A 57,671-nucleotide genomic window follows, 5' to 3' on the forward strand; every position below is an offset into this window, starting at 1 on the left:
ATACGCTTAAAGTAGCAATACCACACGCATCAGTTGAACCATTGTTCACCTGAGCCGCAGTAATTGAAACGGTACCAGCTGCATTTAAATATTTAGTAATATTTTGTGCAGTAGCTACCGGGCTGATCGTATCAGCGATGGTAACTGTAGCCGTAGCTGTTTTAATGTTGCCGTTATTATCAGTTACTGTTAAAGTAACTGTATTGGCACCCACATTAGCACAAGTGAATGAGCTAGGTGAAACGCTTAAAGTAGCAATACCACAAGCATCAGAACTGCCATTGTTTATTTGAGCTCCTGTAATACTTACCGTACCAGCCGCATTTAAATATTTAGTAATATTTTGTGCAGTAGCTACCGGGCTGATTGTATCAGCAATGGTTACTGTAGCAGTAGTAGTTTTTATATTGCCATTATTATCAGTTACCGTTAAGGTTACTGTATTGGCACCTACATTAGCACAAGTAAATGAACTAGGCGATACGCTTAAAGTAGCAATACCACACGCATCAGTTGAACCATTGTTCACCTGAGCCGCAGTAATTGAAACGGTACCAGCTGCATTTAAATATTTAGTAATATTTTGTGCAGTAGCTACCGGGCTGATTGTATCAGCAATGGTTACTGTAGCGGTAGTCGTTTTTATATTGCCATTATTATCAGTAACGGTTAAAGTAACGGTGTTTGCACCAGTGTTAGCACAAGTAAATGAACTTGGTGAAACGCTTAAAGTAGCAATACTACATGCATCAGTTGAACCATTGTTAACTTGAGCCGCTGTAATACTTACTGAGCCCGCTGCATTTAAATATTTAGTAATATTCTGTGCAGTAGCTACCGGGCTGATTGTATCAGCGATGGTAACTGTAGCAGTAGCTGTTTTAATGTTGCCGTTATTATCAGTTACTGTTAAAGTAACGGTATTGGCACCCACATTAGCACAAGTAAATGAACTTGGTGAAACGCTTAAAGTAGCAATACCACACGCATCAGTTGAACCATTGTTCACCTGAGCCGCAGTGATTGAAACTGTACCGGCCGCATTTAAGTATTTAGTAATGTTTTGTGCAGTGGCTACCGGGCTGATTGTATCAGCAACGGTTACCGTAGCTGTAGTCGTTTTGATATTGCCGTTATTATCAGTCACCGTTAATGTAACTGTATTAGCACCTACGTTGGCACAAGTAAATGAACTTGGCGACACACTTAAAGTAGCAATACCACAAGCATCGCTTGAGCCATTGTTAACTTGGGCAGCAGTAATTGAAACGGTACCAGCTGCATTTAAGTATTTGGTAATATTTTGAGACGTAGCTACCGGACTGATTGTATCAGTAACGGTTACTGTAGCAGTCGTGGTTTTTACATTACCGTTATTATCAGTTACTGTTAAAGTAACCGTATTAGCACCTACATTAGCACAAGTAAAGCTACTAGGTGAAACGCTTAAAGTAGCAATACCACAAGCATCGCTTGAGCCATTGTTAACTTGGGCAGCAGTAATTGAAACTGTACCAGCTGCATTTAAATATTTAGTAATATTCTGTGAAGTGGCTACCGGGCTGATTGTATCAGCAATGGTTACTGTAGCAGTCGTGGTTTTTATATTGCCATTGTTATCGGTCACGATTAAAGTAACGGTATTAGCACCTACATTAGCACAAGTAAATGAACTAGGCGATACACTTAAAGTAGCAATACCACACGCATCAGTTGAACCATTGTTAACCTGAGCAGCAGTGATTGAAACTGTACCAGCAGCATTTAGGTATTTAGTAATATTTTGTGCAGTAGCTACCGGTCTGATTGTATCTGAAACAGTTACCGTAGCAGTCGTTGTTTTTATATTGCCATTATTATCGGTTACTGTTAAAGTAACTGTATTGGCACCTACGTTAGCACAAGTGAATGAGCTAGGCGATACACTTAAAGTAGCAATACCACAAGCATCTGAGCTGCCATTGTTCACCTGAGCCGCAGTGATTGAAACTGTACCAGCTGCATTTAAATATTTAGTAATATTTTGTGAAGTAGCCACCGGTTTCACTGTATCAGCTACTGTTACCGTAGCCGTAGCTGTATTTGTATTACCTGTATTGTCAGTCACGGTTAAAGTAACTGTATTGGCACCTGCGTTGGCACAAGTAAAGCTACTTGGAGAAACACTTACTGTTGCAATACCTGAAGCATCACTTGATCCATTGTCGATTTGTGATCCTGTAATAGTTACTGTACCTGATGAATTTAATTGTGCAGTTATATTTTGTGTTGTAACGGTCGGTGCTGTTTTGTCTATTGTATAGGTTTGTCCTGCAAAAGGCAGTGTAGTGCTTATTGCCGGGGTCATACCAGTTGAGTTATCAAAGTTTAATGTAATGGAACCATCACCTGTACCGGTGCTAACCGCTACGGTCCAGCTTGTACCCGAACCGCTTACAGTACCGATACTGGCTCCTGTTACACTGCCGGTTGTTGATAAGGTGAAATTACTAGCTGTTACGCCAGTAACACTTGCACCAAATGTTACGTTGTAAGTTACTGAAGTAGCGTTGGTGGTTGAACCGCTTGGTGTACCCCTGTCAACTGAGCTTATGGTAGTACCGGCAGCAGTAGTTAAAGTAAAATTGTTATTGGCGCTGATACAACCTGTAGTACTGTTTTTAACAGTGGCTATAAAATCGTAAGTATTAGCAGCGCTGGCAGGTATAGTCACACTAATCGGTGATGCCGGTAAAGTGGCGTTGGTCACCGCGCTGAAACTTGGCATAGCAGTAGTACCTGTTGTTATTGAATATTGGTTAGGGCTACCCTGAGTAGCTGAATAAGGTAAACTAAAACTAGTAGCAGTTGTATTTACATTGTTTACAGTACCCAATGTTATAGTTGGTTTTGGATTAACAGTAACCGTAATATCGGTTGCACTACCTACACATGAACCGGTGGTTGCCGTAGGTGTTACAGTATATACAATACTACCAGCGGTAGTATTGCTAGGATTGGTTAATGCTTGGTTGATGGTAGCACCATTGCTGGCACTTGCTCCGGTTATAGAGCCGGTGTTGGTGCCTAATGTCCATGCATAGCTACTGGCTACAGAAGCTGTTAAGCTGATATTAGGGCTGAGTCCGCTACATACAGTAGCTGTAGTAGCTGTGCTTAAGCTTGGAACAGCATTAACTTTTACTGTGGCGGTTGATGCCAGGGTTAATGTTGATGTTACCCATCCCGAAGTGCTGTTTATGTTTGTAAGCGTTCCGGTAAGGCCATGACCACTGTTGTCTGTAACGGTAGTATTAACAGCACCAGCGTTAAAGTTGTAGTAGCCTATCAGGCCGGTTTCTGAACCTGTTAAACCTGTTTGGCTCATCGATACAATTTCTGCATCAGTCGGGTTGGTGGTCCATACGCTCACCTCATCCAGTTGCCCTACCAGGTAATTGCCATTGATGGTATTGGCTCCGATATTAAAAGGGCCTGCACCGTGGCTGGCTGAAGTTGATGTAAGAACATTTTGCTTGGTTACAGCTCCGTTCAATACCTTACCTACTGTATATTGAGTGCTTGAGTTGAATGACATAAAAACATAGGTCCATTGGTTATTTGGAACAGTTATGGTAGATGTCACTACCCCGCATCCTTGGTCCAGACGAAGGCTACCTCCGGAAAGGATCAAACGAACCGATCCATAACAGGCGCCCGAATTACCAAAATTAAATAGTCCGCCATTGGCAGAAGTAGGGTATACCCACATCCCTATGTATTTATTACTACTACCTTGGAAAGAAGCCGGGGTGCCACTCGGTCCTGAAAGGCTTACATAGGCGTTTGAACCAGGAAAGCTTAAAGCATAAACCCCTGAACTTACCAGTAAAGAAGTATCGTTTTTACAGGTTCCCGAAGTAACCATCCTTTTATACCAAGTGGCCGCTGTAGTTGTTCCCGGTGAATAATCTTTTGTATTATTGGTTCCGCTTGCTGATGAAAATCCTGCGCCTGCACTGGTGGTGCTGCTCATCCATAAATAACTGTAAGTTCCTGTTGCGCCTGTTGGGGTAGAACCCGTAATAGTTGTTGGTGTTGCACCAGAACATACTGTTTGTGAAGTAGGACTGATGGTGTTTGCTCCTATGGCAGCAGATACTGTTGCACTGGCAGCCACATTTTGGGTAGTTCCACCTGTTGAAGCCACCGCAAAATTACCTGAAGGGCTTCCGGTGGCAGCAGTGGTTAATCGTACATATATAGTAGTGCTGCTTACCGAGCCTGAACTTGGGGTGAGCGATATACTGGTAGTGAAGCCGCTGCCCGAAGTAGTTGACACTTCAAAGCCTGTTGGCGGAGTAATAACAAGATTAGCCGTAAGGTTTGAACCTGATACAGTAAAGCTTTGTTCAGTAGAAACAACGCCCGCACAAGTTGTAAAAGCACTTAATGTGCCGGTTGCCGTGATTACCGGTGGTGTTACAACACCTACTGTAAAATTATTATTGGCACTGATACAACCGGTAGTACTGTTTTTAACAGTGGCTATAAAATCATACGTATTAGCAGCACTGGAAGGGATTGTAACACTAACCGGAGATCCTCCTAAAGTAGCATTGGTTACCGCGCTAAAGCTTGGCATAGCTGTGGTACCGGTTGTTATTGAATATTGATTTGGACTACCCGCAGTAGCTGTATAAGGTAAGCTGAAGCTGGTAGAAGATGTATTTACGCTTGTTACTGCACTAAGCGTAATAGTTGGTGTTGGATTAACGGTTACAGTTATATTGGTGGCACTACCTACGCATGAGCCGGTAGTAGAAGTAGGAGTAACTGCATATACAATGCTGCCTGCGGCAGCGTTGCTAGGATTTGTTAAAGTCTGGTTGATAGTGTTACCGTTGCTTGCACTGGCTCCTGTAATAGAGCCTGTGTTAGTACCTAATGTCCATGCAAAGCTACTGGCAACAGATGCTGTTAAGCTTATGTTCGGACCGGTTCCGCTACAGGTTGCAGCGGTGGTAGCTGTAGAAACACTTGGAAGTGCATTTACCGTTACATTGATGACCATATCAGCAGTGGCTGTTCCATCGCTTACACGGATGGTAAATGCATCACTACCGTTGTACCCGTTTGTGGGGGTATAAGAAATTGTTCCGCCCGGTGTTATATCAGTACTGCCTGAAGATGCTGTAGCTGAAGTAATAGTAAGTGTACCATTTGTTGGGGCAGATTGCTGTGTCCATGTCATTGGTTGACTGGCATTGGCATCATTTACGTGTAATAAAGAAATAAGGCTTGTAGCGCTTGCGTTCTGGCACACGCTTAAAGCCTGAGGGGTTGTATTTAAAAAAACTGGCGCTGTATTGGAAGAGCCCACGGTAAAATTACTGAACTCCCCGGTTGTTGGGGTAAAATTCCAAGGTGTAATATCATCAGATGCATAAGCCCAGTTGGCTGATGCGCATATACTTGCTAAGAGAGCTGCCTTGGTACCATTTGTTGAAACTTCGTTGTACTTATAATTATCAAAATGCGCGCTTCCACCCAAACCTATGGCAGTGGTGCCATTGGTTAAACTATCCGGAAGCTCGCAGGCTCCGTTGGGGTTGGTTGCCAAACCGGTTTGCCAGCCATTGGTTACCCCGCTTGCATTATTTCCGCTGTTAAACCCGAAGATAAAAGTAGGTGCGGCTTCGGTTCCCTGATACACCAACAGATTGTCGCCATTCTGCCCGAAAGGAGCTATCGTAGCATTCGTGCTGGTCCATCCTTCCAGAACCGTACACGTTCCAGTAGACGGGGTTGTGGTTACGGTCGGTGAGGCCGCACTGGTAACCGTAAACATAATTACCGTACCTTTACTGATAATCGAGCCCCCCGTGGCCCATGAAAAACGGCCCTCGCTTCCGTTTCCGAGCAATGGCCCGAAAGCGTCTGCATAATAGGCCTTATCCGAAAAATAAATCGTTTCATTGGCCGGGATATCCGCAAGCGTAACGATTACAAATGTTTTGGATGTGGAAGTGGTAAGATCACAGTTTAGCCCGATGATGGCAATATCGCCTTTAGAAATTGCAGCCTGTGTGGTTTTACTTCCAAACAATAACAGCTGAAGTAATAAGCAGGTTGATAATAAAATACGGTTTACAACCGGTGTGTAAATTTTTTTCATATTGTTTTTTTCATAATTGGCATCTCAAAAAAGTTTTGAGATACAGGGCAACCATTTAGCCGCCAAAAATACTAAAAGCCTGATTATAAATAACCAGGCTTTATATGTTTTATGTTAGTTAATTTCTAGACGGAAATATTCCGTACATACAAATAATATAGTTGAGAGCGGTATACGGTTGCAAATTAGAGTGTGGCAGATTACCGCCATTGTTGCCTAAAGCTACTGAAGCAGGGCCTCCTGTTGCTACCACGTTAGAAATCTGTACTGATCGGCTATCCATGCCCACGATGGTTCCTCCGCTGGCATACGAGGTAAGCATATTGATTGTATCCTGTCCAATATAATTGCCTCCCGGACTGCTTGCACCACCGGCAGTTCCTACTGCCATTATTTTAGCTGTTCCTGAGCCGATTCCCGGCTGTGCAACTGCCTGATGGTTATGTGCGGGTAATTGCGTTATATCCAATACAACTGTTTCTGTTCCTGTTTTGGCCCCTAATGCATAATTTGTTAATCCAGCACCCTGACCAGCTCCTAATGCTACACGACCTTGTAAATCAGGTAGCATAAAAGTGGTTGAGCCATCACCTCCGTAGGTAGTGCCAAGTATTGAAAAAAGAGCAGTGTTTGCACGAATTTGCACAACCTGTGCTGCACAATATGCCCAATTTTTAGGGGCAAAGTTTGATGCAAAAAGACGAATTTCTCCTATTGTTCCTTCCATTTTCGTTTTTGTTAAAATGTTAATTAATTTCTTGATGGGAAAATACCCTCTAAACAAATGATGTAATTTACTGCCAATACAGGCTGTATATTGCTATGGGGCTGTGAGCTTCCTGCAGCTCCTACAGCTATTGTTGGCAGTGCGCCATACAGGTTTGTAACAACTACAGACCCTGCATTCATTTCTGACAATGTACCTGAAGTTGCATAAGAAGTGGTTGCACTTGATGTATCCTCACCTAAAATATTTCCGGTTGGATTATCTACACCTCCTGCACCATTCACTCCGTTAAGAGTGGCAGTAAAAGTTGCAGTTCCTCCTCCGCCTGTTACAACGGCATTATGGGTATGTGCAGGCATTTGGCTTGTTGTTAAAGTAACGCCTTCTGTGCCCCATGCTTCACCAGTGCTTACTGCCGGTAATCCAGGCCCTTGGCCCGTTCCTACAGGTATGCGGCTTCTTAAATCCGGTAATGAAAATGAGGTTTGCCCATCACCACCATAATATGTTCCTATTACGGCATATAGTGCAGTATACTCAGCTATAGACATACTTTGTCCACCACATATTTGCCAGCCTAATGGGGCGAAATTTCCGCCAAACATTCTGATTTCTCCTATTGTTCCTTCCATGTTCGTTTTTGTTAAATAGTTAATTAATTTCTTGATGGGAAAATACCGTATATACAAATTACATAGTTCAGTGCAAGTGAAGGCATTGTATTGTTGTGCGGTTGGCTTGAACCATTCATAGCTACAGCTACGGTTGGAGCTGAAACAGTTCCATTAGATGTTACCACAGAAGCACTGTTCATTGCAACCGGGGTTCCGGTACCACCGGCAGCATAAGTTGCAGCTCCCGTACCGCTATCGTCCACTCCCAAGTAGTTACCTGTTGGAGATGCTTGTCCTCCGGCATTCACTGCTTGCAATACGGCAGTTCCTCCTGACTGGCCTGTAGACCCACTGGTTGTAGCCGTGTGCGTGTGCTGAGGCATTTGCGTAGAAAGTAACGAAACAGAATTTGTTCCATTCATTTCTCCCAGTGTGTAATAACTAAGTCCGGCTCCCTGGCCGGTACCTACTGCTGTGCGTCCCCTAAGATCGGGTAATCCGAATGTAGTTTGACCGTTACCTCCATAGGTAGTGCCAAGAAGTGCGAAAAGAGCCTGGTTCGTGTTAATGGCTAATAATGCGCCATTACAAAAACTCCAGGATTTCGGTGAAAAATCTCCCGCGAAAAGGCGGATTTCTGCCATTGTTCCTTCCATAGTTTTCTTTTTTTTTTGGGTTAATAAATAATAAATAGTTGTTTTATGTTTTAATCTTGTTTTTTTTATTAATGATGAAATAGGTCTCCCGCTTTTATACCTAAGGCAAAGAGCTTTACTCCTGACATGTATCCTTCTCTTGTAGATAAAATATTTAAACGTATAAATTTTTTATCTCTACAAGCTACAATCAGCCCATACAAAGCATCTGCATGTATAACCGTTCCGGGTTTAACTTCGGGTGGATTATTTACATCTGCCGGGGTAATTTCAAGCAAGCGTACTTCCATTCCTCTTAATTTGGTAGAAGCACCATCGTACTTTGGATTGCTTGCATTAACGAGACTTTCTATTTCATCAGCGCTTTGTTCATCCCAATTAATGGTTAATTGGTTTGTATCTGGTTTTTTAAAGAACGAAACTGTTTCAGTACTTTCTTCCTGCTTCTGTGCCTTTTTCAGCACTTCTTCATTCAGTAAGTTGTTTAATATATTTACTACTACCAAACCCATTCGTTGGGTATGTAAACCATAGTTTTCTCCCGGTATTATTGGTACTTCTTCTTTCCATACAACGGGCCCTTCATCAACTTGTTCGGTTATTTTATGAATAACCACACCACCGTTTTTTTCTCCGTTTTTTATTTGCCAAAAAATGGGGTCAGCCCCTTTGTATTTTGGCAATAAACCAAAATGAAAATTACAAAAACCTTTTGGTGGCATTGCCAATATTTCATTTGGAAATGCCCATGGAAAACCAAACACCCAAACGGCATCGGGTTTTATAGCTGCCAACCACTCTTTTTGTTGTGCTATCCAATTTTTCTTTTCAAAGAAACCAATTGTACTTTCTGCAACACCTAAACTAATAAGTGGTTGTTTCAGTATTTTTATATTTTTTTCTAGTATCCCAACTCCTGCTAAATGGCCATTGTCTATTAAAAATTTAATAGAAGGAAAAGCCAGTACATCACTATTACAAACAACCGCTATATTCATTTACACGCCAGGATAGGGGTTGTACCAACCTGAAGAAGGCACATCTAAAGCCTCTATTAAAGTTTCGTTATTTGCATATAGTGTATTTAGCTCCTGCACTATTTCTCTTTTTATATTTTTACCATTAAAGGTGTTTTTTATTAAGAAAACTTTTGCTCCATCGCCTGATTCCTGAGATGACATATTTATTTTGCCTCTTTGTGAATGAATAGTTGTTTCTGCAATTGTTTGTTTGAGGTCTTTTAAGTTTTCGGTATGGGTTACTGCCTCCTGAATCAGTAAGCCTGTTTCATAACCTAAATACGGAAAAGGGTTCTCTGCCATTGCTGTTAAATCATCTAGTTGGCTTTCATCTATATCTGTATTGCTGGTTACTGTAGTATATATAGTTACTTCTTCGCCTGCGCTATCAAATGGTTGTAATAAGAATGGTAAGCCTATTAATGGAGTTGTTTTATGATAGCCTCTTTCCACATATTCTTTTAAAAATATGCTAGCTTCTTCTCCACAAAAAGTAGCAAAGATGAAATCGGGTTGAAATTGGTCTATGTACTGAAATGTTGATTTTACATCGGCTAAGCTTCCGGGTATACTAACCGGGGCAACGGCAAATGGCATTGAAGCATTTTCATTGGCGGCCTGCATACCCATTTGAAGCATTAGGGAGAATGAATAGCCTGAATCGTAAATGCCACTCATAAACATACCTTTCAAACCTTTACTTTGAACGCCCCAATAACCTAGTGACCATATTTGTTGCCAAACATGGGTTGAGTTAATATAAACATTGGGTTGAAGTAATCGTGCATCAAGTATATGTTCACCTATATTATTGATGATAACGGGTGTTTTTGTTTTTGATAGTTTTTCTGCTAAAACCTGTAATGTCCTGTTTGAAATAATGCCTGTTATTAAATCTACATTGTGGTAGGTAATTAATTTGTTAATGGCAGTTTCTGTCTTTTCTTTTGAACCTTCTGCAATAAATTCCGGGATAAATTCTATTGCATAATCTCCACTTGTGGTTAATGTTTTTAATCCACGTTTTACACCTTGTTCAAAGTCTTTGCCTACAGGTAAAATTGTTGAAGAGGGTATTAAAAGACCTATGGAGATATTTTTTGACATTTATTTAAATTTTATTTGTTCAATTGTTTGAGCTCAAATGTTCGTTAAATAAATAGTAATAGCAAGGGGGAAAGTACTCTTTTTTCGTAGTATAAATACTCTTTTTTAAAATACTGTTTTTCGATAATTAGCTGTTAAACAATTGTTTGTAATTATATTAACAATTTTTTAATCTTGAAAGCGCAGATTTTAATTTCTTTTTGAATAAGAAATAATATGCCTGAAATGGGGTGAAGTGTTTACTTAAAAAAAGCCATTAGCCAGTCATTTACTTTGCAGTCCATTACTAAGTGTATGCGATCGGTTGTGCCTTTATTATTTACACTATGGTAATAGTTAAAATTTAGAAACCAACATTCGCCTTCCTGCATCATTACCCGTTCTTTATTTAGATAAAATTCAAGTGACGGATTGGTGGTTATGGGTACGTGTATTCTTACCTCGCCATCTTCTATGGCTAATCCGTAATCTCTGTGTTCTTTTATATTGGAACCGGCTTTTAAACTCAATAACCTCACATCAATTTTATCGCATTTAAAGGTATTGATTACTTCGTTTAAATAGGTAGATTTTTTTAAATGAATGGTATCGGCATAAATACCTAAGCCTGTGGGGTCGGGGAATATACGGGTTGGTTCGCCATTTACTGAACGCAATGGAATAACGGTCCAGTCGCCAGTATAATATCCTTTATTAAAATGGGGTATCCATTCATCTTCTCTAAAATTATTTATCTCGTGCTGCATTTTTTGTGCATCGAAAACAAAGGGTAGTTTAAGTTTATCGGTCATAGGAAACAATAGTTAAATAGCCCACATACGCAGTATGTTGCTATGTATTTGTTGTAATGTATTGGCCTGCTCTGTTTGCTGGTTTTGTAATAGTGTTTCAATGCACTGTTGCATATCGAAAAGTATTTTCCGTTGCTCGCTGTTTTTTACCATGCTTTCTATCCAGCTTACGGCTACTCTTCTTTCTCCTTTGGTTACTTTTTTTACCTGATGCAGTTGGGTACATGGGTAGCATATAGCACTACCTGCCGGTAGCTTATATAGTTGTGTGCCGCTGGGTGTCTGTAGTTCCAGTTCTCCGCCTTCATATTCATCGGGGTTGTTTAAAAAAATGGTAATGGCTATGTCGGTACGCATCATATTACCCATTAGTGGGCTGTCAACATGCCAGCCGTATTCCATACCTTCGGTATATTTACTGAATAAAAACGGGTATACGTTTTTAATAAAGGTGGCATTTCTAAACAAACTACTTTGGTTGAGCGAGGTTAGTATAATTTGTTGTAAAGCCATTGATGTCTGGCTTTGTGCATCTATTTGCAGGTTGTTTTTTACTTGCTTGGCTGCTTGTGTGGCTGTTTTTTTTCCATTATCAAATGTTGCCTGATTGCTGATGGTTTTAATTTGTTGCAACTGTTCTGCGTTAAGCAGGTTTTCAATTGTTAAGTATGTGGCGTGTAACATAGGTATAGTATTTTGTTTAATCTCTTAACCATTTTAGCATGTATGGATAAGGTTTTGCTTGTTTAAGTGCTGCTTGTTTTTCATCGTAACATAAGCCTATCCACTGTAAGGTAGGTAGCCCTATATAATTACCTTGGGTATATAAATCCAGGTACCAGTCTGCTGAGCCTTTGTAACCATCAGGATGAAAAACAATTTTTGGGTCTAAATTTAAATAGGTAATGGCTGCATAACTCCATGCTATAGACATTAACTCTTCACCCATGGCTGTTTGCTCATCTTTAGCCTCTCCTAAGTTACCTCCCACTAATGTTCTTTCGTTTTTAGGAATAACAGCTAAATGGCCTGATTCATGTAATAAATCTCCAGGGTATAACAGTTTATCGGTATCTATATGAATGACGCCTTCTTTTATTAAAATACCGGGTAAAAAGGTAGGCTCATCAATTTGCATATAGTTTGTTTCAATTCCTATTTCATTGATAAAGTCAACTATTTTTTTTGTTATTGTTTCTTTATTGGGCATTATTTTTTTCAATTATAAAATCGTCAATTACTAAATAATCAAGCTGACTATTTATAAAAAAATCAATGGCTTGTTCAGGTGTTTCAACTATGGGTGTTCCTCGTTTATTAAATGAGGTATTTAATACAATACCATGTCCACATAATTTTTTTAGCGCACTAATTAAACGAAAAAAAACAGGATTGTCATTTAAAGTTACTGTTTGCACGCGCGAGGTTTTGTTTTTATGTACTACATCTTGTAATAACTCTTCATATTCGGGTTTAATGGTGTTAACTAACAACATGTAAGGCGATGATTCGTCATGCTGATAATAGGTAGTTAAATCTTGGGCTAAAATGGATGGTGCAAAAGGTCTGAAATCTTCGCGGTTTTTAATAGCTGAGTTAATAAAATCTTTTACTCCTTTGTTTAAGGGGCTGGCTAATATGCTTCTGTTGCCTAAAGCCCTTGGCCCAAATTCGGAGCTGCTTTGGAACCATCCTATTACTTTGTTTTGGTTAAGTAAACGGGCTGTTAACGATGCTATGTTTTCTATTTTACTAAAACGTATTTTTTTCTCATAGCTATCAATGGTTTTTTCTGTTGTTTGTTTCGGATAACTATATCCAAAATAGGTATGGGTAGGAAATGTTTTCTTCTCTTTTTGTAAAACCTGCAGCCAGCCATAATAAGCACAACCTAATGCCAATCCATTGTCGCCCGATGCGGGTTCAATGTACAGGTTTTTTATGCCCAACTCTCTTTTTATACGCACATTGGCCAACGCATTTAAAGCTACTCCTCCCGCATAACATAAATTGGTAACGGGGTGTTTTTTTGTTCGGTGGTATAGGGTATATAGTATGGCTTCTTCTAATTGTTGTTGTGCCCAATGGGCAATATTGCTATAGTATGAAAAATTGTTTTTTAGTTGTGTAAAGCTTAAAGCCGGATTGGTAAATTCTTTTAAAGTGCTTTCGTTGAGTAGTGCCCTGCCTTCTTTTAAGGTAAATGCTTTTAACTTAATGGCATTGGGTTTACCATAGGGAGCAAGGCCCATTAACTTACCGGCATCGTCCATATTGCCGAAACAGTAATTGCTTATAGCGGCATAAAAACCTCCTATAGAATGGGTGTTGGTAGAAGGTCGTAAAATATAACTGGGCCTGCTTAAATCTAATACGGAAAAGTCTTTGATTAATGAATTGAGTTGCCCTGCTTGGTAATGGTAAAAACTATCTTTTTCACAATATAATTTATTGGGATGATTAAGCATTTCTGCTTCGTTTAAATTAGCAGCTCCGGCTATATCATCGCATTGCTCATAAGGGCTGCCTGTACCGTCTAATATAAATACATGTGAATCGTTAAAGGGTGAAGTGCCTATGGCACTGTACGCATGGGCTAGGTGATGTGATATACTTACTACTGGTACTTTAAAATTGGCAGGAAAAATACGTTTGCCTTGGTATTGGGTAAGCTTAATTTCATCTTTTTCAAAGTTGGCGCACTGTACCACTAAACTTAACTGGTCAAGGGTAATGCCTGCTGCCTGTAAACAATATTTTATGGCATCAGAATCATTACCGCCATCATGCTTTACTCTGGTAATGCGTTCTTTTTCTATACCCACTAATACTTTACCATCCTTTAGAAGAACAGCGGAACCATTATGTGATAGGCCTGTGCCTAATATATAAACTGCCATTAGTTGGTGTTAGTTGTTTTTAAAAGGGTGGGGTGCTTGCTTAATTGAATTGTTTTATAGGTATGGTAATTGGTTTTTATCATATAGCATAGATAAATATTGGTTTTAACTAATGCGCTCAATAATTTTATTGTTATTTAATGGCTGAGAAAATAGGTGAAAAAAGTATTTCATGTTTATTGTTTTTTCATTTTGGTTTCAAGCTATTTGTTATTCATTTTTTTATAGGTAAGTAACACGAGAAATTGTTGTTGTCTACAGGTGTTCCTCTTTTATAAGGGATTACAAATGGTATATATTTAAATATTAGAAAATCGAAAATATGGGGTAAGCATAGTGTAATACAATAGGGAAAACACTCTTTTTTGCTAGTATAAATACCCTTTTTGCATGATGACGTATTTTGTTTATAGTAAACTAATTATTTTGCCTTGCATAAAATTATATAAGTGAATATATTAGACGTAAAGCAAATAAATATATTGAATGGTTTGTGGCAAAAGGCTGTTAATATTAAGTCAAAAAAGGCTGATTTTAGCTGGCATGAAGCGGTTAAAGTTTTATACCAGTTAAACATTGGTATGGAAGAAACTATACAATATTTATATTATAATAAACCAAGCTTTGAAGTGTTTTTAACTTGGGTGGAATCTAAGAGTACCAAAGAGGAAGAAACAACAGTTGCTCATGGGCAGGTACTAAGTGCTGATGATTTACTTTTTTGGGAGCAGAATGGTTATATAGTTATAAAACAAGCCGTAACGGAACAGCAGTGCATAGATGCAAAAAATGCGATATGGCAATTTTTGGATGCCAGTGAGTATGATGAAAACAGCTGGTATAAACCTCATCCTGCTAAAAAAGGTTTAATGGTTGTTTTTACGGAGCATGAGGCTTTGCAAAGGACGCGTAATTCGGCTCGTATACGCAGTGCTTATGAACAACTTTATAATAGTACGGATATTTATAAAACAATTGATAAGGTTAGTTTTAATCCTCCGGAAACAAACAAGTATAAATTTATGGGTAGCTCACTACACTGGGATGTAAGTTTGGCTTTGCCTATACCTTATAAATTACAAGGTTTATTGTATTTAAATGATGTGAGCGAAGAGGGTGGAGCTTTTCAATGTGTACCGGGCTTTCATTTACAAATAGCTGATTGGATGGACCATGTTCCGACTGGTGTTGATCCGCGTAGTTATGCGATAAGTAATTTAAAGCCTGTATCTGTTGCCGGCTCTGCAGGCGATTTTATTATATGGCATCAGGCATTACCTCATTGCGCATCGCCTAACAAAAGTAAAGTGCCACGTATGGTTCAGTATTTAACTTATTTGCCAAACAATTTAAAGGAGCAGGATAAGTGGATATAAAATGCATATAATGTAAAATAAAAAAAGGCTGCTTTTTGAAGGCAGCCTTTTTTATGAGTTAAGTTTATTTTTTTATTGTTTAACCATTCGTTTTGAGTCTATAACTGTTCCATCAACTACTAAAGTATAAACATATACTCCGGTTGATAAATCATTGGCAAAAACGGTTAATTGTCCCTGACCTTTTTCAAGTATATCATGCGTTTTAATTACTTTACCATCGGTGTTGGTAAATGTAATTTGTGCTTTGCTAAACTTGGCCGGAATACTGTATGCAATAACGGTACTTTCAGCAAATGGATTTGGTACATTTTGGTTTAAGATAATCACATTTTTATCAGTAATGGTAATAGCAGATTGTGTTTTGTCGGTTGTTTTTATATCTGCTTTACCTGTTGGTGTATTGATAGTACGTTTTAACTCTCTTTCTCTGCACTCCACTTTAATTTCGGTACAGAAAGTTTTGAAGCAACATCTTTCTCTGTCGCTGGCAAAAAGTGTTAAACATACTTTATAGGTGCCAGAGGTTGCATATTGATGAGAAGGATTTGAACCAGTTCCTGTTGTTCCATCTCCAAAATCCCAGAACCAAGAACCAATAGGTAGTCCAGTATAGAGAATATTGCTACTGAAGTTATAAATGCAATTACGTTCGTCTATGCTAAAACCAATTTCAGCATCTATTTTGCATTCACCTTCGCATGCTTTTTCTATTTTTAAGTCTCTGCAAATTTCACGTGTACAGCACTCTTTTCCATTAAATATGGTTACTTTTAAACATACTACATAACTACCGGTTGTACTGTAGAAATGGGTAGGGTTTAATTCTGTTGAGCTGTAGCCATCGCCAAATGTCCAGCTGGTTGAAACTACCTGATAGCCGGCAGGTAAGCCTGTAATATCGGCAGTGAAATTCACACCACAATTATTAATTTTAGCATCCATACCTAATTTAAAATCACAAGGTGGTATTACTATCGGTTGGCAATTACCAAACAAGGCTGTTGCCACACTGCCTGAGGTTAAAGTAATATTATGTACTCCGCTTCCTGATGGGAAGGTTTGTGTCCAGCCTGCCTGGTTTACTTCTGATACTGAATAGTTGCCCGGAGTAAGTCCTGTAAAGCAATAGTTACCTTGGTTATCGGTTACCTGTGTTGCTATTATGTTGCCTAAGTTATCTTTTAATACAATTGTCCATCCGCTAAGACCTAAGTCGGTGGCGGGGCTAACATTTCCATCGCAGTCTGAATCGTTTAGCTTGGTACCGCAAATACTGCCTGTTGTATTGCAGCAAAGTGGTGAAAGCAAGTTAGCTCCTGTTATGAATCCGTCTACTGCAAAACCCATGGCTACACCACCGGTATTACGTAAGCTTACTGTTAAGCAATGTTGGCCTGCGGTTAAAGCAAAAGTTGAGTCAAATATTAACCGTCTATTCCATTGAAACTGGTAGCCTAACATAGCTGATGCAATTTGGTTGCCATCTAAATAAATAATAGCACCATCATCTACTAATAAATCAAATCTAATACGCACATTGTTGTTTTGACAAACACAAAAGCAACGTTGAAAATCGAAGGTTGGTTGTGGTGCCGGGTTGTTGGTACCATAAGCGTTTGACTGGAATGGCGAAACCCATTTGGCATTAGGGAAACTAGCCCATGCTCCGTTGGGTGCTATATCCCAGCAAGGGGCAGGGAAGGTAATACCAGCCGAAGGTGGGGCTGCTATAAATGTCCAGTTGCTTTCAATAGCTAATGGTGTTTGGTAGGTAGAGGTACTTTGGTTAAAACCTGTACTAATGTTTAAGGTGGTTGCTGCACATGCTGACGATGAGCAACCCGTTTGGCCATAAACTGCTTGCGTTGCTGTAGCAATAAGCAATAAAATGAATAGTGAAATTTGTTTCATAAGTTGTGTTTTAAATGTTGTTTGTTAAATAATTTTTTTACTTGTTTTTGTGTTTTTGCAATTGTTTAATAAATAAAATGTTTTGTTTCTTTTTCGTGTTATGTATGGGTTGTTTAGTTACCTACTCTTCTTCGGATTTTTGGTGTTACTCCGTTAAAAACTATTTCAAACGTACTTATAGTTAGGTATTTGCGGCAATAGTGAAAACTCTATATGTATGCAGGAAAACACTCTTTTTTGATAGGGGAAACACTCTTTTTTTTAATGTGTACTGTTTTGGGACATACTTAAAAGAGTAGTATAAAAAACACATAAAATAAGAACAAGTTGGATGCTGCTCTTTTTTAAAATGGGTGCATGAAATGTATATGGAAAAGGTTATGAATAATAGAGTGCGCTTTACTTTAGCTATTAAAGAAAATTTTATAGTAGCCTTATAAAAAGCATAGCTTCAGGTATTAATATTTCAGTATGCTACGCCTTACAAATTCTTTTTTCAATTCTTGATGTCAACTATTATTTGGGTAGGTATTTCAACGTCTACATCACCTTTTTTCCAACCACTCCACTTAAACCTGCATAAAGGGTAGCTACTGTGCTTGTAAGGCATAACTTATAAATATGGCTGTAAATAATAAAAATTGTTTTACCATAGCTATAGTGGAGTGGTTGGGAAGGTTTTAGATTAACCTGATTTTTATTGCGCACAAGAAATAAAAAACCATATTCAAATACAATAGTAGAAACACTCTTTTTATGTAGGGAAAACACTCTTTTTTTAAGAGGTTATTAAAATGAAATAAATTTTGGACAGCACATAAATTAAAAAAGCCGCTTACTTATAAAGTGTATTTATAGGTAAACGGCTTTTGTTTTTGTAAGTTAATTATGATGTGGCTATAGCACTTAACGCTAAAGTAAGAGGTATTTGTAAAATAGGTACAAAACTATCAGTTATAGAATAGGCGGTTAATGTAAAAGTATACGCACCTTCATTTTGTAACGGACTGTTGTTTGTTATCCACCCGTTTATAGCCGTGGTTAACATATCAGCAATGGTTTTTCCGTGGTCAGCAACATTAAGTTCGGTTGGTGTAATTAAGAGCACCGGTAAGTCTACCGTGAAAGTTGTTCCCGGTATTACGTATGTATAATCACACTGCATTTTTATAGTGTATTGGGTAACGGCACTATTTATGTTTTCTGTTAATGCATCAAATAAAGCAAGTAATTGTGTATTTAATGTACGTGTTGGTTGAACCGGATAGGTAGTTGTTCCAATGGTCGCTATGTCTATAGTTTTGTTGGTGTTTAACAATGGAATTAATTTATTGTAAAACATAACCAATGGTGTTTGGTATATAAACAACGGATTGGTTGTTTGCCAGGTTCCATCATGGTTTTGCAATAACTCTTCGTTGCGTATTACAGCTACACTGCTCCAAGCATTTTGCGCACTTAAAATATCAAGGCCATTTATTACAACTGTTCTTGCAGCCACAATGTTCCTCTTTTCGTATAGCAAGTACACTTTGTTGCCTGAGTTGTCTAATTGATAATAAAGGTAAGCATGTGGTGTGCCTTTTACTGCTTCGTTTGTATAACCATCTATTGTTACTTTTATGTCGGCAGCATCTGATTGAGCATCGCTTGCAACAATGGTTATTACCAAGTATTCTGTTGTATCCTGTGCACTTTCGGTAATGGTATAGGCCAAAGTAAATGGAGGTGCGGGAGTGTCAGCAGGAGCTGATTTTAAAATAGGCGTTCTAGGGTTTACCTGATTTGTTTGTTTCCATTGTGTAGCTACATCATTCACTAAATCAATAAAGGCAAGCATGGCGTAACGTGCATTAATAGCCAATGGTGAAGATGCATTTAAAGTGGCAGGCGTTAGCATGGCCAGGCAATTATCAAAATCAACACTAATGGCCGGATAATTGCTTATAAATTGGGCAAGCGCTTGGTATAAAGGTAAGTTGTCTGTGTTGGCATTGGCATAAAAAGTTTGGTTTTCTGCCGTTACGTTAAACTGTATTTCTGTTACTATGGTATCTTGCGCGGCTGAGCTGTTTTGGTAGGTATAGTAGTATTCCCATGTACGTGCTTCGCCAATGGTAATTGGTATGGGCTGTGTTGGGTCATTAACAGGATAATCAAAGTTTTGTGCAGTAATAGAAGGTGGTGTTGGGTATGCACGCAACGGTATAGGTATAGTAGTTAAACCTACATCGCTCATATTGGTAAGCGGGCTTGGTTTGTCTGCTATTTCACCATCAAGCGGAACAATAAAGGTTAACCACGATGATGCTAAGTAGTCTGCTAAGTCAGGTATTTGTGTTATATCAAACTCTAAGTGGCTTACTTTGTATTGCATGTCGCCAAAAGAGAAACTACGTCCTTCGGCTGCATCTTTTGCTTCAAACATATAGGTGAGCCATGAGTTACCATTGGCAGTTGGAACCTTGGCTGTTGACAGTGAGTACTCGGTTGATTTAGGTACAATGTCTGAGCCTGCTACACTTGGATCCTGGCCTAACATTTTTCCATATAATGAAGGAACGTATGGTGCCTGTGGCGGCTCATTATTAACTCCCTGATATGATGAACTAATGCTTGCTGTTGTTTGCACTGATGCTACATAACGGTAAGCATTGGCCAGTTGTATTAATATTTGTTGTTTCCATTTGTCTTGTGCATTGCCAATATTAGCCGGGTTTTTTGCTACGCACGGAGGTGAGGTTTGTCCGTTACATGGGTCAATAATAAAATCAATGGTTCCTTCAATGGCTTCTGCTAAATTTTGTTTGGCATCTAATACTAATTGTAAATAATCAGGGTCGGTAGCAAATACATTTTCGGCAGTTAATAAAAATGCAGGTACTGCATAGGTTGGACTTAAAAATTTATCAACGGCTTGTAGGAACTGCTGACCCCAACTATCCATATCAATACTGGTGAAATTTTTATTAACACCACTGGTTGGAACAAAGGCTTTACCTTGCTGATAAGTACTTACTTTAGCAGAGAACGATTGTAAACTTGTTGCCAATGGAATAGGAGCAAAGTAATACATTTGCTGGTTATTGAATCCAAACTTAAGACCATTAGCCCCTGTAGTATCAAAACGTACCATCCAAATTGGAGCAGTGGCTGTCGTATCGCTATTGCCTTTGGTTAGGTTAGCCCCGGTAGCTGCTTTTAGTACTATGCCGGTATTTGGTTGGTTTATGAATGCTTTTTCAAACTCTTGTGCAAAGTAAGTAAGCGCAAGCATACTGTTTAGTGTGTTTTCTGATAGTGGTTGTATAACGGTATTGGCTAAAGCTACACCTGCTACGGTGGCAAAATTAGGATCTAAGTTAGCTACACGCTGCATGGTTAAACTGGTTAAAACCAATGAAATTTCGGGCAGTGTAGTTAAGTTAGTGGTTGTTATAGTATCACTGATAGTATATGTTGCTATAGCAGCTGGCTGTTGTCCGGCAGCTATTGCTTTGAGGTAAGTAATAATAGGATTGATAAAGTTGGTTAACAAATCGCTATTGGCAATGGTATGTTCAGTTGGTGTGGTAATAGCTCCAACTATTTTATCTTCTACCGTTGTTGTATAATGAATAACCATATCGTTGCTGTTAAGCTGATAATAGATATTCATGTATGTAATCAAGTCTATTTGCGCATTGTTTTCTGCTCCTGTGCCTTGGTAACGTACGGTATTGAAATTAAAGTTTAAGTTAATGTTTGGATTGCTGCCATTTAATTTAAATAAATACGATGCAGATACTGAAGGCCATTGGCTAAGTGCAATAATGGCATCAGCATATAACAACTGCATAGAAGCACTTAATGGTGTTGTACTTGCCGGAGGAATGTTTCCAAACATGTCTTGCCAGTTAAGTACCATTTGTACGTTTGTGCCTATACCTGCGTATGGATTAGGGTATAAAGGATCAGTACCTACGGGTTGTACATATTTGTAGTATGGTACAACTGCATTGTAATTCCAATATTCCACATCATCATTGGCAGCAGTATTGCCTGCTTTTGTATTGGCAATAGCTTCTTCATCCATTGAGTCTACTGGGCCGGCCGGTGTAAGGCTTATAAAAGCCGGTATAGCCGGAACTGATAAACCAATCAGGTTGAATTGTGTTTCTAAGTATACTTTATTTTCTGCCGGAGTAGGTATTGGTTGTGTTGGCGTATAATCGCCTGGATTTTGACGCGAAACCTGGTAACCTACATTGCCCGGTAATAAGGTAGCTACACGTGTTGTATATTGTTGTGCTGCCGGAGCATCGTCAGGCGATTGAACAAATACGGATGTGTTTGAAGTATCAATAGTATCGCCAATAACCACACCGTTTACAAAAGGATTGGTAATTAAATTATCGTAGGTAATAACCAATGTAAGGTTAGCCATTCCATTGCCTGCAAATAAAGTATCAGGTAGTCCTTTGTTCTCGCTGTTGTTATAGTAAAAATAAAAACCACCGCTGCGTACTATGCTGCATTCCCATAATAGTTTAATAAAATCTCCGGCACTGTTCAGTGTATTGTAGTTTCTTGCCGGAGGTGTATCAAGTGCCATAAAGTCCATAGCCATCAATGCTACCGGATTGGTTTCTGTTGATAGGTTGGCTTGTACAATGGCTGTTTTAAAATCACCATTGGCATCTGAAACATAACCACCTGCTGAATTTTGCGTAGGGTCAGGTTGATACAATATTTGAATTTGCTGAATGGTTTTTGTGCCATCGCTATCATTGTTTGTATTCAAATAAGTAAGTAACTCTTGTAGGTAAACAGTACCTGCATCATCAGCTCCTACCAAGTTATACATGTTGTTTGATAGTGGAGTTATTTGTCCGTTAACGGCTGTTATTTTTTGCAATGAAAAATTAACGATGGTACCCCAAGTATAGTTTTTTACTGTTGCTTTGGTAGTTCCACTATCGGTTGTTGTTAGTGTTTTAACATCAAAAAGCCAGTTGCCATTTTCTGCAAAAATAGTTGTTAAGTTAGAAGGTAATTTCCACAATACAGGTTCATTGCTAACGCCTGTATAATAATCGCCTGGGTATTGCCATAAAGCTGGGCTACCTAATGAAAATGTTTGAGGAGTATCATTGTAATTAATAAGTGCACTAGGCCCTTGCGTTAAGGTTGGTGTAAAGTTGGTACCTGCTACATCGTTTATATGTTGTATCTCACTATCATCAATAGTAATGGTCAATGTATTGTTGGTTGAAGCAACCATGTTAATCCAGCTTACATTTGGGTTTTGTAACAACACTGAATATTTGTCGCCTTTCTTCAAGGTTGGAATAGCTATTTGCTGGCCGGTTAACAAGTACAATGGTTGTGTAGTTCCAACAGCTGCATTGGGTGGTGGAGGTAAGCGTAAACCATGTAACATAAAGCGTGAAGCCATGCCGGCTATTCCTTGAACACTTGCAGTTACTGCATTGCTCACTACATCACTCACTTTAGCTGATGCACTGTTTTGTGTATTTAAATAATCCAATGCTGCCTGTAATGCCTGTTTGGCCAATAAAGCAACAAAGTCGGTAAACATGAATGTAGGGAACGACAGGTTTGGTTGTTGTTCGTATGTCGGGTCAATTACATTGCTGCGATCTGTGTTATCATAATACTCAGCCGTAATGCCTGATTGGTAGTCAACACCGCTTGATGCGAGTATGGCTGTTATATCGCTGATATAATTTTGTGTACCTGTCGGTGTGTTTGTTGCAAAATTAACCGGAGTACCTGCGATACCATTCAGGCTGGTATTTAAAATTAATTCGGGTATTACAGGAAAAACAGCGGCATCCATGGTACCACTTTGTGTAGCATCAACTGCACTGATGTTTAGTTTAAAGTAATTGCTGAAGAAAGTTTTTATATCATCATGTGCAGCGTTTGTATAGTTAAACGGAGCCTCATGGTTTGGTCGTGTGTTAAAATAGCAAAGCAGGGTACTTATTTGTGCTGCTGTTATGGTTTGATTTTGAAGCCAGTTTAAACCGGTATTGTCAGTAGTGTTACCAATCAACGCATTGATAGCCCAGTACAATACACCTTCGGTTAAAGCGGAAAGACTATTATCTGCTGCATCTGTCCTGATGTATAGCATGGCTTCGTATTGAGGTCCTGATGCACCTGCTTCGCCTGATACGGTTAGTTGCGGAAAAAACAACAAATCTAATGGTACTTGTGTAGCCGGTTGAATGGGTTGCCATTTTAAAGTTATAGTATCGTTTGTAGCCATCATTATTCTTGGGGTGCTCATTGCAGCCACTTTTCTTGCTGCGGTTTTTGTTACGGTTTTAGCTGGACATAAGTTCCACGGAGCACTAGCCGAAGTATCATTACCAATGGTAAATGATGCGCGTATAGTAGCACTAAAATGCAATGATACTTTAATTGAGAATAAACCCAAGTTTATTTTAATGGTAAGCTTTACGGAAACACCTGCTTCAAAAGTTATAGGTATTGGCATATAACTTTCTATTACCATGGTAATGTAAGCATAGGCCATAATATCAAGTCGGGCTGATATAATAGCAAAATTAATTTCGCCATATATATGGCCTGTTAAACCAAATGTTCCTTGTATTTTATAATAGGTTTCATCGTGGCTGTTTAAAGTGGGATTGGCACTGAAAAAACCTAATACGCCTTGAAAAATACCAACGGCTGTTAATGAAAGTCCTGCCTTTAATATACCTTCATCAATGGTTTTACCTACGCCTAATGAAAGTCCTAAACCAAACTCTATAACAGGGTTAAATACTCCACAAGTTGTAGTAGGTACATTGGTTGAAGTGGCGCCACTTAAGTAACCAAAATAAAACCCACCGTAACCCACAAAAGGAAATACTTGTATAGAGAATGAACGAGAGAAATCGGTTATGCTGGCCGGGAAACCAAAGTCTAAATAAAAGTTACCATTGGTATAAATTTTTATACCAATTATAGGTAGTGTGATAGATACTTCTCCAAACTCCATGTGTCGCCATGCATCAGGTACTTGTAAGTCTAGCTGATACATACCTATGGAGTCGTTTATTTTTTTGTATAAAATTTCAAATTGTAAACCGGCAAATGCTTTTGCATCGGGGTTAACGCCTACCAATAAACCATACATGTTAGGGTCGTTAAATACTGCAGCTATACGGTAAAATTTGGCTACCGTAAAATCAGTACCAATAAGCCAATTACTGTTTTGGTCAAATACGAGTGTGCCGGGTTTGGTGGTGCCTGTTGCTGCAGGTACGGGTACATCTGTCGAGTTTTCATCGGACGAAGATGTAAAGGCATTGTTTAAGGCTATTATGGCCGCATCTACAGAGTCTAAACTAGCGGTCTCGTACATGGAAACATGCTGACCCATTGCTAATAATTTTAAGTCGAAAAACTCACTACCCATACCCGGTACCGGTGGCATTTTGGTGGCATCGCTACCTTTGCCATCTTTTTGTAAAGGAGAGTCGCTTTCAATTGGTAAGCCTAAGAATGTTCCGTCAAAATACATGTACACGCCACTGCCTGTAACAGAATCTTCTTTGGTTATTTTAATGCCTTTTATATTGATAAATCCTAAATCAACATTGATTGGAATGGTGGCTACAATACTACTTTGAGCAGAGTCTTTATAACGGGTATAGGTAAATTCAAATCCCGATAAATCAATGCTGTTTAATAAATTCCATGGTGCAGGTAAAGTAAAGCCCGGGCTGAAAACTCCAACAAAGGTGCTTATTAATTCGCCTAACGAAATCTTATCAAACTTAATGTCTATAATATCGTTTTTGGCATTGCTTGTATAGGTAATGGTACTGGCAAATTCAGGTAGATTTAAATATACTACGGTATCAGCAGTGCCAAATTTATAACCCACTATAAAAGTTAATCCAAGCATCTGGCGTGCATCGGCTGTACCGGTAATGGTACCCGATGTTTTACCATCGGCAAAGGTAATATCTACATTGGCACTTAACCTTAAGTCGAAAGAGCTGTATTGCAAATGCCAGTCAACATCACCTTGTACTTCATATATGGATGATTTACTTGTATCGTCAGGCAAAGTATCGGTAAAGCTTACATTGCTTATATTAGGTAAGTTATTGGTTACCCAACTTGGAATGGTATTTATACCCATGCCAAATGCTTGTAAGAAAGTAGTAGCAATATCGCCTAACGAAATGGTTTGATCAGTTCCGGTACTTGCATTGAAAATCCACGCACTTCCATCATAAGCGGCTGATATATTTAAGTCAACCCCTGTGTCCGGAGTACTTGGGCCTATGTGAAACGAACCTGCTATTTTTCCTGTGGTTACACCTTGTTGGCTGCTAACATCCAAACTCAGTCCGGTCATAGTAAAACTTAAGTCGGGGCTTGTTATAGTAAAGAAAACCCAGTTGGTAACTATAGCGCAATTGAGTATATAGTTTTTAGCGTTAGGGTCTATTTCTATATTTAAAACAGTTATTTCCGATTGCAGGTCAATACTCGTCCCGCTCCAGAACATGGTAAGTAAATCGCCTAACTGTATGGTGCCATCAATAAGTTGTACACTGGCTGTAAAAACAGGAACGTGTGCAACTACCTGTATGTTATTGGAGCCTGCAGGCCCTATGGTAAAATTACCTGTAATAGTAAATTCAGTATTAATACCTCCGGGTGTTCCAAAACCTGCAACCAGGGAATTAATATCAATACCGGTAACAGCTACACCGGGTAAAATTTGCCATATATAATCAGATGGTGTGCTAATATCAACCGCAATGTATTCTACATTGCCTCCGGCTGAATTATAGCTAATATCAATGGTTTTAAGGCCAAGTGTGGTTAAGGTGCTGAAAGGTTGTGGCAATGCAGTAGTAAGGTTAACACCTCCTACTAACTGGTAAAAGTTTGAAATGCTTGGATATGGTTCAAGAAAAGCGCCTTGAAATAACCAGGTATTATTGGTAACGGGATAACCCATTGTTACCTGTAGTTTTACTGCGGTATCAATACTACCGCCTAATAAACCAACTACCGGTACTTGTGCTTCTGCTACTGAAATGTTATAAAACGGGGCACCAATGGAAAACCAATCAACTCCGGGAAGCGATAACATCTGGTTGGAAAGCATAATGTTAAATGTAGAGTTGAGAATCTGGCTGTTTATATAAAAGTTGACTGAACAATCGCAGTTGGGTATTCCAAATGAATTGGTGCTGCCGGTTATTAATATGCTGTTTTCATCAGGCATAGCAATAACTACGTTGTTAATCACTAGCTGGTTATCGGGTACGAATTGCTTGTATGCACTTGAGGTAACAGGCAGGTTAAGGGCAGCCGTGGCATTAACAAAAAATAATTGTTGTTGGGTATTTACCTGTTGTTGTAAGCCGGTATATAATTGTTGTAATTGTAATGCGTTCATAGGTTTATTATATAATTATTGGCCATCAAGATTATTTACGAAACTTAAGAAATACAGAAGCCCTAAGAATAGTTTGTCTTGCTGCTGATTTTGAAAGAAATTGTATAAGTCGGTAAAATAGGGTCTGAGAGAACCTGCAGCATCAGCAGCCTTGTAAGCATCAATGGTTAAGGAAGCAATGGTATAAATGGGGGTTGCCTGGAGCCCCGGAGAAGGAGGATTTAAAATAAATGCATCTCCAAGGCTGGCGTTGATAGTTGCTGTTGAATCTTTGAATCCTAATACAGCATTATTGCATCTGGTAGCTGTGGGGCCATTAGGAGCGCTTAATGGCAAAGTAGGATAAACAATGCCTGCATCTTTTAATAAGTTTAAGTAAGGCTTATTTAAATTGAGCACAAGGTTGGCAGTGGCTTTCCCTTCTAATAAGCTTGGCAGCGAGCTACAGGCATACATATAATCAAATGCGCTTATAGGTAGGCCGCCCATTTTTATTACCAATATTTTGTTAGCACCACCGGCTCCCTGTAATGCCGCAATTTTTGCATCAAGGTCAGCATTGTCATAATTAATTACCTCTACATGATTGGCTGCTATGTCGCCCTGTATGGCAGGTAATTGTGTTACAATCGCATTCAGGTTTGGCAAGTCTGCTGCTGCACCGCTTAATAAGGTATTGAGTGCGGTATAGCTGGCAGCCGGGATGTCGGCAATATTTACAATAATGGCTCCACGCTGTAAATTAGCCAGTGTAGAAAAACGTTGTGTATATCTTACAGCGGTTATAAGGTCAAATAATACATTTTGAGAAAGTACTGCAGGGTTTGCATTGGTTGCCCCTGTAACATCACTTCCTCCTATTCCATATACAGGTAACAGGTTTATGGGATTTTCTGCACTGGTACAAGCAGCTATAATTTTTTGGTATGGCGTATATTTATTTTGATTGGGAGCTACAAAACTGGCCTGTGTAGGAGCTGCTGGGGCATTAATAAAGTAGCCTCTTTTTCTTCCATAAGTGAGTCCGCCCAAAGCAGCAACGTTTAGTATATTTTCTCTTGCCGGCAGGTCCTGTTGTTGTATTGCATTCTCCTGAGCCCATTGGTAAGGCTGAAGCTTTAAAAACAAATTAACATTCACACCCTTTGCATTCGGGTCATCAGGGTAAGGCTTGTTAGCTAAGTTTGTAGCGTTGCTGTCAAACCCCCCGGTAAAACCAAAATTAAGCAAAGGATAGTCTGCTGCATGGGCTTTGAAATAGGATAAAGGAATCATTGATGCTGTTGTGCTGGCATTCAAAGCTACGTTTACAGGTGTACCATTAGCGTTGGGAACAAATCCGGGTATTAGCTTGATTAACTTATCGGCAGTCAGGTTGTCTGCCTCGCCTACGGCATAAACAACATCGTAGTTTTGGTTAAAACCTAACTGTATAAGGCGCGACATAATTAATACGGTGTTTGACTGATGCCCCATACCCGGAGAATCAGCTACAAATACCCTGATTATTCTATTCTCTTCAAGCTGCAGAAAGTTGCTGATGAGTGTTTGTTGTTGCTGCAAACTTTCCGTAAATATATCGGCTACATTATCTAAAAGTGTTTGTATTGATTCAACTAAAGGTTGTTCGGGTATTGTATTCAATGGCATAGTGATAAGGTTTAAGATAAATAACTTAATTTTTTGTTTTAACTTTTTACGTACGATCCATACCAGCCTAAACTTTCGGGTTTTGCATCGGTAGCCGGGTTGCCAAATAGCATAAAACATATATTTCCTCCGGGAGGGAATGAAAGACTGAATACTTCTAAAGCAATATTGTTTATTTTCATGAGGTAGGCAGTTCCGGTAGTACCGGTTGCTTTTTGAAGCATAATGGAACCAATGTTTAATTTCAATACACCTTGTAAGCTAAACGAAGGTGCTTGAGGGTTTACACCGGGTAGTTTTACACCTGCCCATGCGCCTGTTGCACCTACGCCCCAAGCCATCATAAAGGTAGAAGTAAAACCTGCAGAACTAGCCAGTGAACCCAGTGTGCCCATGTTTAAATTAAATACCAAAGCATACCATTGTCCGCTTACATTTTGCTGTTGTTGTAAGTCAGGTATGGCTACACTTAAATAACCTTGCGAGGTAGGTGTGTTGGTTGAGTCGCCACTGGTAATACCTGATAGTTGTAAAGGAAAGTGTGCATATAAACTATTGGTACGTGGTGTACTTTGTCCTATATCAAAAGCCATTTGATCAATGTCGAACACAAATGTTTTGGTAGTGGGTGTTTCTAATTGAAAGGTAAGGTCTATATATAAATTGGAGTACGATAAACCTCTAAAATTATCTGTAGGACTATCGGGTTCTGCCCCAAATGAAAATAGATCAAAGCCAATTAAATTGGTATAGTTAATAAAGCCCCAGAATGAAAATTTTGAGATAACGGTATTGCTTGTTACATCGTTTTGCGGTACTACAGTAACAAAGGCGGTTTTTATAATTTCAACATCGGTTATAACGTTGTTGTTTACTAAGTTTAATACATTGTCTTCTGTATTGGTAAATGCATAAGAAGGTACACCATTGTTGTTTTCGTAAGTACCGGTCAGTATAATTAAGTTATCTCTATTGGTGGCATTTACTTTCTCGCCAAAAAGTTTATTAACCGTAAGGGCTAAGTAACTATTGTAATTGTATATTTTGCTATTGATAAATACGATTTTTAATTGCAATACTATAAAGTCATAATCAACCAAACCATTTATAGGCGCATTTGCTTTGTATACAACAGGGTCTGCTCCGAAGCCTTCAAAAGTGGGGTCTTCGTAATCAATTAAAGCAAACATAGAGCTGGTAGGTTGCATAGCTACTGCTCCGTTCACGTTGTTTACTATACTTATATCAATACCAAAATGGTGCGCATAAAAATTGTTTAAATCAATGCCGGCCAATAAGCCTTGCAGTTCTTTAGGAAAATCCTGTACACTAATATCAACACCTAAAGCTATTACACCATGCCAGTCGGCATTAGTGGCTATGTTATAAAAATTTGCATAGTCATTGTCACCTTGCACAGTGTATTTATCCATTCCACTTTGTATGTATTGTTGCAACCACATACTTAAGTTGGGCAAGCCGTTATTGCTTATATCGTTAAAAGTGTCGGGCGAGTTCCACCCTTGAATGTTTTGTACCCTATCAATTAGTTTGCCTGAGCAAAATTTAAATATCAGTACGTTTTTATATTTACCATTTACCTGCTCTGTGGGTACATTTAATAAAAATGGCCATTCAGCAATTTCCATTTCACTGCTAAAATTACTCAATACATAAGTACCATCACTCAGTTTTTCATTGTATGAAATAACCAGGAACAATTGGTTGGATTGTAAAGCACTTTGTAAGGTTGAACTTGCAGGTGTAAACTGTAAGTTAAATATTTCCGATAGTTTACCCTCTGCCGTTAAAAACTGATTGCTGGCTAATTGCAATGTTTCCCATACTCCATTTTGCGGATTAACATCAATATAAAATCCTTGCGGACTGGTAGAGGGAATGTTATTGCCACTTATTGCCCGTGCACTTAATAGCGTAGTAGGCGAGGCAGGAATATTTTCTGCACTCATTACTTGTGTAATAATGGCTTTGCGTGTGGGATTTAATATTTGTTTTTCAAATAAGGTAAAGTCAACATTGATACTTGGTGTTGCTGTTACAATGCCATAAGGTACCAATGGAAAAAATATAGTGTCTTTAGCGGCTGATAAAACACCCGAACCTGTGGTTAAATGTGTAAACAAAGGAGAGGTTGAATCTTTATCAGGCGCAAACAAAGCAGCACCTTGTGCCTGTGCATGGTATACTACCGGTGTAGCTGCGCTATTGGCCATTACTACTCCATTCCATGCGGTTATATAATTAGTATTTAACCACTGTTGAGTAGTATTGCTGCCTACTACATTTTGAGAAGCTTGTATAGGAAACTGAGGAGCAAAAGCGTTTTGATTGGTTTTATAATACAACCAATCGCCAGTGCCCGTTATGATATTATTATTGTCAATAAACTGTGGTGTAAAACTCACTGTTTCTGTTGAGCCTAATCCACACATTAATTGTATTTGGTTATTAGCATCAACATTTTGTTGATAGGCTGTACTTAATGTAAGTGACAAGGCTCCTTGTGGAACCATGTACCAGGTAGCCTGTGGGTCGTCAGGTGTTTGTTCACTAAAAACCAACATAGCACTATTTTGAGTAGGATAGTTTATGGAGTTATTGTAAACAGTAAAATTGGTATAAGGAACCAAAATAACCGGGTAACCAAAATTGGTTAGGTAATAAGAAGGCAGGGCAGATGTTCTGCTACTTTGCGTAAAAGTATTATACGTTTGCCCTAAAAAAGAAAGGTAAGAGTTTACTCCGGCCTTATTCAATAAATCGCAGGGATATATACTAGCCTGCATTTGTATTAAATCGTTTAAATTACCTGCTTCTATAAGCGCGTAGTTTACTACTGTTAGTACACCATTGTTTGCATTGTTATTAAAACAATAATTGTTGCTTACGTTAAAGCCAATAAAATCTGATGCGGCATCAAAACCTAAAATAAACCTAATACGACCCTGCCCTATTCCTGTTAATGGAATTTCAAGCCCGCTCATAATTTGCGAAGAAGAGGAAAGATTGTTTGGCTTAAAAGTATAATTGGTATTGCCTTGTTGATCGCTTATGGTTAAACAATTATTGGTGCTGTCAATGGTTAATGAAACATTGTTGTTGGTTATAAATAGGGTTGCAAAATTATTTCCAAAATTAAAATTAAACTGGCTTAAAACAGTATATACTCCGTTGGTTCCACCTGTTAAAATAAGTTGAGGAGTATTGGTTGTGGTAAGTACTACATTGGGATTGCTAAACCAAACTACGGAAGCAGATTGAAAGTTTTGCATAGGCCCCAGGAACGTATATACATTACCTACAAAAGTAGTGATGTCAATAGTTGGGGCATTTAATGCAAATAATATATAGCCGGGGTAATTAGGTATATCAGTTAAAGTTAAAGTGCCACCTGCCGGACCACTGGTATCCTTTTGTAATAGGTAAGCACACCAGTTACTATCGCTTGCAGCAATATACAATGAACTATTGCCCGATGCACTGTTTGAAAAAGTTAAGGTTGCCATAAATTATACTTGGTAAAGTCTGATGGAGGTATTGAATCAAAAAGGTATTAACTGCCAATTGGCACCTTGAAAATGAAAAGGTATAATGAGTGTTAGTTATGCGTGTACCAGCCTACTAAATCGCCTTTAAAACTAAAGCTGGTATTGTTTCCGGTAACGGTGTAAGTAAAGTCGCCTTTTAAGTTTGAAATTAAAGGAGAGTCGGTAAGGTTGAGTGTTAAGGTGCCATTAGCGGCCCCTAAGCCCGCCTTGACATCGAATTTATAAATAGGATTGGTTGCAGTTAAAGATTCTATACCAACTAAAACAGTAGATACATACAATGTGCATACTACAATTTTACCTGTTGAGTCTATAGTGTATTGAGTAAGTAAATCTCCAAAATAACGTTTTCCTTGGTATCCTTTTGGAACAATAGCGGGTTCGCTTTTTTCAGTTGGATTACTTTCTTGGGGTATTAATACTATAGGAATACCAACAAGAATAGTTACCATCAATACTTTTAATAAAACCAAACGGACTTTATTAAAGGCGTGTAAGTATTTCTTGTTGGATTCCATAAATAGTGTTTGCCTCAGGAAATAAAATTACCCAAGTGTTTTAATTACGACCAGGTAGCAATTTGCTTAGCAAATGCTGTTTCGTTTTTGCCGTCTTGGTCTGTTGCACGACCATTTGCAGTCACTTGTCCGCTATCAAAACCAAACTGAGCTCTAAAGCTAATAAGGTCAATTTGTAAAGACTGTAAGCCGGCTTTAAACTCTACATTGGTAGCTGTTGGTTGCACCGGTGAAAGTGTAATAGAACCTAAGTTACCAGCAGGAGAAGTAAAAGTAATAACTGCTACTTGCATACCTGACATAATTGATACTACCGTTGTTGACTGGATGCTATTTACTAGCATTGAGGTTTGTGAATAAGGATAAGTTGCCATAATTGTTTTGTTTTATATGTTTTAGTGTCCAACAAATATGTATAGCATATTTTACAATTGCATTAGGGAAAGTACTCTTTTTTAGTAGGAAAAGTACTCTTTTTTTTAGGGAGAAACACTCTTTTTGTAGTCAATATTAAATGGGTGTAAAGTTTATGTATTTAAATAATTATGCAAAGCCAAATTGTAAATGCAACAAGCAAATATTTTTTATTAAAATGTATTATTAAACAAAAAAAGCAACCCAACTTGGGTTGCTTTTTTATAGTTGTATGTAATAAGAGAACTTACTTATCAATAAACTTAGTGGCTTTCTCTATAGCTATTTCTTTAGTCTTCATAGCCTTTTTAAACCATGTTGGCACATTCTCGCCTAAGTTTAAACTTATCATTTTAAAAGCAAGCTTATTGCCATCGCAGTAATAAGACATCATTAATCCGGGAGTATATTCACTTCTCCATATTTTTTCTGATGATTCTATTCTGTTTGGCGTATTATAATAAACGCTGCAAGGGTAATATTGACCGTTTTCTACTACATAAGTTCCCGGTAAAGATACGTTAGTACCCGTATTTATAAATTGGTTTGCCCAGTTACCAAAAATTGTATTTAAATCAGGTGCAGGCGGGTATTTTTTATCGGCAGGCTGTACCCATTTACCGGTATTGCTAACCCATGCATGCATGGTGTCAGTATATCTTTTGGCATTGTTGTTAGCATTGGTACTTATAGTATTCACAACATCAATTACAGCATTAGCAGCTTCTGTTAACCCTTCATTATCGCCATAAATCACAGCAAGCATCATCAACGATTTAGAAGCCATCATATTTATCTCAGAGAAAAATACACTGACAGGACTATTGTTCATTTCCTGATCAATAATAGGTTTCACTTTGCTCATATATGAAAACCAATTGTCGCCATACCAGTAGTTAGGTAAGTGTTTACCTTGCATAGGGTATTTTGCAGGGTTTTGCATAGCCGGGCCACAAGGTCCATCCAATAATTTCTGCCATATTTCAGGCGACTCTCTTTTAAGATGAGTCATACCATCTGCAGTATAAATACCCTTTGCCCTGTTTAAAATATTTTCCTGGGTTGATATAATACTCATGTTAGTCATCCTGTCAAATAAACTCTCCCTATCATCAAACATTTTTAAGGTAGCAGTTTGCATAGCCTTCATTTCATCTAGTATTTCTTTAGCAAAATTCACTGTTTGCGAATGGTATAATCTAACAGCTACTGCCAGTTTCTTTTTATCGCCCTGAGCGGTACTTAATTTACTAATACTAGTAATATGTCCCCATATAATAGTCCATTTGGTTTCTATTCTGTCTTTTGCATTTTTGTAATCACGGTATTTTGCAGCTTGGTTAATACGCTCTGATTCTTGTTGAATTAGACTGGCCAACATATTAATACCACTTTGAATCTTATCTAACTGGCCTCGTAGTTCTGCTAAGGTTTCTTTTATTTTATCCAATTCTGCTAATATTCTATCCGTATCGCTTGGCGTGTCCTCAGTACCCGGAATACCCAGTGCACCCATAAGGGCAGATAAACCTTTTGTTAATACAGATCCGGCAAATCCCTGGATGGGTGCGGGTAAAAAGCTAAGTGCTTTTTCAATACCTTTTGCGGCAAGAGCATTTACGCCTTCTATTACTTTGTCCTTTACATCGGCAGGGTCTACAATTGATTTTGTTTTGTTGTTCATAGGGTTTTATTAAAGTTTTATCTATTATAGATTATATTGTTACGCATTATAAAACAAGAATATTAAAAACTCAAGAGTATTGTTTGGGGAAAAGTACTCTTTTTTAAGGGAGAAACACTCTTTTTGGGTTTTGCGTATTCAGTGAGACATAAAAAAGCCGCCCACCTATAAAAGTAATTTATAAGCGGGCGGCAGGTATTGTTTCAGGCTTAATTATTTAATTAACCTCCGGTAACAGTAGCGCTGTTAATAAACAACTGACCAGTTGCATTATTAGCCAATGTTACCTCAATAATGTTAGCACCGGCCGTTAATAATTTTGCCGGAATGGTATTGCTAAACTCGCTAAATCCTCCACTTGTAGGGCTTAAGCTCCAAAACGATTTACCGTTAACAGTTACTGCTGTTGGTGAATTAGCTACACCATTTACCAAAGCAGCTGCTAAATCCATTGAAAAGTTAACATCAACAGCTGATGATAAATCTACCTGAAAACGGATAAACCCATTGTTAACCAATAATGACCAGGTACGGTAATCAGAACGGTAACCGGCACCTTGGTATAAAGGTATAGAGAAGTTAGCAGTAGCTGATGGATTTGGTATTGAAAGATCAATGGTTTGTGTGGTTAATACCGCTTGGTCAACTGTTGCTGCATTGATGAAAAGTTGAGTAGTTGCAGATTGGTCAAGTGTTACCGTAATATTATTGTTACCAGCTACTAATAAGTTAGCAGGAATTACCCATGATACGTTGTGAAAATCTGCTTGATGGTCACTGTACGAATTAACAAATGCTTGTCCATTTACAGTAATGCTAATAGGGTTGTTAGCACTTCCGTTTACCAAGGCTGCACATACACTTAGTGTTAAAGCAACCGGAATAGCGGTTGGAAGAGAAAGATTGAATTGAATAAATCCTCCGTTTTCTAATAACGACCAAGTATTAAAATCAGCGCGGTAGCCAGCACCTTGGTATAAAGGAATAGAAAAGTTAGCAGTAGCTGATGGGTTAGCAACTGACAAGTTGATTGTTTGAAGGGGTAAAGTACTCATGTTTTTAATGTTTTAGTTTTGTTCTTACTCATAAGGCTTTTCAGATTACGCCCCTACTAAAAAACCTTGTAGGCAGGTTCGTTTTTTTAAGTGGGTTCTGACTCCACTTTTTTCAAAAGCTTTTTGATGGGACAAAGATGTGAGATAACCAGAGGGCAGGTAAGAGGATAAAGACCCATTTTAAAAAAAGGATATAAATGATTGTTTGGGTAGTATCTTAATATTAATGTCCTGTATTATTTTATCTGTGTAATGAGTACAAAATAGGGTAGCTATAAAGTAAGGTATAAATAGGGTGTATAGTTATGAATTAGTTATAAAAGGTAAAAAATACCAATTTTTACAAACAGGTATTTATACCTGTTTTGTTTTTTTAGCCAAGTATTTATATCTGTTTTAAACCAGCTTAGTACTATAGTTTGGTGTTTAGTAATTTGGTTTATTTATTATTGTGATGTACTATTAAATTATATACATTATGAAAAACATTTATTTAAGCATTTCAATTGTTATTTTCCTTTTTACACTGTTGTCTTGTCAAAACAAATCAACTGAAAAAACAACTTCGGGAACTGGAATGGAGGAGCCTTCCGATACTCCTGGTTATGAAGGTTACGCTGTTCGTTTACCTTTAGACTCAGCTATAGATTATATAAAACGTTATGGTGAAGTATGTCGTAGTAAATTTGATGGACAAGTACCTATTAAAGCTTTTACCATACATTCGGTTGATTTGTTTGAAGCCATGGGAATGCCCGCTGGAATGCGCGATTCTACCGTGTGTAAATACAAAAGAGTACGTGCGTATTTGGGTATAAACTCGCATGGTACATTTAAGTTAATGATAGTTCCTGTGCAAGAATTAACAGGAGTAACACCAGCAGACAGTGCTGGAAGAGATACTATATTACAAGATGACAATGGGCGATATGTGTTGGATTTAAATGCGCCATGCCCTGCCACTTGTGATTTTGCCAGTGAGCTTTATAATGCAAGTAATTAGTAATGAGTTTAACAAAATTCATTATCGTCTTTTCTCATCTCCCAATCTTTATTACTATGGTTTATGCTATAGTACATTATAAAAGATTAGGGAATGAGTTAAAGGTGTTTTGCTATTTTCTTTTTTTATCAGGTATTATTCAGTTTGCTTCACTGGCCTGCTGGTTTTACGGAGCCAATAACCTTTTACTTTTGCATATATATGTGGCGGTTGGTTTTCCTTGTCTGGCTTGGTTTTATGGAAAGGTATTGCATAACTTTATACATTCAAAACTAATATGGATAGTAACTATTGTTTTTTTACTTTTTACTTTATCCAACTCCCTGTTTATTCAAAAAACAAATAAGTTTAATACCTATGCTTTAACAGTTGAAGCTATTCTTATTATTATCTTATCGCTTTCAACCTATATGTTGCTGTTAAACGATATTGTAAAAGAAAGACGAAAACATACCATAAAAAGCCTGAATTGGATTAATTCAGGCTTGTTTATTTATTATTCATCGAGCCTGCTTATATTTTATTTCAGCGCCATTATAAGCGATACTTTTCCTAAAATTTTAGTGCGTTATACTTGGGCCTTTCATTCCTTCTTTTCAATGGTCATGTATTTTTGTTTCTTTGTTGGCTTATGGAACAGACCCAAGCATTAGATTTTATAAATACGCTGCTACCACTGGTGAGCACTATTTTTATTATTGCCGTAGGTGTGGTTATGCTTAACCAGCACTTCCGTAAAAATTTGTATCGCCAAAAATTAGCGCAGGAAGAGCTAAAGAACATCCATCAACAAGAATTATTGCGTTCAAGCATTCAAGTTTTAGAAACCGAACGCAAACGCATAGCACAAGATATACATGATGAATTAGGAGCGGTACTTTCTATAAGCCGCATGCATGTAGTACAACTGGAACAACTGCATAAAGAAGATATTGCTTTATTACCCGCTTTACAAAATGTACGTAATTTAACCGAAACCGCTATAGCGGCCATGCGCAGAATAAGCCATGAGTTAATGCCATTGCAATTGGAAACATTTGGTTTAATAAAAACATTAGAAGCCATGGCTACGCAAGCCAATAAAACAGGCGAAATAAATATAGAAATAATAGCAGCACCTGATTTGCAAACATTGGTATGGCCCATAAAAATAGGTTTGTATAGAATAAATATGGAACTTATTAATAATACTTTAAAACATGCACATGCCAAAACAATACAAATAGAATTTAGTAGTAGTAATAATATAATAACTTGCCAGTATAGCGATGATGGAATAGGGATAGTTGACAATGGTGTAACTGACGGCTTAGGACATAAAAGTATGGAGGGGAGAGTTAATTCACTAGGAGGTAATTTTACAATGGGCAATAAAGAAACAGGTGGTTTTTATGCCCGTATTGAAATTCCTATAGTTGCTTAAAAAGAGTTAAAGTATAGATGAATGGTTAATAGATAACAAAGACACAAAAGTATGCAAGACAAAATATACATAGGATTAGTGGAAGACCAATTTTTGTTTAGAGAAGGCATGAAAGCCATTTTAAGCTCATGGCCTAACATAGAAGTGGTTTTTGAAGCAGCCGATGGTTATTCTGTAATTGATAAGCTGGAAGCAAGCACTATTATTCCGCATGTTATGTTGGTTGATTTATCATTGCCAGCACTAGGTAACAAAGAGTTTAGCGGTTTACATGTTACCAACGCCTTATTAGAAAAATATCCCGATATAAAAGTACTTATTTTATCGGTGCACAAGGATGAAAATTTTATAGTACAACTCATAGAGCAAGGAGCACATGGCTACTTGGTAAAAGACAGCGACCCGCAGGAAGTATATGATGCCATCACATCAGCACATGAAAAGGGCTCATACATTAATGAGCTTACTTTAAAAGCCATACAAAACAATTTAGGTAAAAAGGGAAAAGCCAAGCGTATGGATATACAGATTACCAAACGCGAAGAAGAGATTTTGCAATTGGTTTGTCAGCAACATACTGCCGAAGAAATAGCCGATAAACTTTTTATAAGTGTAAAAACAGTAAACGGACACCGTAATAATTTACTACAAAAAACAGGCTCACGCAATGTAACGGGCTTGGTTATTTATGCTATAAAAAACAATATAGTTAATTTGGTATAAACCCTATTTTATTAAAACACCCTTATTTATTCTTGATGCCTACGTTGCCAGAATAAACTATCGGGCCAGCGTTGTTCCGCATTATAATGCTCATGTAATTTTATATGGTAATGTACAAAAGCATTTTCCATAATGTACTGATAAGTTTGCAATGCATCAGGCTTCTGAGCCAAGGTATCAGCCAATGCATGTGCTCCATAATACCCGGCTGCCAAAGCCGAAGTAATACCATAAGAAGAAATAGGGTCAAAGGAGTAAGCGGCATCGCCTATAGCAATCCAGTTTTCGCCATAAGGTTTTTGCATACGCGTACTATTGGCTGCATGTGTTTTAAGTTTAGTTATTTTATCGCTTGTAAGTGGTTTACTAAATAACTGCTTAATTAAAGTTGAGCTGTTAACAGCATCACAAATAAAAGCTTGTTGCTTGTCTTTTTCAGGTAGTAAATCCATATCGGTAAACAACATAACCGATAGCTTACGTTTACTCAAAGGTGCCGCATAAAACCAACCATTTTCTATGCTTTCCGTATATACAAATTTAGGTATAGTTGTGTTTAGTGTAACTTGAAAATGAAGAGCCGCTAACTGATCCAGTTGTTCCTTTTGCCTGCCCAGCTTTCTGCATACCGATGCTTTACGTCCGGTAGCATCAATAATAAAATTGCAGGAAATAGGGAGTGTTTCGGTTTTTGATTTAAGCGTAACGTTTAACTTCTCTCCTTGCGATACAACATTATGAAATGCATAACCGGTTAATAAACGTGACTTGCTTTTTAAAAGCAAGTCACGTAATTGTTCTTCAAATAAAGGCCGGTTCAGTAACACTCCCTGGTTATGTTTTTGAAACAAAAAGAGCTTTTCTGCTACTTTATTATTTCCCCATACTGATTGGTTGCCGAGGTAATAAGTATGTTCTTCATTGTCCAATAACTGTTGCAAGCCAAGTTGTTTAAACAAAGGCAAAGCATTGGGCGGAAGGCACTCTCCGTAATGGTGGTAACGCCCTGTTTTGGCATCTACCACCAAGCATGGAATATTGCGGGCATTTAAAGTAAGTGCTGCCGCAATACCTGCCGGACCTCCGCCTATAACTATAACGGGTACGTGTTCCTTAACGTTCATCTCTGCCAAAGAAAGGTCTTCTCTTACCTTTAGTTACACCACCTCTTGCCAACAATAATTTTTCTTCTTTTTCAGTTACTCTTTCTGCATAACGTACTTGTTGCATGGTTGCATCTACTGTGGTAAAAGGCAGTTTGGTTTCTTTCCATACCTTGTTAGGTAGCAACTCATTTTTCTGGTTAACAGTTTCCTGTTCTACTATCAAACCAAGGTCGTGCCACTCACTTACCATGGAGTTTATTTTGCTTAAGTATTGCGTGCTGAACTGGCGTAACCAATCCTGCCTGTAATCAAAATGTTTTAAGCGCTGGCCTATGTTTACATTGGCATCGCTCATACGGTTATAGCTGTCTTCGCTTAATATTTGATTAGGTACTCGTGCTGCCCAAAACGAGGGTAATGGCAAATAAGTTGTACTGTCGTAACCTGATAAGCAACTGGCTTCATCTGTTTGCCAAGGCACGCCTAACCAACGGGTTAATGAACCCGGTCCACTGGCCGAAATAGGTCCGTTGGGGCCTAGCGCTATAGCCGGACTTAACAAAGGGCCATAATTTAAATTTGGTAATTCTCCTTCGGGTAATACATTTAAACGGAATGCTTCTTTCCACATGCTTTTATTACGCATAGGCCAGGTTAATTCTATACCGGGATGAAAAGGGCCACCTAAACATTCTTCAAAAGGAGCTACGTTTAAAGCATCTATTTGTTGTTGTGGTGTAAGTGCATCAAAGGCAGTAACAGGTTTTGTTTTTTTAGCTATAAAATCGCCATGTGCCCATTTTTCGAACCATTTGTATAGGGTGCTTGTCAAAGGCAAATTATCTAAAGCTATATTGGTATAATCGCCAAAACCATCACCATAAAATGGAGGTACTTTTTTAGGCTCTGATTCAGTACTGTTGGGGTTGCGTAACCAGTTAAATACACGCATTCTTTCCGCTTTAGCTGCATCAGATGGGTCAGCCAGTTTGCTTAACAATTCCGGATTGGTAAAGTCGGAGGGAGAGTTTTTACCAAACAACATAAAGAAACCTTGATTAACCCATTGTGTATTGGTCATACGTTCCAATACGGGGTATATATGTTCCCAAAAATTAACTGCTTTAGCTGTTGGGTCCGGGTAGTTAAATTGTTCAATAAATAAATTCAATACCACATCGTACATAGTTATAACACCAAACAAGCCGGGTGCAAAGTTGGGCGGTGTAACAGCTACCATAGCCGGTTCTGCTTCAAACTTTTTACCTTTAATAGTTACGGTAGCCCTTATGGTTCCGTCTGATGTGTCGTCATGCCAGCCTACGTTATTAGCAAATGTAGTTGGCGGTTCATTGTTATACGATGCAGAATGACCATCGCCTCCAAAAAACAATAAGCGTCCTTGCGCATCGGTTTCTATTTTACCCAATGGAACAGGTATACCATAAAAACTGCCACCTGTTAATGCATATTGTGGTTTGTCTTTTTGGTTTTTACCACTTATTTTTTTAGTACTGGGGTTTATTACCAGTTCTTTTCTTGCATCACCGCTTACATCGCCATTCCTGAATTGCGATGCAATGGCATAACCTGTTAAGTCAAGTGCATTGTTAAACTCATACCAAGCCGATTTAACGTTGGCTACATGCACGCGCCAATCAATAGTGGCTTCTGCTGCGGTCAGTTCTTTAATAACTTGTCCTGCTGCGTTAAAAGCATAAATACGAAAACGGGCTACTTGTTTTTTTACTTTACCTTCTTTGTCTTTATATCCTCCTGCAGGTTTTTCTACCGTACCGGGTATATCAGAAGCAAAGAAATATTCTTGTGAGTTTCCTATGCGTGCAATACCCACCGGTGGGTATATGGCTACGCTGTGAATAGTTTCGTTTTTAGGCATGGTGTATTTTGAATAAGGTTTGTTGTTTATTTAATAGCAACGAACATATTGAAATAGCACGACTAAAACCTAGAGTAGAAATACCCTTTTTTCGTAGGGAAAACACTCTTTTTTTGAGAGTAGGTATAAGTTAGAAGTAGTATTTATTTTACTAACAGTAGATTTTTGCCATTACTACTTTCCTCAGAAAACTTATGCACTGGTGTAAGTGCCATATAAGGTATCTCCTTCTTTTTGGGCTACGCCTCTATAAATGACTTTATTGTTTTCCCAAACAAGTGTATAAATATCTATGTAAGGGTATTTTGATATTTCTAATGTAGCTTGTTGTAATTGATTGTTATTTCCGGACCAAGTATCGTGATAAGTTCCGATGAATTCATCATCGTCTTTACTGATGGTTTTTCTAACTGCATGACTTGAAAAATAAACATTACAAGTTTCGTTACTATTGTTACCCATCAATACCCCTTTCCTCAACTGTAATTTAAATATTCCGTGTTTTATTTTCATTTTCCTCTACCTGCTTTTATAATTCAAATGTAATAAACCACACTTTGGCCTGTCAAGAGTATAAATACCCTTTTTTCGTAGTATAAATACTCTTTTTTAAGCCTGGTATAAATAAATAAGTCCGGACAGATTTATATCTATCCGGACTTACTTTACTAGTTTGTTCTATACTTATTAGTATAAATAATGAGGCATCCAAAAAGAGTAATCGTCTACTTCGCCATGGCGTATAGGAATATGTTTGTCTTTGTGTTTGGTTTCTGCATAAGGAAAAGTTTTTAAATGTATCCTGTTTCTTAAACTGTTTTCTATAATGGAATACGACATCACAAAATTATCGTAACAACCCAATGTCCTATCGGTAAAACTATGTGGGTCTTCATATAGTTTATCAACCCATTCCAATAAGCTACCCGGGGGTACTAACCAGTTCAATACTGGTATGCCCATTTTTTCTTGTTTTTCGCGTTTAGGATGTAGTGTTATATTAAAAAAATCAGTTTGCTTATTGTGTTTTAAAAAATGCTCCACACTTACTTCCCAATCGCTTATTTTACAAGCAGCAGCCATATATACTATTTTGTCTACATATATGTTGGCAGGTAGTTTATCGCCATAGTGTTTAAGCAATTCATTCATTACCATAGAGCCCATACTGTGGCCGTATAATGATATTTGAAAAACCCTGTTCGGATATTTTTTAGCCAGTTCTATAATGCTTTCTACCAACAAAGCAGTAGGGCCTGAATGGTCCACGTTTTTATATTCTTCTAACGTCATGGCAATGGCTTTTTTTCCTTTCATGGTCGCAGTATCTTGTCGTATCAGCGGTTTAAGGGCATCGTAGCTAAACTGCTCGCTGTTCCTGAACATTACTTTGGTTCTGCGGCTCATGTTTTGCCAGGCAGGTTTACCCAAGGTAGCCACTGTTGAACCTAAAGGAATGCTTATAAACGAACCAAAGAAATTATACGCTTCATTAAAGCGCCTGATGCTTTTATAAAATACGGTATCTTTAGTACAGGTATGTATACAACACTTGCGTGTTCTGCAACAATTAGCATTGCTATCGGCTAAAATACTATTGGCATTTTTGATGGAATTATTAGCCCAAAAAGCTTCTGACTTGGAGAAAAGATTTTTCCTAAGCAGGCGTGGAGAGTAGATGACTGCATTAGCCAGATCTAAACCCAGGTTAAGCGGAAAGTTAAAGGCTCTCAATAAAGTAGGTTTGGCATAATATCCGTTTTGTACTACGGTAGCATATTGCAGGTAGCTGGAAAATAAACCTGAGCTCCAGTTAATAAATATGGGAAATACAGATGAGTCTGTTTCCAATACTTTCCTGTATTTCATATAGGCTTCCGTACGTGATCCTTTTTTACTGGCGAGCCCGCCATGTGCGTACAGCATTAGCTTAACGGTATCTTTATTAGCGGCATCATTTAATTGATACTTAGCTTTAATGGCTCCTGTTATTCTTCCTAAATGGGCCAGCTTGTATACATCGTTATTCCTTACATAGCTTACCTTTTTAAAAATAAAACCACGGTCAGCAAAAAAGTCTTTGGTAAACGGATTGATAGGATGTCCCCTGCGATTAACCTGAATAACATGGTTAAAGAAAGAAGCATGGTAGTCTATTTCTTTAAGGTCTTTTTTATAAGCCCGTGCTTGTTTCTTTTCCAACTTTATCTGTTTGGAAGCACAACTGCTAAAAAGCACATAACAAATAATAATAGCAATATAACAAGGAAGTAATGTTGTTTTCATAGGATTGTTTGTTATATCAAATTAACTGATTGCTTAATGTAAATGCAAGGGACCAATGACGAGAACTATTTTTATACACTGATTTACAATGCTTCTCTATTCAGCTGGTCTGTTGCTACTTCTATTAATTATTAATGTATTTAGTATAACCTACTCTAATCGTTGGTATTATATTGTCGTTAGTACTATTATATAATTTAAATATATCCCCATTTACTGGGATAGCACCTAAATCAACGTTAATCATATTGTTTTCACCAAGAGAAAATTGCATCCTACAACCAAAATCATGAAATAAATAATATGAATTGGATTTGTTAAATAAACTTTTTACTTCACCTACGCCTGTTAAAAAATATATATAGTTTAAGTTATAATATATACTAAAGAGGTCTTTAGCAATAAGTTTTTCAAATCCAATTTTGCCATGAAATATTAATGAATTGGTATTGCCTATTATTTGTGTGTCTTTTCGTAACGGAAAATCTTTATACAAAATATTTAAATCAAAATTGATAGACTGATTCATGCTCCCTTTAAATTTAATTGGTTGAATGCAATTAAATTTAAAACCTATTTTACTTGTTTCTACTAGTAAAAGTCTTAATGCATTATTTTCTAAAGACGTATCAATTCCTGCATTTCCGGTAAATATTTTAATAGAGTATGTGGCACTATCTTTTTGAAATTTATTAGTTAGAAGAATATCGAAATTAGGAATAAAATTCACATTATTATTTCCTTGAAACAGGCTTATAAAACTTGCGTTTGATTGGAAGTTATCGATTAAATTAGTATCATTTTCGCTTAGATTCATTTCATTTTTCATCTTTTCATTTATAATTTTTTTGGAGTTTAATAAATTTTGAGATGTTACATGTAGTGCATTAAAAATGATTAAACATGTTACTATTAAGTTTTTTTTCATAGGATTTTTGTACCTACTCTTTTACAGGATTTTCGGTTTTACTCCTTTTGAAATTATTTAGTTATTTATTTCTTGTTATTTAAAGCACTCAGGTATTCAAAAATTGCAATATCAAAACTGATGCTTACAAAGCCTTTATTCGGGCTTAATGAGTAGGGTACAGCATAACTAACATTAAAATCAAGTCCATTGAAAAATGTAATTCCTAAACCTGTTCCGATAATTGGTGTAGTAAATTTATCTGCACTGTTTAATACAGTTATTTGATATAATAACCCTGAACCATAAAGTAGCATATGAAAATTATTAACTATTGGCTCGCTGTTTATTTTAGCAGCCTTGTTAATACTAAGTTTTGGGTCGCTGCTAATTATTCCATGATTAAAACTTCTGCTTCTATTCCAATCCTTGATATTCCACTTTAGTCCAATTTTTTCAGATATGAATGAACTGTATGGCAAAGAATCGGCCTTGTCTGGGCCATTGCTACTAATGAACTTTAAATTATTTCCGGTTGAAACATTATGATTTGCCCCAACTGTGAAAAACAATGAAAATCTTGAGTGCTGGTTTTTCGCAAACTTATTATATATACCAGTTGCGATTCCTTCCACATCAATTTTTATGTTATTATCCTGTTTGTTTATCAGTGTGTATTTGTCCACTGATGTTGTTATGGCTGTTACTACTGCTTTTGTTCTTTCATCTCCATAAGTTTCACCAAGTCCCGTTAAAAATTTAAACATATAATCATAAGATTCTACCCTGTCTAAATTGTTTATAATATCAAGTAAGGGTAAATAATTTCTTAAACTGCTTATAAGGTAATATAACTTCTCTTTATCTTTGTTTAAGAGGTGTAATGAATTATTATATAAACTATCTGATATGGCAATAGCAGCCTTTATTATTTCAACATATTGCCCGTTTCTTTCATTGTTTAAAGTAGCTAATACAGGTAATATTTCTTTTTGTATGGTATAAGATAAATCTGAATATTTTTTTGCCCATACCGCATTGTTTTTATGGCCAATATTTACAAAATACTTGGGCATGTTTTGTATTTGCTCAATTACCTTTTTTTCCATTTCAAATAATTCTTTATTATTTGAAATGTTAGTAGGTGATTTGTCAATTGTTGTAACATTGAATTTTAATTTTTCAATTTGGTCTTTTAGCTTATCGGCAGATGTAAATTTTGCATTTGTAAATAATGAATCAAGTGCATTTTTATTGGAATCTTCATATAAGTTTTTTATATCTTTAAAAATATTGTAATAACTAAATAAAAAAGTAACTATAGTATCTGCTTTTTTGCCATAATTGTTAAGCGTATTGTAAATATAATTTGTGCCTAGTCCTTTAAAATACTTGTACTTACTCAGCGCATCATATATTGGATTTTGGTTGTTTTCAGATTGAAACAACCCGGTTGAGGTAACCTGCTCATTCCTGATACATACATCATAAATTAAGTCAACAAACATGCTAAGTGCAGTAAAATATTCTCCATTTGATTCCTGGTATTTTTTATCTGATTTATTCGTTAATAATAATAACAACTCCGGCTTTAATAAATACTTATCAAATTTTGGTTCTTCTTTTTCTGTTGTAGAATTAGCGTTATTTAATGTAATTGAGTTTCCATCAATTTTATTTTGAGCAATTTTATATTTTACATTACCCGCATCTTTATACTTGAATTTTTCTTTTAATTTTTCGGCATTTGCTGAATCTATCTGAAACAAGAAAAGTTTGAATAATTCTTTCTCAGAAGAGTCAAAATTATTAAAGCCTTTTTTGGACATATCTTGTAAAAGATATTCTGCAAGACCATAAACTAAAAGTAATTCTGCACTATTCTCCATAAATTCTTTAGAAACAACTTGTTTATTGTTTTCATTAAACAACAAGTTGATACTTTTCTCTACATATTGATAGAAAGCATAACTTCCACGTTCTAATTTATTTAGAATAAGCCTTTTCCCTAATTCAGTTTTTATTTCCCCTTGTTTTGTTGAAATAATATCAAGTATTAATTGTGCATCTAATTGCCCTTGTTTATATGCTAAACCACCAGCTCCAGTAGTTAAGTTTGGTCCAAATTGAGCCTTAGCATTTATCAGAATTAATATTCCAATGATTAAGGTAATTATTTTTTTCATAGGATTTGTTCACTTACTCTTTTACAGGATTTTCGGCTTTACTCCTTTGAACAAACAACACACTGCAGGTATTCTAACTAACTGTAGTGTGTTGTTTGTTCAGTTATATAGTTAATTACCAAGAGCTATTTAGCCAGTGGTAAGTGTTGCTGGTCAATTGTTTTTAGCTTGGTTATTAAGCTTAAGTTATTACTGAATAAATGGCTTAGCGCTAAATTATATCCTGCATTGTTATTGTTAAAATCAACAGTATTGTGGCAACCAAAGCAGTTAAATGATATAGTAGGTGTAGGTGCTTTTTTGCCTAAATACTGTATATAGGTTTCGGCTGCAATATTACTAAGGGCACGCGAACCACGCAGATTTGCTGCATATAACGAACCAATGTTTGGGTCATTAGGCGTTAAAGGTGCTGTTACAGGATTAATCCAAATAGAGCCAAAGTATTCGTAGTTGCTCCATACATCGCTGGTGCTTAACTGTGCAAACACACTGGTATTTATACTGTCAATATTTACTAAATTAGTTGAATCCTGTGATTTTGCAGCCTGTGTAATACCTATATATTCAGGTTGTGTTCCATGGTCAAATAAATGGTATATACTTTTAAACGGCCCAACCACTCCTTTACTTTTAACAATAGAACAAGAATCTAATGGTGTATTTGCATTGTAGAATAAATAATCGTTGGTGCTTAATACTTGTGCAGGGTTTGGTGTTGAGTCGGTTAAAATATTAGCCGGCCACTGTGCAGTAGGAGCCGCATTTTTGTGTTCAAAAGTAGCCCAGATTAATTCAGGGTGATTGACTACTCTACCCGCTATATGCATACCAACCATAGCAACTTTTACTGTGGTTCCGTTAAACTTAGCCGTAGTAACATAAAAATTCTGTAACTGATTTGTGGGTACTGATGAAGCCATAATCCATGCTACTTTTAATTCAAATGAACCTACCGGATAGTTGAGTGTATCATATCCTTTAGCATGGAGTTTAGCAGCGTCTAATTTTCCGTTGGTATAACATTGCTGTTTGAATAAATTGGTATAAATTTTAGCAAAGCCATACATAACAGGATCCATATAAATAGAATAATAGATGGCTCTTCCTTGTTTATCAACTAAAATTGTTTGCGTTCCTGCCTGGCTGCTATCTATTAAATTCAAAGTAGTACCTAAAAGCTGCATTTGGTTGTTTACCTGAATTAAGTTTTCAAAACGAGGTTTACCATTGCTATCTGTTTGGGTTAAATACAAAAACTTTTGCCACGACCACAAATGGAAATCGCAATTAGTAGTAGTATTGATATTATAAAAGGGGCTTGATGGACCATTTTCTATGGGCTTAGGTGTTTGTGAATGGGGGAACCACGTGGCAGGAGCCGCACAAGGAGAAGAAACATCATTAGTAGCACCTCCATATCCTCCAGAATTTGAACCACAATTTTGGAAGATCATTAAACCTACTGCAAATGATGTAATAAGAGCGAGTGTAATTTGTTTTTTCATAATTTATTTATTTTCAAAGTTGGATGTAATAAAAAGTATATGCTATACCTGATTATAGGTATTTTATTTCCCTGTAAAGTATGGGTGTAATTATTTTAATATTTTATTCAACTAAAAACATACTGATATAACCGGGAGATGATTGTGTTACCTGCTGCACAGCTATGGTGTTTGGCTTAATAATGTTTTGTATTTCGTTGCCCAGTTTTATTTCTGTTTCATTGGCTGATTCAACCCTTATTTGGTTGGTGTATATTTTATATCCCTTGCGGGCATTTACTACATCGCTTAGTTTTCTTACGCGAGCATCAAAACCATTTTTGGTCAATAGTTTTTCGTAGTTTTCGGCTATTCTTTTTTGTGCTTCACCTTTCGATTCCAAATAGAAAACATCTATTAGGAAACTTTTGCGTGATGTTTTATTGGTACCGGCAGCTGAATATTTTTCAATTTGAGTGGCTCTTTCATCTTCGTATTTTTTTGCCGTATCTAATTGGGCAATGGTGGTATTAATTAAATGTTGCGTAGTTGGACTAACAGAACTATGTAGTGAACCCAGTACTTTGAGTAGCTCTTTTTGAAACTGGTCGCCTGCCAACATTTCTGTTACCAAAATAGCAGCCAGGTCAATTTTTGCATCTTGTTTGCTCTCTACTGCACTATACACTTTTTCATATATTATAAAACGGTGTTTGCGTTCAAAATCTATGGAGTCCTGGTTTTTGTTCATCTGGCTTATGTTTAAGCCTAACGCAGCCTGCGAGGTAGCTATTTCCTCTTTAAGGCCATTATACTTTACACCTATATAAAGATACTACACCCAGTAATGAAGCAACTTTAGCACCCGTGTCCAAATATTTATTTACATCTATCATAGCTTTTGTTTTTAAGTTAAACAGTGCGGGTGTTAAACCCGCACTGTTTTGTGCCAATGGTTTATTTATAATATTTCCAATTGGTATAATGTTTCCTGGTTATCGGCTGTTAACATTTTTGTTTGTAAAGGCGATTCTGCTGCCTCTACAGGTCCGTCACGGTCAATAATAGAAATGGTAATAGCATTTGCTGCTTCGCTGCTGCTTAGTAAATTCAAAGGATGCTTATTAGGTATTTTAAAGAATGCTTTTGTCTCTAAATGCGTAAGGCAATTAGCGCACTTCATTACACTCCAGCGACTCAACACGGCTTCAAAGCCCAATAACTCTTGAGTAGTATTGCCGTCTTTGTCAGTTACGTTTGTGTAAGCTGCAATAACAAATGAACCTTTTCTGGCTGCACGGTTTAGCTTGCTTATTTTAATTAACTGTCCACCGCTTTTTGCCGGTGCTGCTGCTTTCAATAATGGTTTAGCTAATTCATCTAACGAACCTTTTCCGTATTCATAACCCAAATTATTAATGTTTACACAGTCGTTAGAGGTATAATAATCACCGGCCTTGTTTGATTTTTTGAAAGGGTATAACGGGCTGTCTAATGTTAAGTATGAGTTTGGTGCTTGTCCAACCGATGGTTGAGTTCCTCCGTCAGATGAATTGGTGCCCGGATACTCTTCTATTAAATCAAGCGATTCTGTTTTTTGGTGTTTCTTTTGCCATAGCCAAAACATCCTGTCAACGTTGCAATGGTGAAAGAAGAATATAGGGTCTAAACCGGCAGTATTGTTTTCGCCCATATCACCATTAGCACCTGCTACTCTCGAAGCTCTGTAACCCGGTGCATCAAATCCGCCAACAGCTAAATGTATACTGTTGTGTGGCGACTCTAACGGAGTAATAGGATCAACACCCGGATCAAGATGACTGTTCCATTCGCCTGCCGAAGTAGTATTTGAAAATACAGTGTAGTTAGGTGCATTTAAGCAGTTTTTAAATTGTGCCAATACATAACCTCTTTCAGCATGTGTTGTTGTATTTGGTTTGTGTGATTCCGTCAGCCAGTTTATTATATTGTCGTTTAAATAAGCTGTTCCTACACTTGCAGGATATTTGGCATTGTGTATTGCTGTTGCTGCTGCATCTTCAGGTGTGCCAACTAATCCTGAGTAAGGGTAACGTACAGTTTCGTAGCCCGCAGGTTTAGAGTAATTATAAGTGCCAGGGTCAATAGCGTTGTCAGTAAGTGCTACAGGTAGTGTAAACGATTTTAATGGATTGTCTATTGTTTCGCCATTGCTAAAAGTAAAGGTTGAGTTAGTCAATGCCCATGGAACGCCATTGGCTAAAGTCTCCGCATTAGTTTCATCCCAAAACGGAATAGTTACCTCTTCACAACCTTTTATACTTTGTAACGATTCTTCTAATTTCACCAAGTACGCACGATGCCACGTAGGAAACAAAACATTTCCGTGGTTACAGTAACCGCCCCAATAGCTGGTATCAGTAGCACCCGCAGCTCTGAAAGGTTCCCCGTGAAAACCACCCAACATAAAAAACGATTTTGGATCTTCGGGTGGTAATTCTTTAACACCTTTCCATGCACGCATTAAATTTTCCAATGGTTTCTTATCACCTTTTTCATAGGCAATTTGTAAGTCAATGAGGGAATGCCTCACGTTTAAATTCTTTTTTGTTTTCATAATTTTTGAGTAGATTTTTATTATTGATAAGTTGTTTTAAATGTTGGAATGGAAAAGCTGTTCCATAAAGAGCCACATAAAATAAATGCCATGCCTGTAAAGAGCAAAGGATTGCTGAAAGGCAAAAAGGTTCGGCCACCAATTATAATACAGGCACCAATAAGGCTTACTATAAAAGGCCCGTATCCTTTTTCTTTCACCTTTTTAAAAATAAGGAATAAATGCAGCGCTAAAAAAACCATTAACACAGGTAAAAGCCATGATATATATGGAATATTAGAAAGGCCAAAGCTGCCAAACATGCTCATATAAGCAGCCCAGCAAACAGGGCATTTTGGAAAAAAAGCAATGACTAAACTAAGCACCGAGCTTGATATAGCTTTGATGGGTTTTTTAGTTTTTGAAAGAGAAGCAGTTTGCGTTTCTTCAACCTTTTGACTACAACAACAAGATTGAACATTTGGGGTAACGGTATTCATAGTTGTACAATAGGGTTTAAAGATTGTTTAATGAGGCGCTTGCAATACAGCATAAAACGAAGCCACCACACCGGCAGGACTTACACCACCTTTGCCATTAGGGTGAGGAATATTACGAGTTACACTGCCTACCAATGCAGGTACCTGGCTTATGCCATTAGGTATATGTGGCACTACATAACATAAGTAATCATATACCCATGCAGAGCCATCAACAATACCCGAACCTTGAAACCAAAGAGTGGCCGGGTTTCCGTTTTGAAAGGAACCTTTTAATTTAAGTTCCCACCCATCACCATAAATTTTTCCGGTTAAAGTTCCTTCCGTTACTTCTATTAAAAGATTGGCTCTGCCAAATTCAAGGTCATTAAAATCAACTGATAAATCAGGGTTGTTGTTTAGGCTTCTATAGGTCCATAAGCCCGATGCAATATTTCTTGTTTTCATGTTTTAGCTTTACTTACTCTTTTAAGGATTTTCAGTATAACTCCTTTATATTTTTGCTAGTTTGTTTCAATAGAAAACCACTGCAATCCTCCCCTGTTTAGGGGGAGGTTGAGTTGGCCTTTAGATTTTTGTAAAATCTAAATTTTGGGGAGAGGTAATAGTTTATTACTTGCTTTGTTTTAAATACTCAGCAGTAGTGTATACTTTATTAACGTATATGGTTTTGTTTACATCAATAACAAATTCGCATAAACCTATATGGCTTTTGTTATTGGCATTCCAATCGTAAGTATAACCCAATGAAGTCCATGGGTATTGGTTGTAAAGCCCACATGCATAGTAGCGGCTTACGCGGGTATTGTTTACCCATTGTATATAGCTTTGGTCAAGTGAGTCTTGCGCACTGAAGCAGGTGTTACATTTTTTGTCAGTTACTTCTTTATCAGGACACGGCCTGAATAAGTCAGCAGGCTTAACCCAAAACTCTATAAACCAGTTATAGGTGCCGGTAGGAGGTAAGCCTAATAATTGTTTTAAGCGCAAATCCGGATTAGATGCTTTTTCTTTGCGCATACGGTTTAATAATTCAGGTGCAGTAGTTACCCATATTTGGTAAGGCCCTGTGTTGGTTGCACCCGAGTCGCCATAATAATTTGTCTGTTTCCACGATACTACCAATACATAGTCTTCGCCATTAATCGTTTTCCATGTTAGGTTTTTATTGTCAGGTGTAATAGCAATTAAGTTTGTATCCTTGGTATCGGTTGGCGGATACATGGCATTTTTAATAGCACTTTGGTATAGTTTGTCGAAATTGTTTTGTGCGTGTAATGGAGCGGTGTATAAACCAACTATTACAAGCAAAAGATAAAGGAGTGAGTCAATTTTTTTCATAGGATTTTTTTTTAAGTTTTATAAGTAAATTTTATTCATGTTGAGTGTTTTTAAGTAGTTGAATTGGCATATATCAAGCGCTTTCAGTCCGGTTATATAAATGCCTGCTTTCTATAATATGGTTTTGCTTAAAGGAAGTGTACAAGAGCAAAAAATATGAACTCACATCATTGACATGTAATGTGAGTTCATAGTGTTAACAGGATTATTTTTTCTTAAACGTAGTAAGCGGTTTTGTTTCTGCAAATATGTGGCTTAAGTCGTTTGGATATAAGCCTTGAGTAGACGAGTTGGAATGGCATCTGAAACAAGAACCATTTTGGTTGTACAGCGTATCAAATTGGAAATAAGTTTCCATAGTGCTGTTGGCTAACTGACTGGTACCAATGGCATCGTTAAGCGACATACTGTTAGCTGGATATGCTAGGCCATTAGGGCCATGGCCGCCTTTGGTCCAGGTAGCACCTAATAAGTAATAGTTTTTACGAATATCATTTCCAACCAATAAACTATTAATAGCATTGTTTAATGAAATAATTTCACTGTTTGAAGCAGCTGCACTTACATCTTCAGCATTAGGTACAACATTGTTTGCAGTGCCCCATGGTTTTGTTCTGAGTGTATTGCTGGCACCAATTACATAGCCGTTTTTCCCCACTAAAGTATCGCCACTTACACCTATATGCGAATGATTCACACTGTCAGCATTGGCATTGTTACTTAACAACCAATGCGTACCAGTATCTTTCGGTACCGTTTTAGTTCGACCGGTTGAATCAAGATAGGTGTACGATGCATTAGGCGCATTGTTACGGTGTTCAAAAGTAGCCCAAATCAATTCAGGGTGTTTATCAGCACTGCCAACTATGTGCATGCCTATTAAAGCCAGCTTGGTTGTTCTTTCTCCTTTAGGTATCCATTTGTTCGGATTTGTTTTATCGTAATTGGGAACTACCGCATCAATAGTAATGTAGCTGCCTAAATTAGGCAAGTTAGTAGTTTCTACCCATGATGTTTTGAGTTCAATAGCCAATGCATTAGAGTCAAGTAAAGTAGTTCCGTGTGTTCTTGCGAATGCACAAATACTATCTCTTGCACCTTCGGTAGTTGGAAAAGTAGTGGTGTCAATTACACCTTGTTGCCCACCGGTTAAAAAGTATGCATATACATCGTTTACCATACTAATATAATATACCAGCGAACCATGTTGATCTATCAAACCATCCTGAGTAGCCTGACCTACTTCAGTATCTATAGTATTACCTTGTGCATCAAGAAAAATAGATTTGCCATTTGTTTTAAATTCTTGTACTACACGCAGCGTATTTATTTTACTTTTTAAAAGTGCTTTTGGTTGTTGAATTTCTTTTCCTTGTTTATCAATAAAAGTATGTAGTCCATTTTCTAAAGTTTCAATATGGCCTAGCTCTACTTGTTTGCCGGCATTATTTAAAAGCATTACTTTACCATTTGTATTGCTGTTTTCTACTTCAAATAATCTGCCTTCCCTATCAATAATAACAGGTAATTTGTTAGGGCCGTTTTGGCTTATATGGCTGTTTACCCTTAAAGGTGTATTGGGTACATGTGGTATTAATTCGCGTTTGCCATTTTCCGCTGGCGATACCGTATAAAATACAGGCGATTCTAACACAGTATTACCACTTTTATACTGACCCGATGAAACTGGTGAAGTAATCCAAAGAAACATTTGATGAGACCACAGATAAAAATCACAATTGTTACGATGAGGAAAAGTTACGCTGTTGGCAGGTAATACAAAACCGTTTTGAGCAGCTGTTCCACTTGCATACCACTTGTTAAAATCAGTTGAGTTAATGGTACACGATTGTTTAACATCTTGTGGTAAATAGCTTGGTTCAATAACAGGTGTTGGTCCACAGCCCCACATAAGTGACATGCTTACTAGTAATAAGGCAGTTGCAATTTTTGTAAATGAGTTTTTCATATGTTTTAGTGTTTTAAACCGTTTTAGCTTAGGTTTAGGTGTTTTGCTTTTCAAACATAGTTGAGTACTCAATTTAATTGCAAGAGTAGAAATACCCTTTTTTCGTAGTATAAATACTCTTTTTTGTTAAATGTTATTTTAATAGGTGGGAATAGTTTTACCTCAAAAAAGTATTGCCTAAATTATATGTTTGGTGAACAGAGAAAATAGCATAAAGCTTCCTTAGGGCTATATTTAAAAGGATTTATAAGAGTGTAAGTTTTTTTTCAAATGGATTGAACAAAGTATTTTTACTTGTTTAATAAATGAAATGCCAATAATACTTGTGGGGTAATCACTACACATAAGATAAGTGTGTAGGGTTTTTATAATGGCTTACGTTGATTGGAAATTTGTTTTTGCTGAAGGTTGTTTTATAATAGTCCTATTTACTAAAGATAGCGCTTGAAAATACATAAACAAATAGTCTATATAAAGCTTTTTTATGCAAGCATATAAGCACCATATAGTGTAGTGTCAATTCGCTCAGCTAATCCATGAAAAAGTATATTGTTTTGCTCACTAATCCAGGTAAGCATATACATAAAACCATACCTGTTTATTTCAAGTATAGCCGCTCGTGGTTGTATAGTTTCCTCAAACCAAATACATTTAAAGCTACCTATAAATATATCGTTGGTGTTAAGCTTGTATAAAGGCATTGCACATTTTGGGTAAAATTTATCAGGCACATGCTCATTGCTATAATTACCTACAAGCATACCATCATGTAGTTTTAATTTAAAAATCCCTCTTTCAACCATATTGCTTTATTTACCGGCTAAAGTACCGGTATTAAAAAGTGTTCGAACATAGTGTAGGGACTATCTTAAACAAATAGGGAAAACACGGTATCTAAAATAATAATTGAGCTGTTTTTTAAAAGTACATAAGGCTTTGTTCATATAACTATGAACAAAGCCTTATGTATAAATGATTATAATTTTCGACTGTCTGTCAAATAAATTAAAAAGTAATGTGTTGCTATATTTAGCCGGGCGTATTTTGTTTTACAGCGCCACTCCAGAAAAAATTGCCCTGTGTATCTTTATACCATTTGCTGTTGCCATTTATGTTTTCTCCGTTTTCAACTATTTCAACATAGTTTAAAACAGTACCGGCACTAATTGTTTGTACAATATTTGCTCTGGTATTAGGTGCACCTTGGCGAATGTTTACTTTGGTAAGTACAGTAGCACTTCCTACACTTGGTGTACTTTGATGCGGGTCAGGTATTACACCGGTACATTCATTGTATTCCGTTACTATGTCTTTTAGTAATTGTTCATACGTTCTTCTGCTTTGTGCAAGCCCTGTTACCGGGTCTGTTTTTCTTTTAGGGTCTAAGAAAAAATGACCCACTATACTTGTTGCAGGATCAAGCTTAAAAGTGTAACACAAATAAGCAATTACCCAGATGTATTTTTTATAAGACTCATCGGCATTTATATTATTGCCAAAACAATATTCTACACCAATAGCTGCATCATTGGCATTGTAGCCGTACAGTTGATTGTCAGTAGTTACATTGTACAATACATGCCATGCCTTTTCAGGCGCTGCCGTTAAAGCAGGAATACATTCCAATATTTCCTTGTCGTCAACAAACAAGTGAGCCGAAGCACTTTCTGTATTGGCCGAGTTCGTATAGTATTTAACATTGCCGGCAGCAGTCGAATTTTTGTTACCGGTATCATGCGCTACTATAAATTTAACGGCCGGGCTTATAGCTATTCCACTTCTACGTTTGGTACGTGCAGGTAAATACTTAGGTGTTATGGTATATTTTTCTGTAAAGCTCATAATAGTATTATTTAAAAAGTAATTAACCTATAGCAGGTACATCTTCATCATCAGTACCGCTAGTAGTGGTATTGTTTGTTGATGTTTGCGTGTTAGCCGGAGTAGCAGACGCTGCAGCAGCGCTCGCGTTTTCATTTATTTTTAAACCAGCGTAAGTACTATTACTCAAGCCCATTAACAACAATAAATTGTCGTCAAAGTCAGGCATTTGTAATTGAGTAAATACTTGTTTTATGAAAAATAAGCCGAGCAGTAAGTTAAACACCAACATTTGAAAACGATGTACACTCATACCATTTGCATCTGATAAAACATCAGTAATAAAACCTTCTGTTTTATTGTTGCTTTGTGAACGTGGTTTATTGCTAAGTACATCATTCTGGTCAATAATACCGGCTGCTGCGGTGGTAGCGCCACTTATACCCAATAGTATTAAAGTAGAAGTACTTAATGGAGCCAATTCGCCAGTTACTAAAGCTATAAATACATAAGAGATAGAAACGATTAAAGTCCAGAAGGCCAATTGCGAACGACCCAAGCTATAAGGTTTGTCTTTTAATAGTTGTGTAGAAATATCTTTTAATAAACCACGTTTGTTAGCATAAAAGAACAAGGCCAATATAATAAGTATACAAACAATAGAAACCCAGAAATAACCCTTTCTGATAATGACCAACGAAACCTTGTTTACTTGTGTAGTGATAGCACCTGTTTGATAATAGCCAATACTCAGGCTAACATCTTTTTTCCAGTATTTAGGCGCAGGTGATACATAGAATATATCCCATGGATCATTATTATCATTTCTGGTAACAGTAAAGTTAATA

The 57,671-nt window shown here is 37.4% G+C and carries 40 protein-coding genes (1 of these 40 running past the window's edge); 5 read left to right on the top strand and 35 right to left on the bottom strand.

Going from position 1 to position 57,671, the window contains the following annotated elements:
- From V4538_17035 to V4538_17080, 10 genes are all read right to left on the bottom strand, one after another.
- Nucleotides 1–6,157 (bottom strand): PKD-like domain-containing protein (locus V4538_17035; protein MES2382754.1); only part of this gene is annotated, 6,157 nt, incomplete at its 3' end.
- Between the two features lie 118 nt (nucleotides 6,158–6,275).
- Nucleotides 6,276–6,884, bottom strand: a complete 609-nt coding sequence (locus V4538_17040; protein ID MES2382755.1) for a tail fiber protein — start codon at nucleotides 6,882–6,884, stop codon at nucleotides 6,276–6,278.
- Between the two features lie 23 nt (nucleotides 6,885–6,907).
- Nucleotides 6,908–7,516, bottom strand: coding sequence for a tail fiber protein (locus V4538_17045; GenBank protein ID MES2382756.1), 609 nt, complete (start codon nucleotides 7,514–7,516; stop codon nucleotides 6,908–6,910).
- A 23-nt stretch (nucleotides 7,517–7,539) separates the two neighbouring features.
- Nucleotides 7,540–8,154: a tail fiber protein gene (locus V4538_17050; GenBank protein MES2382757.1), complete on the bottom strand. Its 615-nt coding sequence runs from the start codon at nucleotides 8,152–8,154 to the stop codon at nucleotides 7,540–7,542.
- 68 nt (nucleotides 8,155–8,222) lie between these two features.
- On the bottom strand, nucleotides 8,223–9,152 hold the full coding sequence (locus tag V4538_17055; protein ID MES2382758.1) for a formyltransferase family protein: 930 nt from the start codon (nucleotides 9,150–9,152) through the stop codon (nucleotides 8,223–8,225).
- Complete coding sequence (locus tag V4538_17060) at nucleotides 9,153–10,280, bottom strand: ABC transporter substrate-binding protein (GenBank protein MES2382759.1); 1,128 nt, start codon at nucleotides 10,278–10,280, stop codon at nucleotides 9,153–9,155. It abuts the gene before it with no gap.
- Between the two features lie 239 nt (nucleotides 10,281–10,519).
- Nucleotides 10,520–11,071, bottom strand: a complete 552-nt coding sequence (locus tag V4538_17065) for an aspartyl/asparaginyl beta-hydroxylase domain-containing protein (GenBank protein MES2382760.1) — start codon at nucleotides 11,069–11,071, stop codon at nucleotides 10,520–10,522.
- A gap of 12 nt (nucleotides 11,072–11,083) precedes the next feature.
- On the bottom strand, nucleotides 11,084–11,755 hold the full coding sequence (locus V4538_17070; GenBank protein MES2382761.1) for a Fe2+-dependent dioxygenase: 672 nt from the start codon (nucleotides 11,753–11,755) through the stop codon (nucleotides 11,084–11,086).
- Nucleotides 11,756–11,771: 16 nt separating this feature from the next.
- Nucleotides 11,772–12,281, bottom strand: coding sequence for a hypothetical protein (locus V4538_17075; GenBank protein MES2382762.1), 510 nt, complete (start codon nucleotides 12,279–12,281; stop codon nucleotides 11,772–11,774).
- Entirely contained in the window at nucleotides 12,271–13,971 is a 1,701-nt protein-coding gene (locus tag V4538_17080) for a carbamoyltransferase C-terminal domain-containing protein (GenBank protein ID MES2382763.1), read from the bottom strand. The genes V4538_17075 and V4538_17080 overlap by 11 nt, the downstream gene beginning before the upstream one ends.
- Before the next feature lie 449 nt (nucleotides 13,972–14,420).
- On the opposite strand from V4538_17080, the gene V4538_17085 reads away from it, so the two are divergent.
- Nucleotides 14,421–15,347 (top strand): phytanoyl-CoA dioxygenase family protein, encoded by a 927-nt coding sequence (locus V4538_17085; protein ID MES2382764.1) that lies wholly within the window; start codon nucleotides 14,421–14,423, stop codon nucleotides 15,345–15,347.
- Nucleotides 15,348–15,419: 72 nt separating this feature from the next.
- Here V4538_17085 and V4538_17090 read toward each other — a convergent pair whose 3' ends face one another.
- From V4538_17090 to V4538_17125, 8 genes are all read right to left on the bottom strand, one after another.
- Nucleotides 15,420–17,261, bottom strand: a complete 1,842-nt coding sequence (locus tag V4538_17090) for a PKD domain-containing protein (GenBank protein ID MES2382765.1) — start codon at nucleotides 17,259–17,261, stop codon at nucleotides 15,420–15,422.
- An 886-nt stretch (nucleotides 17,262–18,147) separates the two neighbouring features.
- Nucleotides 18,148–26,706, bottom strand: a complete 8,559-nt coding sequence (locus V4538_17095; protein ID MES2382766.1) for a hypothetical protein — start codon at nucleotides 26,704–26,706, stop codon at nucleotides 18,148–18,150.
- A gap of 15 nt (nucleotides 26,707–26,721) precedes the next feature.
- Entirely contained in the window at nucleotides 26,722–28,356 is a 1,635-nt protein-coding gene (locus tag V4538_17100) for a hypothetical protein (protein MES2382767.1), read from the bottom strand.
- A gap of 38 nt (nucleotides 28,357–28,394) precedes the next feature.
- Nucleotides 28,395–31,883: a hypothetical protein gene (locus V4538_17105; protein MES2382768.1), complete on the bottom strand. Its 3,489-nt coding sequence runs from the start codon at nucleotides 31,881–31,883 to the stop codon at nucleotides 28,395–28,397.
- A 92-nt stretch (nucleotides 31,884–31,975) separates the two neighbouring features.
- Complete coding sequence (locus tag V4538_17110; protein ID MES2382769.1) at nucleotides 31,976–32,443, bottom strand: hypothetical protein; 468 nt, start codon at nucleotides 32,441–32,443, stop codon at nucleotides 31,976–31,978.
- A gap of 44 nt (nucleotides 32,444–32,487) precedes the next feature.
- A complete protein-coding gene (locus tag V4538_17115) occupies nucleotides 32,488–32,817 on the bottom strand; it encodes a hypothetical protein (protein MES2382770.1) in 330 nt (109 codons plus the stop codon).
- A 287-nt stretch (nucleotides 32,818–33,104) separates the two neighbouring features.
- A complete protein-coding gene (locus tag V4538_17120; protein MES2382771.1) occupies nucleotides 33,105–34,541 on the bottom strand; it encodes a hypothetical protein in 1,437 nt (478 codons plus the stop codon).
- A 221-nt stretch (nucleotides 34,542–34,762) separates the two neighbouring features.
- Nucleotides 34,763–35,596, bottom strand: a complete 834-nt coding sequence (locus tag V4538_17125; GenBank protein MES2382772.1) for a hypothetical protein — start codon at nucleotides 35,594–35,596, stop codon at nucleotides 34,763–34,765.
- Between the two features lie 478 nt (nucleotides 35,597–36,074).
- On the opposite strand from V4538_17125, the gene V4538_17130 reads away from it, so the two are divergent.
- From V4538_17130 to V4538_17145, 4 genes are read left to right on the top strand one after another with little or no spacing between them, the layout of a single operon-like run.
- Complete coding sequence (locus V4538_17130; GenBank protein ID MES2382773.1) at nucleotides 36,075–36,599, top strand: hypothetical protein; 525 nt, start codon at nucleotides 36,075–36,077, stop codon at nucleotides 36,597–36,599.
- 56 nt (nucleotides 36,600–36,655) lie between these two features.
- Nucleotides 36,656–37,252, top strand: a complete 597-nt coding sequence (locus V4538_17135; GenBank protein MES2382774.1) for a hypothetical protein — start codon at nucleotides 36,656–36,658, stop codon at nucleotides 37,250–37,252.
- Complete coding sequence (locus V4538_17140; GenBank protein ID MES2382775.1) at nucleotides 37,231–38,022, top strand: histidine kinase; 792 nt, start codon at nucleotides 37,231–37,233, stop codon at nucleotides 38,020–38,022. Before V4538_17135 ends, V4538_17140 begins: the two co-directional genes overlap by 22 nt.
- Before the next feature lie 51 nt (nucleotides 38,023–38,073).
- Entirely contained in the window at nucleotides 38,074–38,745 is a 672-nt protein-coding gene (locus tag V4538_17145; GenBank protein ID MES2382776.1) for a response regulator transcription factor, read from the top strand.
- A gap of 26 nt (nucleotides 38,746–38,771) precedes the next feature.
- On the opposite strand, the gene V4538_17150 is transcribed toward V4538_17145, so the two are convergent.
- The 17 genes from V4538_17150 to V4538_17230 all read right to left on the bottom strand — a co-directional run.
- Entirely contained in the window at nucleotides 38,772–39,869 is a 1,098-nt protein-coding gene (locus tag V4538_17150) for an FAD-dependent monooxygenase (protein ID MES2382777.1), read from the bottom strand.
- On the bottom strand, nucleotides 39,859–41,751 hold the full coding sequence (locus V4538_17155; protein ID MES2382778.1) for a LodA/GoxA family CTQ-dependent oxidase: 1,893 nt from the start codon (nucleotides 41,749–41,751) through the stop codon (nucleotides 39,859–39,861). Before V4538_17155 ends, V4538_17150 begins: the two co-directional genes overlap by 11 nt.
- A 192-nt stretch (nucleotides 41,752–41,943) precedes the next feature.
- Nucleotides 41,944–42,264, bottom strand: a complete 321-nt coding sequence (locus V4538_17160) for a hypothetical protein (protein MES2382779.1) — start codon at nucleotides 42,262–42,264, stop codon at nucleotides 41,944–41,946.
- A 174-nt stretch (nucleotides 42,265–42,438) separates the two neighbouring features.
- Nucleotides 42,439–44,037: a hypothetical protein gene (locus V4538_17165; GenBank protein MES2382780.1), complete on the bottom strand. Its 1,599-nt coding sequence runs from the start codon at nucleotides 44,035–44,037 to the stop codon at nucleotides 42,439–42,441.
- A gap of 124 nt (nucleotides 44,038–44,161) precedes the next feature.
- Nucleotides 44,162–44,965, bottom strand: a complete 804-nt coding sequence (locus V4538_17170; protein ID MES2382781.1) for a hypothetical protein — start codon at nucleotides 44,963–44,965, stop codon at nucleotides 44,162–44,164.
- Nucleotides 44,966–45,030: 65 nt separating this feature from the next.
- Nucleotides 45,031–47,130, bottom strand: a complete 2,100-nt coding sequence (locus V4538_17175) for a hypothetical protein (GenBank protein MES2382782.1) — start codon at nucleotides 47,128–47,130, stop codon at nucleotides 45,031–45,033.
- A gap of 125 nt (nucleotides 47,131–47,255) precedes the next feature.
- Nucleotides 47,256–48,638, bottom strand: coding sequence for a hypothetical protein (locus tag V4538_17180; GenBank protein MES2382783.1), 1,383 nt, complete (start codon nucleotides 48,636–48,638; stop codon nucleotides 47,256–47,258).
- A gap of 103 nt (nucleotides 48,639–48,741) precedes the next feature.
- The gene (locus V4538_17185; GenBank protein MES2382784.1) at nucleotides 48,742–49,368 is read right to left on the bottom strand and encodes a hypothetical protein; all 627 of its coding nucleotides are present in this window, start codon (nucleotides 49,366–49,368) and stop codon (nucleotides 48,742–48,744) included.
- A 58-nt stretch (nucleotides 49,369–49,426) separates the two neighbouring features.
- Nucleotides 49,427–49,570, bottom strand: a complete 144-nt coding sequence (locus tag V4538_17190; GenBank protein ID MES2382785.1) for a hypothetical protein — start codon at nucleotides 49,568–49,570, stop codon at nucleotides 49,427–49,429.
- Between the two features lie 8 nt (nucleotides 49,571–49,578).
- Nucleotides 49,579–51,213 carry a tyrosinase family protein gene (locus tag V4538_17195; protein ID MES2382786.1) on the bottom strand — a complete coding sequence of 545 codons (1,635 nt, stop codon included), beginning with the start codon at nucleotides 51,211–51,213 and terminating at the stop codon, nucleotides 49,579–49,581.
- A 20-nt stretch (nucleotides 51,214–51,233) separates the two neighbouring features.
- Entirely contained in the window at nucleotides 51,234–51,692 is a 459-nt protein-coding gene (locus V4538_17200; protein ID MES2382787.1) for a hypothetical protein, read from the bottom strand.
- Between the two features lie 27 nt (nucleotides 51,693–51,719).
- Nucleotides 51,720–52,139, bottom strand: a complete 420-nt coding sequence (locus tag V4538_17205) for a hypothetical protein (protein MES2382788.1) — start codon at nucleotides 52,137–52,139, stop codon at nucleotides 51,720–51,722.
- A gap of 165 nt (nucleotides 52,140–52,304) precedes the next feature.
- Nucleotides 52,305–53,033, bottom strand: coding sequence for a hypothetical protein (locus tag V4538_17210; GenBank protein ID MES2382789.1), 729 nt, complete (start codon nucleotides 53,031–53,033; stop codon nucleotides 52,305–52,307).
- A gap of 205 nt (nucleotides 53,034–53,238) precedes the next feature.
- Nucleotides 53,239–55,002: a hypothetical protein gene (locus tag V4538_17215; protein MES2382790.1), complete on the bottom strand. Its 1,764-nt coding sequence runs from the start codon at nucleotides 55,000–55,002 to the stop codon at nucleotides 53,239–53,241.
- A gap of 482 nt (nucleotides 55,003–55,484) precedes the next feature.
- Nucleotides 55,485–55,805, bottom strand: a complete 321-nt coding sequence (locus V4538_17220; protein ID MES2382791.1) for a hypothetical protein — start codon at nucleotides 55,803–55,805, stop codon at nucleotides 55,485–55,487.
- Between the two features lie 226 nt (nucleotides 55,806–56,031).
- Nucleotides 56,032–56,844: a peptidoglycan recognition family protein gene (locus V4538_17225; GenBank protein ID MES2382792.1), complete on the bottom strand. Its 813-nt coding sequence runs from the start codon at nucleotides 56,842–56,844 to the stop codon at nucleotides 56,032–56,034.
- A gap of 22 nt (nucleotides 56,845–56,866) precedes the next feature.
- Nucleotides 56,867–57,671: the 3' portion of a hypothetical protein gene (locus V4538_17230; GenBank protein ID MES2382793.1), read on the bottom strand. Its footprint extends 275 nt past the window's final position; only the last 805 of its 1,080 coding nucleotides appear in the window; its start codon lies beyond the right edge, outside the window; its stop codon occupies nucleotides 56,867–56,869.

It is taken from the genome of Bacteroidota bacterium (assembly GCA_040388375.1).
Classification (GTDB): Bacteria; Bacteroidota; Bacteroidia; order UKL13-3; family UKL13-3; genus JAAFJM01.

What these genes read in the sequence shown, in the direction of transcription:
- V4538_17060 (MES2382759.1), bottom strand. Translation starts at nt 10,280, where the DNA reads ATGTCAAAAAATATCTCCATAGGTCTTTTAATACCCTCTTCAACAATT.
- V4538_17140 (MES2382775.1), top strand. Translation starts at nt 37,231, where the DNA reads ATGGAACAGACCCAAGCATTAGATTTTATAAATACGCTGCTACCACTG.
- V4538_17125 (MES2382772.1), bottom strand. Translation starts at nt 35,596, where the DNA reads ATGAGTACTTTACCCCTTCAAACAATCAACTTGTCAGTTGCTAACCCA.
- V4538_17175 (MES2382782.1), bottom strand. Translation starts at nt 47,130, where the DNA reads ATGAAAAAAATAATTACCTTAATCATTGGAATATTAATTCTGATAAAT.
- V4538_17205 (MES2382788.1), bottom strand. Translation starts at nt 52,139, where the DNA reads ATGAAAACAAGAAATATTGCATCGGGCTTATGGACCTATAGAAGCCTA.
- V4538_17225 (MES2382792.1), bottom strand. Translation starts at nt 56,844, where the DNA reads ATGAGCTTTACAGAAAAATATACCATAACACCTAAGTATTTACCTGCA.
- V4538_17040 (MES2382755.1), bottom strand. Translation starts at nt 6,884, where the DNA reads ATGGAAGGAACAATAGGAGAAATTCGTCTTTTTGCATCAAACTTTGCC.
- V4538_17110 (MES2382769.1), bottom strand. Translation starts at nt 32,443, where the DNA reads ATGGAATCCAACAAGAAATACTTACACGCCTTTAATAAAGTCCGTTTG.
- V4538_17220 (MES2382791.1), bottom strand. Translation starts at nt 55,805, where the DNA reads ATGGTTGAAAGAGGGATTTTTAAATTAAAACTACATGATGGTATGCTT.
- V4538_17075 (MES2382762.1), bottom strand. Translation starts at nt 12,281, where the DNA reads ATGCCCAATAAAGAAACAATAACAAAAAAAATAGTTGACTTTATCAAT.
- V4538_17055 (MES2382758.1), bottom strand. Translation starts at nt 9,152, where the DNA reads ATGAATATAGCGGTTGTTTGTAATAGTGATGTACTGGCTTTTCCTTCT.
- V4538_17180 (MES2382783.1), bottom strand. Translation starts at nt 48,638, where the DNA reads ATGAAAAAACAAATTACACTCGCTCTTATTACATCATTTGCAGTAGGT.
- V4538_17145 (MES2382776.1), top strand. Translation starts at nt 38,074, where the DNA reads ATGCAAGACAAAATATACATAGGATTAGTGGAAGACCAATTTTTGTTT.
- V4538_17130 (MES2382773.1), top strand. Translation starts at nt 36,075, where the DNA reads ATGAAAAACATTTATTTAAGCATTTCAATTGTTATTTTCCTTTTTACA.
- V4538_17210 (MES2382789.1), bottom strand. Translation starts at nt 53,033, where the DNA reads ATGAAAAAAATTGACTCACTCCTTTATCTTTTGCTTGTAATAGTTGGT.
- V4538_17100 (MES2382767.1), bottom strand. Translation starts at nt 28,356, where the DNA reads ATGCCATTGAATACAATACCCGAACAACCTTTAGTTGAATCAATACAA.
- V4538_17115 (MES2382770.1), bottom strand. Translation starts at nt 32,817, where the DNA reads ATGGCAACTTATCCTTATTCACAAACCTCAATGCTAGTAAATAGCATC.
- V4538_17045 (MES2382756.1), bottom strand. Translation starts at nt 7,516, where the DNA reads ATGGAAGGAACAATAGGAGAAATCAGAATGTTTGGCGGAAATTTCGCC.
- V4538_17215 (MES2382790.1), bottom strand. Translation starts at nt 55,002, where the DNA reads ATGAAAAACTCATTTACAAAAATTGCAACTGCCTTATTACTAGTAAGC.
- V4538_17185 (MES2382784.1), bottom strand. Translation starts at nt 49,368, where the DNA reads ATGAACAAAAACCAGGACTCCATAGATTTTGAACGCAAACACCGTTTT.
- V4538_17135 (MES2382774.1), top strand. Translation starts at nt 36,656, where the DNA reads ATGGTTTATGCTATAGTACATTATAAAAGATTAGGGAATGAGTTAAAG.
- V4538_17165 (MES2382780.1), bottom strand. Translation starts at nt 44,037, where the DNA reads ATGAAAACAACATTACTTCCTTGTTATATTGCTATTATTATTTGTTAT.
- V4538_17090 (MES2382765.1), bottom strand. Translation starts at nt 17,261, where the DNA reads ATGAAACAAATTTCACTATTCATTTTATTGCTTATTGCTACAGCAACG.
- V4538_17160 (MES2382779.1), bottom strand. Translation starts at nt 42,264, where the DNA reads ATGAAAATAAAACACGGAATATTTAAATTACAGTTGAGGAAAGGGGTA.
- V4538_17050 (MES2382757.1), bottom strand. Translation starts at nt 8,154, where the DNA reads ATGGAAGGAACAATGGCAGAAATCCGCCTTTTCGCGGGAGATTTTTCA.
- V4538_17105 (MES2382768.1), bottom strand. Translation starts at nt 31,883, where the DNA reads ATGGCAACCTTAACTTTTTCAAACAGTGCATCGGGCAATAGTTCATTG.
- V4538_17070 (MES2382761.1), bottom strand. Translation starts at nt 11,755, where the DNA reads ATGTTACACGCCACATACTTAACAATTGAAAACCTGCTTAACGCAGAA.
- V4538_17080 (MES2382763.1), bottom strand. Translation starts at nt 13,971, where the DNA reads ATGGCAGTTTATATATTAGGCACAGGCCTATCACATAATGGTTCCGCT.
- V4538_17150 (MES2382777.1), bottom strand. Translation starts at nt 39,869, where the DNA reads ATGAACGTTAAGGAACACGTACCCGTTATAGTTATAGGCGGAGGTCCG.
- V4538_17170 (MES2382781.1), bottom strand. Translation starts at nt 44,965, where the DNA reads ATGAAAAAAAACTTAATAGTAACATGTTTAATCATTTTTAATGCACTA.
- V4538_17095 (MES2382766.1), bottom strand. Translation starts at nt 26,706, where the DNA reads ATGAACGCATTACAATTACAACAATTATATACCGGCTTACAACAACAG.
- V4538_17065 (MES2382760.1), bottom strand. Translation starts at nt 11,071, where the DNA reads ATGACCGATAAACTTAAACTACCCTTTGTTTTCGATGCACAAAAAATG.
- V4538_17155 (MES2382778.1), bottom strand. Translation starts at nt 41,751, where the DNA reads ATGCCTAAAAACGAAACTATTCACAGCGTAGCCATATACCCACCGGTG.
- V4538_17195 (MES2382786.1), bottom strand. Translation starts at nt 51,213, where the DNA reads ATGAAAACAAAAAAGAATTTAAACGTGAGGCATTCCCTCATTGACTTA.
- V4538_17200 (MES2382787.1), bottom strand. Translation starts at nt 51,692, where the DNA reads ATGAATACCGTTACCCCAAATGTTCAATCTTGTTGTTGTAGTCAAAAG.
- V4538_17120 (MES2382771.1), bottom strand. Translation starts at nt 34,541, where the DNA reads ATGAACAACAAAACAAAATCAATTGTAGACCCTGCCGATGTAAAGGAC.